At 57.2% G+C, this 57,671-nt stretch carries 35 protein-coding genes, 2 tRNA genes and 1 pseudogene (2 of these 38 cut by a window edge); 11 read left to right on the top strand and 27 right to left on the bottom strand.

The genetic code is table 11. The features are described from left to right. Together PREDE_RS02050 and PREDE_RS02045 are read right to left on the bottom strand one after the other, a co-directional pair. Window positions 1-1,057, bottom strand: the 5' portion of a protein-coding gene (locus PREDE_RS02050; RefSeq protein WP_005843803.1) for an NADH:ubiquinone reductase (Na(+)-transporting) subunit B. The gene continues 104 nt to the left of window position 1, outside the view; the window shows 1,057 of its 1,161 coding nt (coding positions 1-1,057); the start codon lies at window positions 1,055-1,057; the stop codon falls past the left edge of the window. Between the two features lie 45 nt (window positions 1,058-1,102). Then, window positions 1,103-2,455 carry a Na(+)-translocating NADH-quinone reductase subunit A gene (locus PREDE_RS02045; protein ID WP_005843804.1) on the bottom strand — a complete coding sequence of 451 codons (1,353 nt, stop codon included), beginning with the start codon at window positions 2,453-2,455 and terminating at the stop codon, window positions 1,103-1,105. Window positions 2,456-2,627: 172 nt separating this feature from the next. On the opposite strand from PREDE_RS02045, the gene PREDE_RS02040 reads away from it, so the two are divergent. From PREDE_RS02040 to rho, 3 genes are all read left to right on the top strand, one after another. After that, window positions 2,628-7,097 (top strand): translocation/assembly module TamB domain-containing protein, encoded by a 4,470-nt coding sequence (locus PREDE_RS02040; RefSeq protein WP_005843807.1) that lies wholly within the window; start codon window positions 2,628-2,630, stop codon window positions 7,095-7,097. A gap of 153 nt (window positions 7,098-7,250) precedes the next feature. Beyond that, window positions 7,251-9,029, top strand: coding sequence for a 30S ribosomal protein S1 (gene rpsA / locus PREDE_RS02035; protein WP_005843811.1), 1,779 nt, complete (start codon window positions 7,251-7,253; stop codon window positions 9,027-9,029). A 673-nt stretch (window positions 9,030-9,702) separates the two neighbouring features. Then, on the top strand, window positions 9,703-11,706 hold the full coding sequence (gene rho, locus PREDE_RS02030; protein WP_005843817.1) for a transcription termination factor Rho: 2,004 nt from the start codon (window positions 9,703-9,705) through the stop codon (window positions 11,704-11,706). A gap of 104 nt (window positions 11,707-11,810) precedes the next feature. Here the strand turns inward: rho and PREDE_RS02025 are convergent, their stop codons facing one another. Both PREDE_RS02025 and PREDE_RS02020 read right to left on the bottom strand, forming a co-directional pair. Further along, window positions 11,811-14,018 (bottom strand): tetratricopeptide repeat protein, encoded by a 2,208-nt coding sequence (locus PREDE_RS02025; RefSeq protein ID WP_005843819.1) that lies wholly within the window; start codon window positions 14,016-14,018, stop codon window positions 11,811-11,813. 25 nt (window positions 14,019-14,043) lie between these two features. Then, a complete protein-coding gene (locus tag PREDE_RS02020; RefSeq protein ID WP_005843821.1) occupies window positions 14,044-14,970 on the bottom strand; it encodes an ABC transporter substrate-binding protein in 927 nt (308 codons plus the stop codon). A gap of 107 nt (window positions 14,971-15,077) precedes the next feature. Between PREDE_RS02020 and radA the strand changes: the two genes are divergently transcribed. The 3 genes from radA (at window position 15,078) to PREDE_RS02005 (ending at window position 18,838) form a co-directional block, all read left to right on the top strand. Then, window positions 15,078-16,487 (top strand): DNA repair protein RadA, encoded by a 1,410-nt coding sequence (gene radA, locus PREDE_RS02015; protein WP_044126759.1) that lies wholly within the window; start codon window positions 15,078-15,080, stop codon window positions 16,485-16,487. A 47-nt stretch (window positions 16,488-16,534) separates the two neighbouring features. Then, a complete protein-coding gene (queC, locus tag PREDE_RS02010; RefSeq protein WP_005843824.1) occupies window positions 16,535-17,188 on the top strand; it encodes a 7-cyano-7-deazaguanine synthase QueC in 654 nt (217 codons plus the stop codon). A 402-nt stretch (window positions 17,189-17,590) separates the two neighbouring features. Then, on the top strand, window positions 17,591-18,838 hold the full coding sequence (locus PREDE_RS02005; protein ID WP_005843826.1) for a phosphoglycerate kinase: 1,248 nt from the start codon (window positions 17,591-17,593) through the stop codon (window positions 18,836-18,838). Window positions 18,839-18,907: 69 nt separating this feature from the next. Here PREDE_RS02005 and PREDE_RS02000 read toward each other — a convergent pair whose 3' ends face one another. The 6 genes from PREDE_RS02000 to PREDE_RS01975 all read right to left on the bottom strand — a co-directional run bounded on the left by PREDE_RS02000 (window position 18,908) and on the right by PREDE_RS01975 (window position 30,728). Beyond that, window positions 18,908-20,845: a TlpA family protein disulfide reductase gene (locus tag PREDE_RS02000; protein ID WP_244879147.1), complete on the bottom strand. Its 1,938-nt coding sequence runs from the start codon at window positions 20,843-20,845 to the stop codon at window positions 18,908-18,910. Window positions 20,846-20,960: 115 nt separating this feature from the next. Further along, complete coding sequence (locus tag PREDE_RS01995; RefSeq protein WP_005843830.1) at window positions 20,961-22,211, bottom strand: TlpA disulfide reductase family protein; 1,251 nt, start codon at window positions 22,209-22,211, stop codon at window positions 20,961-20,963. 14 nt (window positions 22,212-22,225) lie between these two features. After that, window positions 22,226-23,287 carry a TlpA family protein disulfide reductase gene (locus tag PREDE_RS01990; RefSeq protein ID WP_005843832.1) on the bottom strand — a complete coding sequence of 354 codons (1,062 nt, stop codon included), beginning with the start codon at window positions 23,285-23,287 and terminating at the stop codon, window positions 22,226-22,228. 68 nt (window positions 23,288-23,355) lie between these two features. Continuing rightward, window positions 23,356-23,429 (bottom strand) — tRNA-Arg (locus tag PREDE_RS01985). Between the two features lie 285 nt (window positions 23,430-23,714). Then, window positions 23,715-27,035 (bottom strand): family 78 glycoside hydrolase catalytic domain, encoded by a 3,321-nt coding sequence (locus tag PREDE_RS01980; protein WP_005843834.1) that lies wholly within the window; start codon window positions 27,033-27,035, stop codon window positions 23,715-23,717. A gap of 21 nt (window positions 27,036-27,056) precedes the next feature. Then, window positions 27,057-30,728 carry a LamG-like jellyroll fold domain-containing protein gene (locus PREDE_RS01975; protein ID WP_235777466.1) on the bottom strand — a complete coding sequence of 1,224 codons (3,672 nt, stop codon included), beginning with the start codon at window positions 30,726-30,728 and terminating at the stop codon, window positions 27,057-27,059. 199 nt (window positions 30,729-30,927) lie between these two features. Between PREDE_RS01975 and PREDE_RS01970 the strand changes: the two genes are divergently transcribed. Beyond that, window positions 30,928-33,129: a helix-turn-helix domain-containing protein gene (locus tag PREDE_RS01970; protein WP_015298382.1), complete on the top strand. Its 2,202-nt coding sequence runs from the start codon at window positions 30,928-30,930 to the stop codon at window positions 33,127-33,129. Between the two features lie 383 nt (window positions 33,130-33,512). Here the strand turns inward: PREDE_RS01970 and PREDE_RS01965 are convergent. From PREDE_RS01965 to PREDE_RS01955, 3 genes and pseudogenes are all read right to left on the bottom strand, one after another. Continuing rightward, window positions 33,513-33,710: pseudogene (locus tag PREDE_RS01965) on the bottom strand (glycosyl hydrolase 115 family protein); the annotation flags it as partial. Between the two features lie 356 nt (window positions 33,711-34,066). Then, on the bottom strand, window positions 34,067-36,628 hold the full coding sequence (glgP, locus tag PREDE_RS01960) for an alpha-glucan family phosphorylase (protein WP_005843840.1): 2,562 nt from the start codon (window positions 36,626-36,628) through the stop codon (window positions 34,067-34,069). A gap of 14 nt (window positions 36,629-36,642) precedes the next feature. Beyond that, on the bottom strand, window positions 36,643-38,313 hold the full coding sequence (locus tag PREDE_RS01955; protein ID WP_005843841.1) for a glycogen/starch synthase: 1,671 nt from the start codon (window positions 38,311-38,313) through the stop codon (window positions 36,643-36,645). A gap of 133 nt (window positions 38,314-38,446) precedes the next feature. On the opposite strand from PREDE_RS01955, the gene PREDE_RS01950 reads away from it, so the two are divergent. Then, a complete protein-coding gene (locus tag PREDE_RS01950) occupies window positions 38,447-38,884 on the top strand; it encodes a hypothetical protein (protein ID WP_005843842.1) in 438 nt (145 codons plus the stop codon). An 85-nt stretch (window positions 38,885-38,969) separates the two neighbouring features. Here the strand turns inward: PREDE_RS01950 and PREDE_RS01945 are convergent, their stop codons facing one another. The 5 genes from PREDE_RS01945 to dnaE form a co-directional block, all read right to left on the bottom strand. Beyond that, the gene (locus PREDE_RS01945; protein ID WP_005843843.1) at window positions 38,970-39,485 is read right to left on the bottom strand and encodes a toxin-antitoxin system YwqK family antitoxin; all 516 of its coding nucleotides are present in this window, start codon (window positions 39,483-39,485) and stop codon (window positions 38,970-38,972) included. 339 nt (window positions 39,486-39,824) lie between these two features. After that, window positions 39,825-40,949 carry an energy transducer TonB gene (locus PREDE_RS01940; RefSeq protein WP_005843845.1) on the bottom strand — a complete coding sequence of 375 codons (1,125 nt, stop codon included), beginning with the start codon at window positions 40,947-40,949 and terminating at the stop codon, window positions 39,825-39,827. Window positions 40,950-41,178: 229 nt separating this feature from the next. Further along, a complete protein-coding gene (gene trxA, locus PREDE_RS01935; RefSeq protein WP_005843846.1) occupies window positions 41,179-41,496 on the bottom strand; it encodes a thioredoxin in 318 nt (105 codons plus the stop codon). Between the two features lie 111 nt (window positions 41,497-41,607). After that, window positions 41,608-42,021, bottom strand: a complete 414-nt coding sequence (tsaE, locus tag PREDE_RS01930; protein WP_005843848.1) for a tRNA (adenosine(37)-N6)-threonylcarbamoyltransferase complex ATPase subunit type 1 TsaE — start codon at window positions 42,019-42,021, stop codon at window positions 41,608-41,610. 46 nt (window positions 42,022-42,067) lie between these two features. Beyond that, a complete protein-coding gene (dnaE, locus tag PREDE_RS01925) occupies window positions 42,068-45,787 on the bottom strand; it encodes a DNA polymerase III subunit alpha (RefSeq protein WP_015298380.1) in 3,720 nt (1,239 codons plus the stop codon). 130 nt (window positions 45,788-45,917) lie between these two features. Here dnaE and PREDE_RS01920 point away from each other — a divergent pair, with 130 nt between their 5' ends. Together PREDE_RS01920 and PREDE_RS01915 are read left to right on the top strand one after the other, a co-directional pair. Next, on the top strand, window positions 45,918-46,610 hold the full coding sequence (locus tag PREDE_RS01920; protein ID WP_005843852.1) for a phosphatidylserine decarboxylase family protein: 693 nt from the start codon (window positions 45,918-45,920) through the stop codon (window positions 46,608-46,610). 26 nt (window positions 46,611-46,636) lie between these two features. Then, entirely contained in the window at window positions 46,637-47,347 is a 711-nt protein-coding gene (locus PREDE_RS01915) for a CDP-alcohol phosphatidyltransferase family protein (RefSeq protein ID WP_005843853.1), read from the top strand. A gap of 86 nt (window positions 47,348-47,433) precedes the next feature. Here PREDE_RS01915 and porX read toward each other — a convergent pair whose 3' ends face one another. From porX to PREDE_RS01885, 6 genes are all read right to left on the bottom strand, one after another. Continuing rightward, window positions 47,434-49,008, bottom strand: a complete 1,575-nt coding sequence (gene porX, locus PREDE_RS01910) for a T9SS response regulator signal transducer PorX (protein ID WP_005843855.1) — start codon at window positions 49,006-49,008, stop codon at window positions 47,434-47,436. Window positions 49,009-49,010: 2 nt separating this feature from the next. Then, the gene (porW, locus tag PREDE_RS01905) at window positions 49,011-52,508 is read right to left on the bottom strand and encodes a type IX secretion system periplasmic lipoprotein PorW/SprE (RefSeq protein ID WP_005843857.1); all 3,498 of its coding nucleotides are present in this window, start codon (window positions 52,506-52,508) and stop codon (window positions 49,011-49,013) included. Between the two features lie 85 nt (window positions 52,509-52,593). Further along, entirely contained in the window at window positions 52,594-52,977 is a 384-nt protein-coding gene (locus tag PREDE_RS01900) for a hypothetical protein (RefSeq protein WP_027951566.1), read from the bottom strand. An 89-nt stretch (window positions 52,978-53,066) separates the two neighbouring features. Next, window positions 53,067-54,320, bottom strand: coding sequence for a 3-phosphoshikimate 1-carboxyvinyltransferase (locus PREDE_RS01895; protein WP_005843860.1), 1,254 nt, complete (start codon window positions 54,318-54,320; stop codon window positions 53,067-53,069). Window positions 54,321-54,337: 17 nt separating this feature from the next. Then, window positions 54,338-55,504 (bottom strand): zinc-dependent metalloproteinase lipoprotein, encoded by a 1,167-nt coding sequence (locus tag PREDE_RS01890; RefSeq protein ID WP_005843862.1) that lies wholly within the window; start codon window positions 55,502-55,504, stop codon window positions 54,338-54,340. Further along, window positions 55,504-55,794, bottom strand: coding sequence for a hypothetical protein (locus tag PREDE_RS01885; protein ID WP_154648433.1), 291 nt, complete (start codon window positions 55,792-55,794; stop codon window positions 55,504-55,506). The genes PREDE_RS01890 and PREDE_RS01885 overlap by 1 nt, the downstream gene beginning before the upstream one ends. On the opposite strand from PREDE_RS01885, the gene PREDE_RS01880 reads away from it, so the two are divergent. Next, window positions 55,768-55,840, top strand: a tRNA-Pro gene (locus tag PREDE_RS01880). The two genes, PREDE_RS01885 and PREDE_RS01880, sit on opposite strands and share 27 nt — an antisense overlap. Before the next feature lie 126 nt (window positions 55,841-55,966). Here PREDE_RS01880 and PREDE_RS01875 read toward each other — a convergent pair. The 3 genes in view from PREDE_RS01875 to PREDE_RS01865 are tightly spaced (at most 23 nt apart) and all read right to left on the bottom strand, a layout consistent with a single transcriptional unit that may run on beyond the window. Next, window positions 55,967-56,578: a class I SAM-dependent methyltransferase gene (locus PREDE_RS01875; protein ID WP_005843864.1), complete on the bottom strand. Its 612-nt coding sequence runs from the start codon at window positions 56,576-56,578 to the stop codon at window positions 55,967-55,969. Next, entirely contained in the window at window positions 56,575-56,958 is a 384-nt protein-coding gene (locus tag PREDE_RS01870) for a hypothetical protein (RefSeq protein ID WP_235777467.1), read from the bottom strand. The genes PREDE_RS01875 and PREDE_RS01870 overlap by 4 nt, the downstream gene beginning before the upstream one ends. Before the next feature lie 23 nt (window positions 56,959-56,981). Continuing rightward, a protein-coding gene (locus PREDE_RS01865) for a hypothetical protein (protein WP_005843868.1) crosses the window boundary here: on the bottom strand, window positions 56,982-57,671 show its 3' portion. It continues 177 nt past the right edge of the window; 690 of the gene's 867 nt are visible here — the last part of the coding sequence; its start codon lies off the right edge, out of view; the stop codon is at window positions 56,982-56,984.

Here is a 57,671-nt window from a genome sequence, read left to right as displayed (position 1 = left end):
TGCCCTCGGGATAGCCCGGATTCATGACACGAACAATGATGGCCAGCGCGCCGACGAAGAATCCGTAGACGTATTTGCCGGTCTCGGTGCGCGCCGAAGTCACGGGGTCGGTGGCCATGAACACGGCACCGAAACAGAAACCTCCAAGCACCAAATGCTCGTACCAGGGAGTCTGCGTGGAGCCGGCGGCCGTGAAAACAAGGGCCATGACAATGCCGCCCACGAAGACACTAAGCATGGTTTTCCAGCTGGCGATGCCGGTCCAAAGCAGAATCACCGCCCCAATGGCAATGGCAATGACCGAGGTCTCGCCGATGGAGCCGGGGATGAAGCCCATGACCATGTCGGCCAAACTGGCATCGGGCACGATGCCCTGCCCTATCTCGCCGAGCGGCGTGGCGGCCGTGAAGCCGTCGGGCAGGTCATAACCCAGTCCCAGGATGCCGTGCTGGCAGATCCATACCTTGTCGCCCGTCATCTGGCTGGGATAGGAAAAGAAGAGGAACATGCGGGCGGCGACAGCCACATTAAACACGTTCATGCCCGTCCCGCCAAAGATTTCCTTGGCAAAAATCACGGCAAAGGCCACGGCCAGAGCCAGCATCCACAACGGAATGTTGACGGGAACTATCAGCGGAATGATAATGCCCGAGACCAGAAAACCCTCCTGTATCTCTTCGTGTTTCCACTGGGCCCAGGCAAATTCGATGCCCAGACCGACGATGTAGCTCACCAGAATCTTGGGCAGCACGGCCAGAAAACCGTAGCAGAGCATCGGCAAAAAGCCGGTCTGCGCCAGCTGACCGGCAGCCAGGGCGTTTTGATAGCCCACGTTGTACATGCCGAAGAGCATGGCCGGAACCAGCGCAATGACCACAAAACTCATGATGCGCTTCGAGTCGATGGCATCGTGGATGCTGGCTCCGGTGGCCGATGTGGCATTGGGCACAAAGAGGAAGCTCTCGAAACCCTCGAAAACACTCCGGAAAGCATGGAGCCGACCTCCATCCTCGAAGTGGGGTTTGATGCCCTCAAAATATTTCTTTAATGCACTCATTTTGCAATTTGGATTACTTCTGTTATAGTTAACGGATGGCCAGGTTCAGGTGTTCTCCTTGCGGAGTGTATCGAGACCTGCCCTCACAATCTGCTGGAGCGGCAGCTTCGAGGAGTCCACGAACTCGGCCAGAGCGAAGTCTTCGGGGCTCACTTCATAGATGCCGAGCTGCTCTTGCTTGTCTATATCGCCGGCGATGATGGCCTTTATCAGATATTCGCCATAGATGTCCATGGGCAACACACGGTCGTACTCGCCGCTCATAATCAGGTGACGTTCGCCGCCCTTGATGCGGGCGTCGAGGTCGTAGGCCTTGCTCTTGCCCTGAAGCCAGGAGAAATAGCTGCGCGACACCGAGAAATCGTTGGTGCGTGGGAGTATCCATCCCAGCATCTCGTCGCGGTCGTCGCCCTCGGGAATGACCGTCACCTCTGAGGTGTGAGCCCCCAGATAGCCGTCGATGCCGGTCTTGCGGCCCGTGAGCGGATTGCCGTTGAGAATGCGTACATGCCCTGCAGAGACCACGCGTCCGGCCAAAAGGTCGGCCAGCGGCGTGCCCACCAGCACGTCGGCATACACAGGCTCGCTGATGCAGCTGCCGGCAATGGCCACCGTGCGACGCAGGTCTACACGGCCGGTGAGGAACAGACGGCCGAAGAAAATGACCGCCGTGGGATCCACTGTCCACACCACTTCGCCCTTGTTGACGGGTGCAACGTGGTTGACCTGCACGCCTACATTGCCGGCGGGGCAAGGCCCGTCGAACACGTGGAGCTCGGCATTCTTCACACCCGTGAGGGCCGGGGCCGACTGCCGCGCGCCAATACCCAAATACACGGGAGCCATGCGCGAGAGGGCTGTGATGCCCACTTGGAATGCCTCTTCGTTGCCTTGGAGTTCAAACTCGAAGTCGCCGGCCAGCGGCATGTCGCGCAGAGCCGAGACGAAGACGGCCTTGGGCGTGGTGTCGGGCGTGGCCGAGACAGCATAAGGCAGCTGGCCAATATAGCCGAAGAGGCCCGCATCGAGCAACGCCTGGCGGACGCCCTCGCCGTCAAGCGCGCCGGCATCCATGCGCCCAAAGTCGTGCGCCTCCTGCTGTGCGTCGGCCTTGACCTTGACGCAAAGCACCTTGCGACGCTCGCCCCGCACCACGGACACAACCGTTCCGCTCACGGGAGAGGCAAACTTCACCTCGGGGCATGCCTTGTTCAGGAACAGAGCCTCGCCGGCCAAGACGTGGTCGCCCTCCTTGACGGCCACCTTCGGGGTGACGCCGACAAAGTCTTCGGGCATCAATGCGTACTCCGCAGAGCACGCTATCTCCACCTTTTTTTCCGCGGCCCTGCCTTTCAGGTTAATGTCTAAGCCCTTTCGCAACTTAATTACATTTGCCATAGAAATCTATAATTGTTAGTTGATAATGTGACATTTTAATGGCATGCGCATCAGTAATCACCCTGTGAAACATTCAAATTCTTGTAATTCCCTGCATGTCGCCATGCAAAATGCGATGCAAATTTAGCCAAAAATAGCTTAATTGTGACAAAAAACGGGCTTTTATTTCAGTATGGACATTATTTTTTTTAAATTTGCAACCTGTTTGAAAAGACTTAAACACACCGTCAACGCCCTGATATGGCTCCTGGCAGGACTGTATCTGGGCATCGCCATCTTTGTCAACATTCCTGTCGCGCAGTCGTTCATCGGGTCGCAGGTGGCCTCGGCACTCGCACAGAAACTGGGCACAAAGGTGTGGGTGGGGCGTGTGGACCTGGGACTGCTCAACCGTGTTGTCATCGACGATGTGCGGCTGCTCGACCAGCAGGGCAAGGAAATGCTGCGCGCCACGCGGCTCTCGGCCAAGCTGGATTACGTGGCCTTGATGGAGGGTCGTATCTCCGTCACCTCGGCCCAGCTCTTCGGATTGAAGGCCAGACTCTGCCAAGCCACGGCCGACGCCCGCCCCAACTATCAGTTTGTACTCGACTCCCTGGCCTCCAAAGACACCACACGGCACACGCCGCTCGACCTCGAAATCAACAGTCTGGTCATCCGTCACGGCGAAGTGAGCTACGACCGGCTGGACCAGCCCGCCCGTCCGGGGCTGGATCTGCACCATCTGCACGTGAGCAATATCAGCGCACACCTTATTTTAAATGCACTGCGCGACGACTCGGTGAACCTGAACGTCAGGAAGATTGCGCTGCGCGAGGCCTCGGGGCTCGACGTGCGGCAGCTGACGCTGCGCCTCGCAGCCAACCGGCGGACGGCCCGGCTGCACGACTTTGTCCTCGAGATGCCCGCCACGCGGCTGTCGCTGAGCGACATCACGGCCACCTACCAGATGGACGGCAAGCAGCTGGAACTCCCCACCCTGCAATACAATGGCAGCATTCTGCAGTCGGTAGTGACGCCGGCCGACGCGGCCGCGCTGCTGCCCCAGCTCGGAAAATTCACCCGGCCCGTGGTGCTGCGGGCGGCCTTTTCGGGCACAAGCACCAGCTTCCGGCTGAACCGACTGGAAGCCGCCATGCCCAAACCAGGCCGCCAACCGGGACTGCAGACGGCGACCGACATCAGAATAGACGTGAGCGGCTCGGTGAGTTCGTGGAACAGCAAGCCGCGATGGGCAGCCACCATCGCCGAGTTCTCCATCGACAAGGCCGGACTGGAGCTGCTGGCCGGAAGCATCCCCGACGTGGCGGCGCGGCTCGAAAGCATCAGCTACCGCGGCACGGCCGGCGGCTATGGACGCGACCTGGCCACCAAGGGCGTGCTGCGCTCGGGGGCCGGCGACGCCCGCGTGGCGCTGGGCATGCACGCCGACAACTTCTCGGGACGGCTGGAAACCGACGGGCTCAACCTCGCACAGCTTCTGGCCAACGACAAGTTCGGGCAGCTGGCCACCCACATCAGCGTGGACGGCAACCTCAAGCAGAAGCGCTATCGGGCCAAGGGCAGCGTGACGCGCATGGACTACAACGCCTACGCCTACCGCAACCTGTCGGTGGACGGAACTTTCGACAATGGACTGCTCAACGGCAAGCTCAGCATCGATGACGAGAATATCGCGGCTGAATTTACCGGTAAACTGAACGCGAACACGGGTAAAACGGCCGCCGATTTCACCGCCAACGTGACGCGTTTACGGCCTAATGCTTTGCACCTGCTCCAAGGAAGGCTGGGCGAAGCCGTCTACAGGGCCGACATTGCGGCCTCTTTTACCGGCGACAACCTGAATACGGCGCGCGGAAAAGTGGCCGTAAGGCGTTTCGCCATGCGATCGCCCGAGTCCGAATACACCCTCGACTCACTCCTGCTGCAGGCCGGCAACGATGCGCGCGGCCACTACCTGACGCTGCAGAGCGACTTTGCCGACGCCTCGGTGACGGGCCGTTTCGACTACGCCACCATCATCCAGAGCGTGAAAAACACCATTGCCAGCAAGCTGCCGAGCATCCAGCAGCTCACCCCCATCAAATACCGCGCCACCCGCGGCAACAACTTCGACCTGCAGGCCACCGTGCGCCGGACCGACTGGCTGCGGCAATTCTTCGGCATCGACCTGGCGCTGGCCCGCCCGCTACGGCTCAGCGGCAGCATGAACAGCCGGTCGGCCCACATGGAAGCCAACCTGCAGGTGCCCGACATCAGCTACGGAGGCGGGCACTACAAGGACGTGTCGGTCGTGGTTTCCTCGCCCAATCAGCAGCTTTGCGCCGACATCCAGCTCACCAAGATGGGCGACGACGGCATTGGCGCCGACTACCGGCTGGAAGCCTCGGCGCACGACGACCAGCTGGCCTCCGTGTTCTCGCTGGACAACCACGCCCGCAAGCAGCGTCTGCGGGGCAAGCTCAATGCGGTGGTGCAGTTCGCCCGGGGCCGCAACGGACAGGCCGAAGCCCACGTGGGCATCGCGTCGTCGCAGCTGAATGTGGGCGACACCGTGTTTGCCATCCACCCCGCCACCATCATCTACAGCCGGCAGCGGCTGGAGGTCAACGACTTTGCCGTGACCAGCGGACGGCAGCACATCCGCATCGACGGCGTGACCACGCGGGAGGGCGACGACTCGCTGCTCGTCGATCTGAACGGCGTGAACGTGAGCTATATCCTCGACCTGGTGAATTTCCATGCCGTAGAGTTCAGCGGCTATGCGTCGGGACGGGCCTACGTGTCGCGCCTGTTCAGCCGCCCCGAAGCCCGCGGCCGGTTGCGCGTGGACGACTTCCGCTTTGAGAACGGACGGCTGGGCACGCTACACGCACAGGTAGGCTGGGACCGCGAAAAGGAGCAGATAGACATCAATGCACAGGCCGTGGACACCATGCACAGCGGCGGCCCGCTGCCCCGCCCCCGGCTCACCACCATCAACGGCTACGTGTCGCCCAAACGCAACTACATCGATCTGGGCATCGAGGCCGACAACACGCGCGGCGAATTTATCCGGAGCTTCTGCTCCAGCTTCATGAACCGTGCCGACATCAACGCCCGCGGGCAGCTCCGGCTGTGGGGCGACCTGAATAAGCTGAACCTCACGGGCGAGATGGTGGCCAACGGGCGCATGGGGCTCTCGCCGCTCAACGTGGAGTATACGCTGCGCAACGACACCATCCGTTGTCTGGTGAACGAGATACGATTTGCGGGCGACACCATCCTCGACCGCAACGGCAACGTAGGCGTGGTGAGGGGAAGCCTCCGCCATCAGCACCTGTCCCGCCTCACCTACGACCTCAAGGCCACCGCCCGCCACCTGCTGGCCTACGACTGGGCGGGCGGCAGCTCATTCTACGGCACCGTCTATGGCACGGGCGAGGTGGCCATCAAGGGCAAGTCGGGCGAGGTGAACATTGACGTCAATCTCACGCCCGAGCGGGGGTCGCAGGTGGTCTACGACGTGTCGCGACCCGAAGCCGTAGGCACGCAAGAGTTCATTCACTGGGCCTCACGCGACTCGCTGGCACTCGTCCCGCCGTCAGGACAGCCGGCTCCGCCGGCCGGAAGCGACGAGGATGCCCCCGACGAGCCCGACATTCCCACCGACATCCGCCTGAACTTCCTAATCAACACCACGCCGGAAGCCACGCTCAAGCTCGTCATGGACAAGGCCACGGGCGACTATATCAACCTGAACGGGTCGGGAACCATCCGTGCCGCCTACTACAACAAGGGCGGGCTCGACATCTTCGGCAACTATCTCATCGATCACGGACTCTACAAACTCACCATCCAGAACGTCATCAAGAAGGACTTTGTCTTCGCCCAGGGCGGCACCATCGTCTTTGGCGGCGACCCGTACAGCGCGCTGCTCAACCTCAAGGCCCAGTACATGGTCAACTCCGTGAGCCTCTCCGACCTGCAGATAGGCCGCAGTTTCTCCAACAACAACATCCGCGTGAACTGCATCATGCACATCACCGGCACACCCGGTACGCCCAAGGTGGCGTTCGACTTGGACATGCCCACCGTGGGGGCCGACGCCAAACAAATGATCTACAGCATCATCAACAGCGAGGAAGAAATGAACCAGCAGGTGCTTTACCTGCTGGCCATCGGCCGTTTCTACTCGCAGGGCAACAACAATGCGGCGGCCGAGGGCAACGGCGGCAACAAGACAAGCCTGGCCATGCAGAGTCTGCTCAGCGGCCAAATCAGCCAACAGCTCAACACGGTGCTGGGCTCTGTCATGAAGAACAACAACTGGAACTTCGGCGCCAACATCTCCACCGGCGACGAAGGATGGAACAATGCCGAGTACGAAGGACTGCTCAGCGGCCGCCTTCTCAACAACCGACTGCTCTTCGACGGCCAGTTCGGCTACCGCGACAACGCCAACGCCACCACCTCGTTCATCGGCGATTTCGATCTGAAATATCTCATCTTCCCGAACGGCAACCTCAGCATCCACGTCTACAACCAGACCAACGACCGCTACTTCACCCGCAGCTCGCTCAACACGCAGGGCATCGGCTTCATTCTGAAACACGATTTCAACAGCTGGCGGGAGCTGTTCCGGCTACGCCGCAAACGTTAAAAAAGAATAAAGCCTTTCCCTCCTTCCACCCCAATTCCCTCTGATTCAGAAAAAAAAGGTACCTTTGCCCCCGATTTGCGAGGGCGTGGCCACGCCATGCCCGAATGATTCACATAAAGTCTAACTTTATTAATTACAAAACATTTAAATTTTATGTCTGATTTCAAGAACGTTCAGCCATTGGACGACTTCAACTGGGACGAGTTTGAAAATGGCGCCGGCAAAAGTGTCGGCAAGGCAGACCTCGAGAAGGCCTACGACGAAACCCTCAACAAAATTCAGGAGCACGAGGTTGTTGAAGGCACGGTAATCTCCCTCGACAAGAAAGAGGTCGTGGTCAACATCGGCTACAAGAGCGACGGCATCATCCCCGCTTCCGAGTTCCGTTACAACCCCGAGCTCAAGGTTGGCGACAAGGTTGAGGTCTATGTAGAGGACCAGGAGGACAAGAAAGGCCAGCTCGTTCTCTCTCACAAAAAGGCTCGCCTGAGCAAGAGCTGGGAGCTCATCAACAAGGCTCTCGAGAACAACGAGGTTATTCAGGGCTACATCAAGTGCCGCACCAAGGGCGGCATGATCGTTGATGTGTTCGGCATCGAGGCTTTCCTCCCCGGCAGCCAGATCGACGTTCACCCCATACGCGACTACGATGTGTTCGTAGGCAAGACCATGGAGTTCAAGGTTGTGAAGATCAACCAGGAGTTCCGCAACGTTGTGGTTTCCCACAAGGCACTCATCGAAGCCGAGCTGGAAGCCCAGAAGAAAGAAATTATCTCTCACCTGGAGAAAGGACAGGTGCTCGAGGGTACCGTCAAGAACATCACCTCCTACGGCGTATTCGTCGACCTCGGCGGTGTCGACGGACTCGTTCACATCACCGATCTGTCCTGGGGCCGCGTCAGCGATCCGCATGAGGTGGTGGCCCTCGACCAGAAGATTCAGGTCGTTATCCTCGACTTCGACGAGGAGAAGAAGCGCATCGCCCTCGGTCTGAAGCAGCTCACGCCGCATCCTTGGGATGCGCTCGACGCCAACCTGAAGGTGGGCGACCACATCAAGGGCAAGGTTGTGGTGATTGCCGACTACGGTGCTTTCGTGGAAATCCAGCCCGGCGTAGAGGGTCTCATCCACGTCAGCGAGATGTCTTGGAGCCAGCACTTGCGCTCGGCACAGGAGTTCCTCCACGTGGGCGACGAGATAGAGGCCGTTATTCTGACCCTCGACCGCCAGGAACGCAAGATGTCGCTCGGCATCAAGCAGCTCAAGGAAGACCCTTGGGAGACCATCGAGCAGAAGTATCCCGTGGGCAGCAGACACACTGCCAAGGTGCGCAACTTCACCAACTTCGGCATCTTCGTCGAGCTCGAAGAGGGCGTCGACGGCCTGATTCACATCTCAGACCTCTCTTGGACCAAGAAGGTGAAGCATCCGTCAGAGTTCACCACCGTGGGTGCCGCAATCGATGTTGTCGTTCTTGAGATCGACAAGGAGAACCGCCGCCTCAGCCTCGGCCACAAGCAGCTCGAGGACAATCCCTGGGACGTTTACGAGAGCATCTACACGCCCGGCACCGTTCACGAGGGCAAGATCACCGAGATGATGGACAAGGGTGCCGTGATTACCCTGAACGAGGGCGGCGAGGGCTTTGCCACACCGAAGCACCTCACCAAGGAAGACGGCTCGCAGGCCCAGCAGGGCGAGGAGCTCCCCTTCAAGGTCATCGAGTTCAACAAGGACAGCCGTCGCATCATCCTCTCCCACTCCCGCACGTTCGAGGAGGGCAAGGACGACATCAAGCCGCGCCGCCACTCTACTGCAAGCAGCCGCAAGCAGAACGACGCTCCCGTCATCAACAATGTTGCTGCCGGCACTTCGCTCGGCGACCTCGACGTGCTCGCCAAGCTAAAAGCCGACCTCGACAAGAACAAGTAAGCCAAGGCCACAGGCCAACGGCCAATCCTCATAGGGCCGCTTCCCGTCATTAGGGGAGCGGCCCTTGCTGTTTCCGCACGCCGCCGGGCGTTCTTTCCCGTGGAAAGCGCAAAGTCCCCGTGGTGTCCGGGGCCTTGAAAAGCACCGCAAGCTGGGCTCGCGGCCTTGCCCGTGATGCTTTTGGGAGTTCCCGCAAGGCTCCCAGCGTTCCCTTTGATGCTTGCGGGAGCCCCGCAAGGCTCCCGGCAAACCTTTTGAACCTTTTGGAAGTTCCCGAAAGGCTCCCAGCGTTCCCTTTGATGCTTGCGGGAGCCCCGCAAGGCTCCCGGCAAACCTTTTGAACCTTTTGGAAGTTCCCGAAAGGCTCTCGGCAATCCCTTTGAAGCTTGCGGAAGTTCCCGAAAGGCTCCCGGCCATTTCTTGCATGGCATAGGCGTAGGGTCCGGCCTCCGAACCGTCCCCACACGGCAAAACCGCACATGCTCCTGTCCTTTGCCAAACTGCCCGTCACCCAAGGAGCCGCTCGTCTTTAATATATGTTAATCGTTATCAATTATTCCAGCGTTGTCTGCCCATTCTCATCGTTTTTCAGTACCTTTGCAACCAATTCAACACAGCGGGTGTTTCCATCCCGGAAACATTCTTCATTTCAACACCATTTTTTATACAATATATGTATAGCAAAGACGAATTATTAGCTAAAAGTATCTCCGAGCTCGAAGATATTGCGCATCAGCTTGACCTCAATCCGCAGGACCACGGCGACCAGGAACAGCTCATTTATGCTATTCTGGACAAGCAAGCCGACGAGGAAGGCAACAAAAACCCACTTGGCTCTTCCAAGCGCAAGCGCACGCGCATTGCAAGACAGGAGACCGACCGCGTCTATTCCGTGAAAGGCAAAGAGGGAGAGAACTTCGATACCAAGAAAAGCAAGGCAGCCAACGCCCCGCAGCAGCTCTTCAAAGACCTGCCCCAAGCTGCCGAAAAACCGGCCGAGCAGCCCGCCGCCGCCGAGGAGACGGACAACGACCACATCAAGGCTCTGGAGGCCGAACTGGCCGCACTGCCCAAGCACCGCGGACCCAAGACCAAGCGTGAGCGCGAACTCATTGCCGAGATTGAGGCTGCACGCGGCACCGCCTACACGGACAAGGACAACGGTGGGGAACCTGAGGACGAAGACACCAACGACAATACAAACGGGCAGCTCGACGCCGACTTTATCCCCGAAGCCACCTTTGCCGCCAGGAAGAACGAAGACAACGAGGGCGACAGTAGCGACCTGATAGCCCAGCTGCAAGCCAAGGTCAAGATGCACAACGAGTCTAACGGCGACAATGCCGAGCCCGCACCCGACGGCATCTGGGGCGGCGATCCCGCCGACGGCACCGACTTTATCCCCGTCGTCGACCTGCCCATCGAAGATCAAGGGGCCGTACCCAACTACGACATGTTCGACAACCCCACGACTCCCTACCCGCAGCCCGCCGTTCCGGCTTATCAGCAGCCCATGGAGCTGCCCTCGGGCAATGGCGCACAGTCACCTTACGACTTCTCCGAACTGATTGCAGCCAACGGCGTGCTCGAGATTATGCCCGACGGTTACGGATTCCTGCGCTCCAGCGACTACAACTATCTCTCCTCGCCCGACGACATCTACGTGGTTGGCAACCAAATCAAGCACTACGGTCTGAAGACCGGCGACGTGGTGCAGTGCCACGTGCGGCCGCCCCGCGAAGGCGAGAAATACTTCCCGCTGACGAGCATCGACAAGATCAACGGCCGGCTGCCGTCCGAGATTCGCGACCGCATGCCTTTCGAGCACCTCACTCCTCTCTTCCCCGAAGAGAAGTTCTCGCTCTGCGGCGACCCCGCCACCACCAACCTCTCCACGCGCATCGTGGACCTGTTCTCCCCCATCGGCAAGGGCCAGCGCGCCCTCATCGTGGCCCAACCCAAGACCGGCAAGACCATCTTGATGAAGAACATTGCCAACGCCATCGCCGCCAACCACCCGGAGGCTTACCTCATGATGCTGCTCATCGACGAGCGGCCGGAGGAGGTGACCGACATGGCACGCACCGTCAATGCCGAGGTCATTGCCTCAACCTTCGACGAGCCGGCCGAACGCCACGTGAAGATTGCCGGCATCGTGCTCGAGAAAGCCAAGCGCATGGTGGAGTGCGGGCACGACGTCGTGATATTCCTCGACTCCATCACCCGTCTGGCCCGCGCCTACAACACGGTGTCGCCGGCCAGCGGCAAGGTGCTCACCGGCGGTGTGGACGCCAACGCCCTGCAGAAGCCCAAGCGGTTCTTCGGCGCTGCCCGCAACATTGAGGGCGGCGGTTCGCTCACCATCATCGCCACGGCCCTCATCGACACGGGCTCGAAGATGGACGAGGTGATCTTTGAAGAGTTCAAGGGAACCGGCAACATGGAGCTGCAACTCGACCGCTCGCTCTCGAACAAGCGCATCTTCCCGTCGGTCAACCTCGTGGCATCGAGCACGCGGCGCGACGACCTGCTGCAGGACAAGACCACGCTCGACCGCATGTGGATTCTGCGCAAGTACATTTCCGACATGAACCCCATCGAGGCCATGAACTCCATTCACGACCGCATGCAGACCACGCACGACAATGCAGAGTTCCTCATGTCGATGAACGGATAGCCCCGCCGCTGTCCCATCCACACAGCGCAAGCCCTGCCTTTGGAACCGTCCAAGGGCAGGGCTTGCTGCTTTTTAGAAACGAAGTGAGGCGAAAGCGCAAGTATTTACTCCACCAGCCCGGCAATCAGGCGGCGGTCTACGGCCGGAATGCCGTACACGTCGAGCAGGGCGGCGTCTTTTTGGAACTGGGCGAGCACATCGGGCACAGGTTGTCCCTTGTCACGGCTCATGGCCGTCCAGCGCTTCATCAGCTCCACGGCCTCGCCGCCATGTCCCATGAACCACTGGGCGTAGCCCGCATTCAGGCAGTCGGCCGGCGTGCACTCCTTGCTCTCCACAATGTGCCGATAGTGTCGGGCGGCCTGGTCGGCATGCCCCAGCCACAGGTGGCCCCAGGCCAGTGCACGCTCCACGTTCAGGTTGTCGGGCTGCTCGTAGGCCAGGCGGAAGAGCATCTTTTGCCCCTCTTCTGCCCGTCCGTCGTTGATGAGCGCGATGGCTTGGCTGAGCGCCAGCTGGGGCTGGTCGGGATGGCGTTCGCAAAGCCATCCATAACGCTCGGCCGCCTCATGATAGTCTTCCACTCTGAAGCTGGCGCGGGCATAGCCCCGCACGGCCTGCTCGTCGTCGGGCTGCAGCTCGCAGAGACGGGCGTAGAGGGCCTGTGCCTGGAAATACTGCCCCTCGTGCATGCAGAGCAGGGCCTCCATGCGCATGTCGTCGGGGCGGTCGGCCTGCTTGTAAGCGTAGAAAAGCGCGGACAGCGCACCGTACATCTGCTGCTTGAGCAGGAACCGCTGCACGCGCCGCGCCTCCTCGCCCATGCGGCCGAGGCACACGCCGCGCTGCATCAGCAGGAAGCGTGAGTCGGCAAAGGGGTCGGCAAAGCTCGTCCGAAAGTCCGACAGGCGGAAGAAACGATAGAGGTCTTGCAGGTACATGCGCCGCACGTAGGCCGGCGACTGCAGGTCGGTCTCGCCGTCGCCCGCAATCTCCATCGTGGCCTCACCGCTCAGCAACATCTCGCGGATGTTGGCCGGAAGATTGGCAAACACGGTGGAAAGTCCCAAGGCAAAGCTGTATTTGTCGGAGTCGCAGAACGGGCCCGACTGGAACAGATGGGCCATGAAAGCCGAGCCCAGCAGTTCGGCGGGCAGGTGGCGCAGCTGCGGATGGTCGGGCGAGAAGGGCACAAACCAGTTGCTCAGCGTATAGAAAAAGGAGAAACGCTTCATCTGCGAGAAGCCGCCGAAGTAGATGTCGGCCCCCTGCCGGCGCATGTCCATCATCTTCCGAATGCTGCGCTCCATCTCCTCCATCTTCTTGTCGGCCGCATCTGGATGCAGGATGTCCTCGAGCGCGTCCTCGTCTTTCTCCTTGATGCCGAAGCGGGTAATCTCCAGATTCCGGTTCTTCATCAACGTGGGCATAACGTCCTGCTGCAAGCGGGCGTGGTCGCGCTCGGCATTTCGGCAGTAGACCACCTGCATCTGCAGCTCCAACAGCTCTTGGCGCACGTTCTGCGCATCGAGCAGATAGCGCACGCGGGCCGCCACCCGGGGGAACAAGGCCAGCACCTCGTCGTCCAGGGCAAAGGCCCATCCCACCAAGGCCCGCTGGCGCACGTGCTCGTCCTGGGCCAGGGCGTAGACCTCGGTCAAGGCCAGCAGCCGTTCGGGGTCACCCTGATTCATGGCCCCAAGCATGAGGGCCGTCACCAGCAGCTGGGCATCGGCCGCGTCGACCGTGGGCGAGACGAGCAGCTCGGCCATGTCGCGACCGAAATCACGGCTCCACTGATGAGAGAAGACCATGGCGTCGAACAGCCGCTGCGTATAGGCATGGTGGGCGTCGTAGACGGCGCGGAGCCGCGACTGCCGGGCCTCGTCGGGCTCCAGCGAGCTCACGGCCACGTCCGAGACAAAGGCCTCAAGCTGCCGGCGGATGGCCTCGGTCTCGAACGTCAGGCCGTCGCGGTGCTGCACATGAACGGCGAGACGGGCATCGTGGGCCGTCAGGCCGTCGAGCTCGATGTCGCGCACCAGCCGGTAAAGCCGCCGGAACAGCTGCCCGTAGAGTTCCTCGCGCTTGGCGTCGGGATAGCCCCGTAGCAGGAAGTCGCACATCAGCCGGTAGTCGGCCTCTATCTCTTCCAGGCGGGTGCGCTGCGCATCGTAATGATGGTCTTCGACAAACCGGCGGGCGGCACGCAGGGCCTCGCCCAGGGTGCCGCCGTCGGCCATGCGGCGACGCAGCTGTCGCAGCGTCTCCTGCTGGGCGTTCCAGTCGCCGTGTTGCTGATGATGTTCCATATCAATAGGTGGGTATGAGCGTTGGTCATGAGCCCGTGCCGTTGCGTCGGCGGGCCCGCTCCACGTCCCCGGGGCGCGGCGCGGCGGCATGGGCATAGTGCAACCGGGGCAGGGCGGCTATGGTCTTGCCATCCACATCCATGTACTTGCGGATGACGGCGGCATAGTGGGCCGTGCCGTTGCGGTTGATGGAGTCGCACGCTTGGTTGTACGCTTTCACGAAGAGTTGCAGCTGCCGCCGGCGCCGCTTGTCCTTGAGGGCGCGCTCGCTGAAGGCGATGACACCCAGCCGGAGGCCCTTATCGCGGCTGTCCATCAGAACCGGGTTGCGGTGCAGACGGGCCACGGTGGCCTGGGGCTCGGGAAGCAGCATGGCGTCCATCTCGTTGTTGAGCAGCATGCGCAGCCGCACATGCACGTCGTTCACCTGTATGCGGTACACGTCGTGCTTGGGCTTCGCGCTGTCTACGGCCATGTCGGCCAGCCAGTCGGTGGCCGAATGGCGGGTCATGGCTATCATCTTGTCGGAGAGTTGCTTCAGTTCCTGCACGCGGGCCAGGCGGTTGGCCACGAGCTGCCACTGGGCGTTGGTGGCGGCTACATAGCGCAGCGGCGTGCCCTCGCGACGCAGCCGCTCAGCGCGCACCAGGTCGGTCGCCACGCCCTCCACGTGTCCGCCGGCGATGAGGGTGTCGCCGTCCATCTGCGAACTGCGCGCCCGCAGACGCACGTCCACGCCGGCAGCCCGGAACAGGCTGTCGTCCACCCCGACAAACAGCGGCAGACAGTCCATCGTGGGTGTGGTGGCAATCTTCAGCGCGGCCGAGTCCTGGCGGGCCAAGGCCCGGCGTTCGACCCGACTGAGCCGCTGCCGTTCCTGCGCCGAGGGGCCGCAGGAGCCCGCGACAGCCGCCATGACGGCGGCAACGATGAGGGAATAGAGCTTATTCATTGCGTTGCAAAGTTAAGCATTATTTTTGCAACTACAGAAAAAAATGGTACTTTTGCAGCGATTAACATCCGGCAAACGGCACCCGCCTGACGGGGTGCACATTCATGATGGCAAAGGACAAGACAATGTATGTATGCAGCCATTGCGGCTACGAGTCGGCCAAATGGCTGGGCAAATGCCCCTCGTGCGGCGAGTGGTCTACGTTTAAGGAAATCAAGGTGGCGGCCGGCAGCGGCACCCATGCGGCCCGCAACGCGGCCATGACGCTGCGCCGTGGCGACACGGTCGCCCACGCCCACGCGGGTTCTGCAAGCCGTCCCGTGCGGCTGCAGGAGATTTCATCCAGGGACGAACCCCGTATCGACACCCACGATGCAGAGCTCAACCGCGTGCTCGGCGGCGGCATCGTGCCGGGCAGCATCGTGTTGCTGGGCGGCGAACCGGGCATCGGCAAGTCCACCCTCACGCTGCAAACCATCCTCGCCATGCCCGAACGCCGCATCCTCTACGTGAGCGGAGAGGAGAGCGCCCACCAAATCAAGATGCGCGCCGAACGCCTGAACCCTGCCCATCCCGACTCCATTTTCATCCTCTGCGAAACCTCGCTCGAGCACGTTTTCAGCCACGTCGAGGAGGTGAGGCCCGAGCTGGTGGTCATCGACTCCATCCAGACCATGGCTACCGAGACCGTAGACTCCTCGCCGGGCAGCGTCACGCAGGTGCGCGAGTGTGCGGCCGCCCTGCTGCGTTTTGCCAAGACCAGCGGTGTGCCCGTGGTGCTCATCGGCCACATCAACAAGGAGGGCACGCTGGCCGGGCCCAAGATACTGGAGCACATTGTGGACACGGTGGTGCAGTTTGAGGGCGACCAGCACTACATGTACCGCATTCTGCGCAGCATCAAGAACCGCTTTGGCAGCACCTCCGAGCTGGGCATCTACGAAATGCGGCAGGACGGACTGCGCCAGGTGAGCAACCCCTCGGAGCTGCTGCTCACCGAAGACCACGAGGGACTTTCGGGCGTAGCCATCAGTTCGGCCATCGAGGGCGTGCGCCCTTTCCTGGTCGAGACCCAGGCCTTGGTGTCCTCTGCGGCCTACGGCACGCCGCAACGCTCGGCCACGGGCTTCGACCAACGGCGGCTCAACATGCTGCTGGCCGTGCTCGAAAAACGGGTGGGCTTCAAGCTCATGCAGAAAGACGTGTTCCTCAACATCGCCGGCGGGCTGCGCGTCACCGACATGGCCATGGACCTGAGCGTCATTGCCGCCGTGCTCTCGAGCAACGTAGATACCCCCATTGAGCCCGGCTGGTGCATGTGCGGAGAGGTGGGACTGAGCGGCGAGGTGCGGCCCGTGAGCCGCGTGGAGCAGCGCATCGCCGAGGCCGAGAAGCTCGGTTTCGGCCACATCATCCTGCCCGCCTACCACCTCAAGAGCCTCAACGCCCACAGATTCTCCATCGAGCTCCACCCCGTGCGCAAGGTCGAGGAGGCCCTCCGCGCCCTCTTCGGATAGCTCTGGCACGGCGGCGGGGGCCGCCCATTCCTCATATTCTCTTCCAAATGAAAGATTCCATCATCATTGTCAGCGGTGGCATGGACTCCATCACCATGCTCTACGAGTTCCGCAACCGCATTGCCCTGGGCCTATCGTTCGACTATGGCAGCAACCACAACGCCCAGGAGCTGCCCTTGGCCCGGATGCACTGCCGGCGGCTCGGCATTCCCCACGTCACCATTCCCCTGGACTTCATGTCCCGCTACTTCAAGTCGAGTCTGCTTGAGGGCGCAGCCGCCATTCCCGAGGGCGACTACGACGAGCAGAACATGCTGTCCACGGTGGTGCCTTTCCGCAACGGCATCATGCTGAGCATCGCCGCGGGCATGGCCGAGAGCCGCGGGCTGAAGCGCGTCATGATGGCCAACCACACCGGCGACCACACCGTCTATCCCGACTGCCGGTCTGAGTTTGTCGAGGCCATGTCGGCCGCCACCCGCGCCGGCACCTGGCCGGGCATTGAGGTGTGGGCTCCCTACACCCGTCTGACCAAGGCCGGCATAGCCCGCCGTGGCAAGGCCTTGGGCCTCGACTACGCCGAGACGTGGAGCTGCTACAAGGGCGGCGAACGGCACTGCGGCCAGTGCGGCACCTGCCGCGAACGGCGTGAGGCACTGGCCGAGGCCGGCATTACCGACACCACGCCCTACGAAGACTGACGCGACGGCACCATGGTGGCGTCGCCGTCGTACCAAAATCGCCGTGCGAAAAACCTGCAATCGCAGCGCGAAAAACCCGCAGACGCGCGGCCAAAACGGTGGAATCGCAACGCCGTTACGGCTCAATCGCGGGGCCGCCAAACCGCCATGGCCGCGGCGCGAGGCGTATGCCGCACCGCAAAACCCCGTCTGCCCCCGGGCCACAAGGCCTCGGGGGCAGAATCGTATAGGGGCGGAGGGTACGTCCCCGCCCACCGCTTTTTGCCATATACAGCTGACAATCACCGCCCCCGTGACGAAAAAAAAGCAAAAAACCAAGGGCCGCAGTCCCCGTTGTCCCAGAAAAACAGTATCTTTGCAAGTGATAGCACAGACTTTCACTAACTATAAATACAAGCTAAAATGACAATCGAAGAATTTAACTTTGCCGGTAAGAAGGCAATCGTTCGCGTAGATTTCAATGTGCCATTGGACGAGAATGGCAACGTCACCGACGACACCCGCATCCGCGGCGCCCTGCCCACACTGAAGAAAGTGCTGGCCGACGGCGGTGCCGTCATCATGATGAGCCACATGGGCAAGCCCAAAGGCAAGGTGAACCCCAAGCTCAGCCTGGGCCAGATCGTGGGCAAGGTGTCCGAGTTGCTGGGCGTTGACGTGAAGTTTGCCAAGGACTGCGCCAACGCTTCCACCGAGGCCGAGGCCCTGAAGCCGGGCGAAGCCCTGCTGCTGGAGAACCTCCGCTTCTATCCCGAGGAGGAGGGCAAGCCCGTGGGCGTGGAGAAAGGCACACCCGAATACGACGAGGCCAAGAAGGCCCTCAAGGTGTCGCAGAAAGAGTTTGCCAAGAAACTCGCCTCCTATGCCGACGTTTACGTGATGGATGCCTTTGGCACCGCCCACCGCAAACACGCCTCGACGGCCGTCATCGACGAGTTCTTCGATGCCGACCACCGCATGCTGGGCTACCTCATGGAGAAAGAAGTGAAGGCCGTGGACAGCGTGCTCAACAACATCAAGCGGCCTTTCGTGGCCATCATGGGCGGTTCCAAGGTATCGTCGAAGATTGGCATCATCGAGAACCTGCTGGGCAAGGTCGACAAGCTCATCCTCTGTGGCGGCATGACCTACACCTTCTCGAAGGCTCACGGCGGCGAGATTGGCGACTCCATCGTGGAACTCGACAAGCTGGACGTAGCTCTCAGCGTGGAGCAACTGGCCAAGAAGAACGGCGTGGAACTCGTGCTCGGCACCGACTCCGTATGTGGTGACGCTTTCTCCAACGACGCCAACCGCCGGGTATATCCCTCAGACGCCATCCCCGCCGGCTGGGAAGGCATGGATGCCGGCCCCGACACGCAGAAGGCTTTCGTCGAGGCCATCAAGGGTGCCAAGACCATTTTGTGGAACGGCCCGGCCGGCGTGTTCGAGTTCGACAACTTCACCGCCGGCTCGCGCGCCATTGGCGAAGCCATTGCCGAGGCCACGGCCGAGGGTGCTTTCTCGCTCATCGGCGGCGGCGACTCCGTGGCTTGTGTCAACAAGTTCGGGCTGGCCGACAAGGTTTCGTACATCTCTACCGGCGGCGGCGCCCTGCTCGAGGCCATCGAGGGCAAGGAGCTTCCCGGCGTGGCAGCCATCAAGGCCTGATCGCCTCCCGCCTCATCAATAAGCGTCCTCCCCATCCGGGGAGGACGCTTCTGCTTGTCTGGGGCTGCCCTATTCGCTCAATTGCCTCATCAGCCGCTCAAATTCCGGCAAGTTCCGTGGGTCGGCATCTGTATCCATGACGTTGCCTTGCGGGTCTATCAGCCGGTAAGTGGGATAGGAATTCAGCCGAAAATACTTCTCTATAGCCTGCTGCTGACTGCGTGGCAAGTTATAGTGCACGCAGTTTTCCCGAGTCAGCCGGTATTCCTGAATCGTATTTTTCCAAGATTCCTCGGGGCTGTTGCTGGCCAAATACATAAATATCATATCGTAAGGGGCAAGCGTTTCATATAGGGATTCACTGTGCGACAATGCTTCCTTACAAGGGGCGCACCATGTTCCCCAGACATCTATCAGGACATAATGACCGCGATAAGGCTCCGTCATCTTGGCCAACAGTTCCTTGCCCTCCTTGATTCCGGCCAAGGGTTCGTTGGATTTCAGGCAGGTTGCGTTCTTGAAATCCTGCCGTTCCAGAGCCTGATACCTGAGATGCTCGGCCATGACACGAGCCTTTGCCGCGGGCATCCCCACATCGGCATGGAGCCTTTCGAGCAGGGACGGGGCCAAAGAATGACGATTGCGGCTGATGATCTGGCTGTAACGGCCGGCCATCAGCATGTCTTTCAGGTCCGGGCTACATCCCAGTGAGTCCACCGCACGCTTGTAATCCCTAAGCCGGGCTCCCTCCATTTCCACGGCATACTTCTGCGACAAGTTGGCATATGCGTCCCAAATCTCAAGATTGTCATTCTGGTACGCTTCATACACCTTTATTTTCTCTTCGTCGCCTTTAGCCTTTTCAATAGTCTGCCACATGTCTGCAATGAGCTCATCCCATTTTTGCGCTTGCTCTTTTTCCTCGTCTGTCAGTGTTGTATGGTACAATTCTGCGGCCTCCCGAAGCTCTTCCGAAAAACTCTTTTCCATACCATCATCAAGCAAATCGTTCATGAACCATACCAACTCACGATACAGCGTGAAAGGACACGCAGGGTTTTCTACGAAATGTTGAAGGGCGTAAGCGCGGATATGAGGCGGCAATCTGAACGACGGACTCGAATATTTAGCCTGACTGATCGTGTAGGCCTCGCCGTATTTCATCTTCGCCCGGGTGTATTCCTTGAAACGTTCCGACAGGCGGGGATGGGCGGCCAACATCTTGTTGAAAGCCGTTTCGTTCGCTTTCCGGCTGTCTGCCACCTCTTGCATAAAGTGAGGAAAGTCCTCGGATTCGTCCTTCCTCTTGAAAGAGGGGGCGAAATCGGTCATCAGAATCTCATTCTGCAAGCGTGCATGCTTTCCCATGATGAAGCGTTCGCCTGTTTCAAAATCGCACAAAAGGAAATAGGTCTCCCCGGGTTCAAACACCGACACGATGCGACTGCGTTGCCAATCAAGGTAGACTTCGGTGGTATTGAGCAGCGGGAGCGTCAGGCAGAAGTGCCCGTCCGGGTCTATTTTTACGGAGAAGCTCTTTTCTTGATTGATCAACACATCTGTAAACGTCACGTCGAAATCGCTGTTCTGCGATTTTTCCTTTGCAGACATGTGGCGCAGCCATCCCTCGATGGTCACCGAATCTTCACGAAGACAACCCGTGTCCTTGATGGGCGAAGCGTCTTTTGTCGGATAGTCGGGCAACCGATTTGTCACGATTCGCTGGCAAACGACTGGACTGCGGTTACCTATTGTCATCTTGCACAAACCGTTTTTGCGCATGTCTGCCCGTACCGACAACTCCTCCTTGCCGTCTGTCAGCAGGAAAAGCCACCGATTGCCCTGCCGCTCCCTTTGCTTGTATTGCCAGAAACGAGCGTCGCAAACAGCCCCCTCGGCATAGAAGCTGATTTCCCAATCACCTGTCTCCGTGTTTCTCCAAGCGGATGGGGCAAGTGCATCGTCAATGATGCCATTCGTCGAACATGGGTTGCCCAACACCGCCATACTATTAAACAAGAGGATGACAAGCAGAAACCGCTTGTACATTTTCAGGATTCTGAAGATGGAAGCACCTGCCACCAGGTGTGAAATTTTAGAGGATTTCATGTGTTACGGATGTCTATAATTGTTCGTTAAGTATCTTTTCCAATTCGTCGGGCTCGGGAGATATGGCCAGAATGGTTCCTTTTTCGTCGATAAGGAAACCGCCGCCACCCGACTGGTTGAGCCCATTCTTGAGCCAGACATGATGCTGGTCGTTAAGTTCCAAAAGGTTCGGCCAAGGGTAACCGTCTTGTTTTGCAGCAGCCTCCATCCGTCCCGTTTCTTTCTCTCGGGCAATGCCAATCACCTGAAAGCCCTTGTCTTTATACTTCTCGTAAATGGGAACGACAGCCTTGGCATGCCGCCTACAGGGGCCACACCAGCTTGCCCATAGGTCGATGAAGACGACCTTGCCCTTATACAGGGACGACAATCTTACAGTGTTGCCGTTCGGTCCCCGCACTTCATAGTCGATATACGGTTTGCCCACCTGCAATCTTGAAGCCGCCACGCCGTAGGAGGCTTTCTGATGATAGGGATGGCCCGCCATATAGTCGGCATAGTGGTTCAGATAAAGCTCTATATATTTTTCCTGAGTCCTGGAAAATTGGTTGGAAGCGACCCCTCTGCTTATCTCGGCAAGCCCATAAAAGCATCTGTGGTTTTCATACCATTTTGCCAACTCCACATGGTAATCATCCATCAATGCGCCATACTCCGCCTCTGTCTTTCTGCCCAATTCCGAAAAACCGTCTTGGGGAAAGAGCTGCAACAAACTGTCCCGCTGCGCTCCCTGGGCACATTTCAACTTCTCATAAACCTCATAAACGATTGGTTTAAAATACTGCCTTGCCTTATCCAAACTATCTCTTTGGGCTGCTTTCCTTAAAAACTTAGGCTTGTAGCTGGAGTAAATAGAATCTTTATAAGTAGAATATTTAATCTTCATCCGGTTCTCCTTTCCATCCGATTCTATCCTGAAAGCATCATCGTCTCCATCAGCTGCACGGGGAATGACGATATGAACATTTGCATTCTCCACAATGAAGTTCGCAACGCGCATGCTCCCCCGTTTAAACTCGCTTAGCAAAACGACTTCATAGCACCGGAGTATATCTGTGTTCAGGTCGTACGAAAACCTGCCGTTCTGAATGTTCACGGTGATGAAATCGTTTACTCTCGGGTCTGTTCCGAGTTCGTATAAAATGACTTGTTTTTCTTCTTTGTCTTCTACTTCGCCGGTAATATGACAAGTAACAGGCTGGGCTGAACTCATGCAAAAGGCCGGCAGCAGTAAGGCGACGGCGAGAAACAGTTGCTTCATCATGCAAATATAAAAGGTTATGGGGTGGATTCTTTCGGCCGGTTACCGTCCAAAAGATGCTGAATGAAAGCGTAAATGTCTGAGTCGGGGGTGTTGGCATACCTCAAGATACGCCCGTCTGGCGATATGAGCACCAGTGTTGGAAAGGCGTTGACCAGATAGTCTTCCGTGACCTTGCAGTTTTTCGGAGCAAAGACGTTGTGCCAAGGCAGATGGTTTTCCTGCACCGCCTTGCGCCATCTCTCCTCATGGTCATGGCAACTGATGCCGATGACGACCATCCGGCCCTTGTTTCTTTCGTAAAATTCTTTCAGTCCCGACAGTCCTTTCAGGCAAGGCATGCACCAACTTCCCCAGAAATCCAGCAGGACGTAACTGCCACGGAAAGATGACAATTGGAGTTCCGCACCATGAATATCCGTCAGCTTAAAGTCCTTGGCCGGCTGCCCCACAAGGGTCGGCTGGCTTTTGCCCCGCGATTGTTTGGTTTGAACAGCATGCAGCATCCAATCAAACAAGGGGCGCATCCGCCCATTCCGCACCTCGGGCGAGAGCAAGTCGAAGGCTTCTTGCAGCTTTCTTTCATCCATGACAAAACTTGTAACGTAGTCGGTAATCAACGTTACACATGCCTCATCGTCCCTGTTTTGCTTGACATAATCCAGGATGGCCGCATATTTATCCTCGCTGTCACGATAGGCAGACGACCTGACAAAGCGGCGTGCCTGGGCATATTGCCGGAAGAAACGTGTTCCCTCCATCTCGCTGTAACTCTTGAAATGCAGAGATTCGCCGGGGAGAATGACAAAGCGTTCGGCCCAGTACTCACCCCTCCTCTCCAAAGACACAGGAGTCGTGACGTTCATGATAGCCGGAGAGTTTAGCTTTACGTCATAGCTAAACCGGTCGTGCTTCATCAGTACGGTATCTGCCATTTCCCTCCCGGAACCGCATTCCGTGACAAATACCAACAGCGTGTCGCCCCAATTGCGGCATTCGGCCGTGACGCGGCACACGCTTTGGGCGGATACCGACTGTAGGAATAAAACCAAAAAGATGAATGCAAACAATCGCTTCATGGCTGTAATCATGAGGGTTGGTATATGGCACATAAGACAATTGGTTCTTGAGACCGTCTTGGATGAGGTGATTTCGACGGGACTCGAACCCGTAACCTACTGCTTAGAAGGCAGTTGCTCTATCCAGTTGAGCTACGAAACCAGTATGTTTTATAATAACCCCAAGCTCCTTTTATTGTACGACAGCCGTTGGCTTGGAAAGCTGTAATCCTCATTCGACAGAGCAATTGCACCGTCCCTGAGCATTAGGACGGTGCAAAAGTACGTAATAAAATTGAGAAAGGACAAGGCACCCAACGGACGAAGACGAATATTAAGGGAAATTAACTTATCCTTTAACGTGGGCGGATTCCGGAAGCAAGTGCAAAGTTAGACGAATATCATCCGTCCTCATGCCGGGTGCACAGCTGTTGTTTCCTGTGCCCTTTCATTTCCGAATGTATTTGTTGCCGTCAATAATACAGACCCCTCTCCATGTCTGTGACAAGACACGCTGACCATTCAGATTGTAAACGGCCGGAACACCCTTGCCTGTTTCCGGATTGTGTCTGTGGATGCCCGTTGGCGAGCCTTCGTCCAGCGTAAAGCTATAGCTGCCCGAACCCAACACCACTTGGGTCTCCGTGTCACCGTAGGTCACGGAGAACACACCGTTCTGACCGGCCGCAATGTCCGCGCCGTTCTCCTTAAGCACCTTGCCTGAAACCGTGGGTAGGGCGACGGTGGCCGTGGTGCCGGCAGGCACAGTAAACTGAAAACGATAGCCGTCGGCGGTGCGCTGCCATGCCGAACGGATGGTGCCGTAGGCGCATTGCGTACTGACATCCATGCTGTTCAGGTCGGCCGGGATGTAGGGGCGTATGTCAAAGGTGCGGAAAGCATCCCCTGTATTCTGTATGCCGCCCAGCTGCGTGTAGAACCATTCCTCGATATGGTCCATCATGCAATGGTTCTGCGAGAAAGCCCCCACGTCCCAGTATTCGGGCGTGGTGGTGTAGCCCTGCACAACCCAATAGCCATACGACGGGCAATCGGTCTGCTTGGCCATCTGCCACACCACATGGTTGTAACCGTATTTGGCTAACGACATGAAGACTGGCTTCAGGGCTATCTCGCCCGTTTTTACCTTGTAGTTGTCGGCCTCCACCCGGGCGGCCAGCACGTCGGCCACCGCCTGCTCGTCGCCGTCGGGCACCAAGCCGTAGTAAAGCGACATGGCCTGTTCACCCTGACGGCCGCCACCACCGCTGACGCCGGTGTACCGATGGGTCGCAGCCGTGTAGAACTTTGCATTGAAAGCCGCCTTGATGTTTGCCGCCAAGGCGTTGTAGGTGGCGGCATCGCCGGCATGTCCCAATTCGGCAGCCATCTCGGCCATTACCCTCACCAAATAATAATAGGTGGTGGTCTCCGTAAACTCGGTGGGCACCAGCGGCGACACGCCGGCTGTTTCCTGTCCCCAGTCGCTGAGAACGCTGAACGAGTTGTTGATGATGTAGTTGGTTGTGTTGGCCGTGTAGTGGTCCAACAGCGATTTCATCTGCCCGTAGTTCTGCGTCATCAAGCTCTTGTCGCCATAGTAGCGCCAGTTGCGATAGGGCACCAATATGGCCGCCCCGCCCCAGTTGGGGTCGTCGCCATAGACCTCCATATAGTAGGGAGCCACCGACGGCACGCGGCCGTCGGCCCGCTGTGCGTCGAAGCAGTCCATGACCACTTTCTTGTAAAAGTTCTGCATCTGGAAGTTCATATTCAGCGACACGTACATTTCATTGGGCACGTCGAGCCATCCCAGCTTCTCACGATGCGGGCAATCGGTGATGCTGTTGTAGAGTTGCGAGGCAATGGCGTCGCGACAGATGGCGTGGATGTCGTTAATGAGCGGGTTGGAAGTCTGCACTGTGCCGTGGCATTCCATGTCGCTACGAATCCGCATGGCAGTGAAAGCCGATGCGTCGGGCTGCTCGTCGAGGCCTATGATTTGAAGATAACGGAAGCCATGGTACATGAACTCCGGCCCCCACTCTTCCTCGCCGTCGCCCTTGAAAGTGTAGGTCTCGTAGGTGTCGGCCGGCCCTGTGTAGTAGTTCTCCATGAAAATGGAGCCGTCGGCATTGAGACTCTCGCCGCAGCGAAGCGTGATGGTCTGACCGGCGCGGCCGCGCAGCCTGAACTTGTACTGTCCGGCGAAATTGCGACCGAAGTCGACCATGCGCAACGTGTAGCCGCCACTCTGCACGGTCTTTACGGTGGCGGCCTTCCATTGTTCCACCACCCGCAGCGGTTCGTACATGCGGCTACGGAGCGTTCCGAAGCCGCTCACCTTGGAATGGGGGCTGCAGAACTGCGGATTGCTGATGACGGAGGCCCGTGCCCAGCCGTCGATGACGGCCGGTGTAATGGCGGTTTCCAGCCGAGCGTCGTAGTCCTCGCCGCCCCACCAATTGCTGCCCAGCGTGGGCGACGGCGCCGTGCGCCAAGTGTTGTCGGTGACAATGCGCTCGCTGGTGCCGTCGGTGTACTCCACCAGTAACTCGGCTTTCAGACCTGTCTCGCCGTTATTCCTCACTTCGCCTTTCGAGAAACGTCCCGGCAGATAATCGATGTCGTAGATGCCGCCCGCCACACGCGCCAGCAGTGTATTCCCGCCATGTTGCAACAAACGGGTCACATCGTAAGTGCTGTAAAGCAACGTCTTCTCGTATTCACTCTCTCCTGGCTCCAAAACAGCATCGGTCACGGCATGGCCATTCAGCTGCATGGTGAAGACACCCATGGCCGAGGCATAGATGCGGGCGCGCTTCACGGCTTTATCCAAAGAAAAGTTCTTTCCATAATAAGGTACGCGCCCATCGCCCGCCTTGGCATAAGCCACCGTATAACTACGGTTGTCGGTAGCGGTCTCGACGGTGAATGCGGCAGGGAAATTGGCCGCAATGCTGTTTCCTCTGCCTACGGCATGATCGTTCTGGCGCGGATAGAGCTTGATCTTGGTGATGTTTATGACGCTGCCTAGGTCGGCCGTCAGCACGACCGGCACAGATGGATTCTGGTGTGTCGTCCAGCCAATGTGCGCACCGTTGCCCACAAGTCCGTCGTTGACGTATGCCACATCCCAGCCATATTGGGGCAGTGACCATGAGTCGGAAGCGGTAAAGGCAGCCGATGCCGCCACATTGGTTTCGTCCTCATAGATTTCCATTTCGTCGAGCTGCACGAAAGAATAGTTGGCATCTGTTGCTGCACGGAAGCCCAGTTCCGACACGTTCAGCCGCACATACCGGCAGGTGACGGGCGCATCGAACGTTATCACCATCGGGTCAAGCATCTGATGGTGCCGGCCTATCCACTGTGCCGTCCATTCGGAGGGCTGCATGAAAGCCGTCTCAAAGGTGGAGCCGGCCGATGCCGTTTCGCCATTGTTCCCAACAACAGTGACATTCCAAGCGTAGGCCGCACAACTTTGCAGGGCCGTACCCGCATAGGCAATGCCAAACTGCCGGACAGAACGGATGGTGCCCGAAGTCCAGACAGCATTGCCCGAAGCGTCGCGCACCGTGATGGCATACGACTGCTGCACGAAGCCACGCCCGGCATTCTCTATCTGCCAGCTAAAGGTCGGCATCGGCGTATCGATACCCAACGGCTGCTTCAAGTCGTTCACCCGCAGATGGCCGACCGTAACCGAGGCCTGGGCTGTGATGGCTACCAAGAGCAGCCATGCCATAGAAATGAGAGTCTTTTTCATCGGTGTTCTTGGTTTGGTTCCCTATTTGACAATGAATTTGCGGCCGTTGCGGATATACAGGCCCCTTTGGGGCAGACGGATCTTTCTGCCTTGCAGGTCGTAAACATATCCATTGCTCGTTTTCTCTACAATTGCACTTTCCCTAATGCCATTGACCTCTGGATGCTTGTAAGCAAGGGTGAAGTTGTCCCATACCAACCAAGTATTGCCGCTTGACGGCTCCTTGACGCCGATGGTGAGCGTACCGCCGCTGACATTGAGCGTGACTGAGAGACGGGCGTAGTCGGCATGGGCAGCCATCTTGTCGCGCTGGGTGTCGAAATCGGAGCCGGAACAGCTCTGCCTGACGACGGCCGTCTTCGTCTCGTTGCCGCAGCTGGCATAGAGGCAGCCAGTGTTGGGCCCCTCGCCATTGACAAGCTGGCAACTGACGGTGTACTCGCCATCGGGCAATCCCGCGATGGTCTGCGAGAAGTCGAAGTTGACAGAGTGCCACACCTCCACGGCACCGTTGAAGCGCTGGTTGCCCCACGTGCCGGCTATGGTCCAGCCCGTGCCGTCGACGGTAGCAAAGTCGGGGTTGACAATAAGCGAGGTGGCATCCACAGGATAGGCTCCGCCACCCATGACATGGAGCATGAAACTGTAGGCGACGCCTTGGTAAGTGGCCGTGACCTGGGTATCCTCCATCAGACTGGGCACCACGCAGATTGCCCCCGTCGTACCGTTGTCCCACGTGATATCGGCCGTATTGGCAAACGAAGGAACAACCAGCTTCAGTTCGGCCCGGCTGCCAGGCAGCAAGGTGGCCTCATTGGCGAGCTTGCTATTGACCGTCTGCTGGGCCGGCACAACGTTCAGCACGAAGCGGCTCTCACTGACGGCTCCGCTCTGGTTGGCATACTGACAGATATAGGTGCGGCTTTCCATTAACGCGGGGATGGTGACCACACTTTCCTTGGTGCCGTTGTCCCACAGAAAGTCGTTGGTCCAACCTGTTGCAGGGCCGGCATAGAGAATGACAGGGGTGCCCTCGAGCACGGTCTTTTCTGCCGTGCGTTCTATGATGCCACCAACGGTTACCTCCTCCGTCATCACGTCGGGGACGGCATCACCGCTGACCGCAATGGCAAAGGCCTGATGGCTGACGGCCCCGTTCGCAGCAGTGTAGCTGACGCGGTAGATGTAGCTACGGTCGGCCTTCACAGTGATGTTGCGCGTGGTTTCGCCCGTGTTCCAGAGCCAGCGGCCGCTGTCCTCGGCACCATCGGGCAGCTGCGGGACGAGCGTGACTTCGCTGCCGTCGGCGGGGATGGCCCTCGAGGGACACACCTCGTACTTGTATCCCAACCCGCCAAGGTTGGTCTGGTTGGTGTAGGTCACACCTTTATATATTATATCACCCGACAGGGGGGTGATGGCCTCTTCTGTCGTGACGGTGGGTCGCCAGCTGGTGAGGGTGGAAAAGCCGAGGGCATCGAAACCGCCCGAGTTCTGGCTGTAGTTACCCCCGCCGCCGTCGGGGCAGACCTTGGCACTGGCCTGCTCGGCATACTGCAGCTTGACGCCACGCAGCCCCTCGTAATAGCCGATGGCGCGGTCCCAATAGGGGCGGAACTCGCCCTGCCCACCAGTGTTGGGCCCTGTCTGCTGCCATCCTGCACCCATCGTGCCCCGGCAGTCGGCATAGTTGTAGTTGATCCACGGCAACGAGTTGGCGGCCACGCCACCGAAATTCATGGCAGCCACAAACTCTGTGCCGGCAGCGATACGGTCGTTCATATAGGCAAAGAGATCATCGCCCTGATTGAGTCCCACGGTACAGATGTCGAGGGCCAGACCGAGTGCCATCAAGGCATGTCCCTGGTCGCGGCCGCTCTCCTGCATCTGTCCGAGGAAACCCAAGGGGCCGCGCGTGTCGGGCTGCACCACAGGCACAAGATTGCCTATGAACTCGTTGCAGCCGTCGTTCAGGATGACCGTATTCTTCGACCGATCCTTATAGTTGCCCACGTGGTCGTACTTATAGAACGAGACACCCTGGTTGTACATGTGCACGTCGTCGCACAGAATGCCAATGCTCATCACGCAGAGCGCATTGCAAAGTCCCCAGTTGCTCCAGTAGTGGCCGGGGCGCGCGCCGAGATTCGAGTAGCGGGCGTTGAGCCACGTGTCGTGACGACGACGCAGAAAGTCGATGGCGGGATTATAGAACACCCTGACTATCCACCGTTTGAACTCCTCGAAATCCTCTCTGCTCCAGCCGTCGTAGTCGCGCATCAGCTCGGCAGCGTTGGCCCACTCATGGCCATAGATGCCAGCGGCCAGAGAGACATTGGTATCGCCGCCCAGCCCTTTGCACACCCTGGCCCACTGCATCATGATGCGCACGGCGGCATCGGCATTGGCTTTTGTTCCGCCAATCTTCCAGCGCAGGGCGTTCTGGTAGGCCATAGCTGCCCCACGGGCACAGTTCATGTAGTTTTGTCCACTGCGCCCGCCACGCACAACCGTCTCCGTGGGCCATGTAGCCACGTCTGCCTGCGCATATCCATTGGCACAGAGGATGTCCCATGCTTTCTTGATGCGTGTGTCGCCGTTGGCCAGTAATTGCTTGGCCCGGTCGATGTCTGCCTGCGAAACGATGCCACCGGGGTGGATGAATCCATGATTTTCTGTCCTCTCGAAGACCAGCTTGGGCGTGTAGCCCTGCGTGGTCTTGGCCTTGCCGATGGCGGATTGGAGCGAAGCCACATAATCGTCGAGCAGCGTCTGTGAGGCACGGCCCGACTGGATTTCCTTTTCGGCAATGCTGACAGCATCCTGCAATTCTGCGAGGGCATTGGGTGCATAGCCTGTGGCTGCCGATGCGAGGAATGTCTTGCATTCCCCGACCGTCTGCCGCAACAGAGTGAAGTCGCCCGGTACACCATATTTATATTCATCTTCTATCTCCGCAGCCACGGCGGCAAGCGCTGCCACTTGCCCGTCGCCGAGCGCGGTGTCGTAGACCCGAAAGTCGCTGACAAGCGTCTGCTTCAGGTAGCTGTCCGATGCGAACGGCGGACGGCCTATCCAGTTATAGGCCGGTACGGCGGTCAGCGCATTCTTCAGTACGGGCATGTTGGATGCCTGTCCCACGCGTTTGCCATCGACAAACAACTCGCCATGCCGGCCGCTTTGCCGGTAAAGCATGTGCATCCAACGGCCTTTGGACGACTCGCTTCCCGTCTGTATGCCGGTCTCAGCACCCCAGCCGCCTGTCGATGTGGCCATGCGCTGGGCATTCAATCGATAGGCCATATAGGGCGAGGCCGTCTGCGTGTTGGCTGCCGACTGCGAGAAACACCACAGGAAATAGCCCGCACCCGAGAGCGATGCTTTCGCGTCCACACGATAATAGACCGACACGGTAAAGTCGGTAAGGTTTCTCACAACCTCACCTGCATTCTTGGTCATGTCGAGATAGCCCGTACCGCTTCCCAAGTCGAGTACGTGGCGGCGGCCCATCTCCACCACTTTGGCCTCACCCATGAGCTTGGCCGTCACGCCCGACACTGGGTCGGTGACGCTCTGGCCCGATACATTCTCGAAGTTGAACTGCATTCTCAGATTTTCTTCCTGTGCGTTCGCAATGCCTGTCCAGACAAGCAACATCAGCGCGACAGCCAGCATTTTTCTTCTTTTTGTCATTTTGTTTTAGGTTTCCGTTTCTGTTGCAAAAATACGTATTTCGCTTTATTTTCCTTTTTCCCCATCGTCCAAATCCGATGGGCATCTATGTTTTCCTCTCTTTTTGTACGTTTATGCCCATCGTTTTTGAACGGAGAAGACGATTGCCAGTATATTTTTTGTAACTTTGATGCCTAAAACCGAGAAAGATGATACGCCTATGTCGAAGAAATTCTTGCTCCTGACCCTGTGGATGTCGTGGATGTCATGCCTGTTGATTGCCCGTGCCTTTGAAAGGCAGTGGACCGTGGCCGACGGACTACCCACGGGAGAGGTGCATCAAATCGTGGAACTGCCCAACGGCCAAATGCTGGTGAACTGCGAGGGAGTGTTCTGCCTCTCCAATGGCAGAGGATTCCTAACGGTACCATGCGACTACGGCCGAGCGTATCACCTGCCTCTTTTCTCTTTGGGCTACGGACAGCAATGGCAGGGCGACTCACTGCTGTGGCTGCGCGACTTCTACCGAGTCTATCTCTTCGATGCCCGCACAAGGTCGTTCCGCTACGATATGAAAAAGAGAATGTCGAAAGCATTGCTCAAGAACATTGTCCCCTCGTCGTTGACGGTAACCGACCGGCAGGGGGGAATGTGGGAAGGAACCATGCAGAACGGCATCCGCTACACATCGCCAAAACGACAGCATGCAAAGCTGATAAGGGGTGAGCATCCTTTGATCGACAGGGCCCGAAGCACCATCGACAGCCAAGGACGCATCTGGCACTGCAAGGCCAACGGGCTGGAATACGAAGCAAATGGCACCAAGAAGCACTATGACAAAACCAATGTGGCTTCGCTGCCATACAACCGCACGACTTTCATCACAGAACTTTCACATCGTTTCCTGCTATGCGACTCCCTGTGCGTATTGGGATATTTTCACCCTGAACGCCATGCGTTCGTGTCGCTCAACAACCGTCTTCCGGCACTGAAGCGTTTCCGGCATTTCGTAGGTGCCTGTCCGATAGACGGCAAGTGGGTGGCGGTCTACACGCAGAACGGCAGCTTTCTTCTTGACACGCAAGCGGACACGCTGGCCGCATTCCCCGGGGCAAAAGAGATAGAGCGATACAGCGACAAGTACAACTGCATGGTGCGCGACAACAAGAACAGGCTGTGGGTAGGAACGCAGAACGGACTGTTCAAGATAGAAAAAGAGAACTTTCCCCATCATCAAGCAACCGTGGATGGGAACGGGCGCACTTGTGAACGGATGGAAGGACTAGCCAACCATTGCATCAGAAGCCTGATACTCGATGCCAACGGACATGTGTGGGCAGGAACCTCGTGCGGCATCTCCCGCATTACGCCAAGCGTCATCAACTATGGCCCCGAAGACGACATCCCCGCCGTCAACATGATGGAACGCGCCGCCATGCTCGCCCCCGACGGCCGTCTCGTATTCGTTTATAGTGCTTCTGGTGCCGTAGCATTCCGTCCGCAATGGCTTGAATCCGCAAAAACGAAACCATTGGCTGTCGTTATCACTGCCGTCAGTATAGATGGCGATCCGCAGTTGTTAGAGAGACTGACACATGGAATGTCCTTTGCATACGATCAAAACAATCTCGCTTTCCAGTTCTCCGCCCTCAACTATGCTGCACCCTCGCACACCCGCTACCGTTATCGCCTGGCTGGCTTGGAGAAGAGCTGGCAATATTGTACGTATGCCGACGGCGGCTTGTGCGAGGTGGAATACCGCGCTCTGCCGCCCGGAGCCTACACATTCGAGGTGCAGGCCGCCATCGACGACAGTGCGTGGGGCGAGGCGACCCGACAACTGGTGACCATCCTCCCGCCATGGTGGCTCACCTGGTGGGCAAAACTCATCTACGGACTCATGGCACTTACAAGTCTTTTGACGCTTATGAGGCTATACCTCAAGCGCAAGCGTCGGAAGCTGGAGCGCGAAAACGACCGGCGCGTAAACCAACTCTTTGAACTGCGTGAGGAGGCCCGCCATCAATTTGCCGAAAACACCAGCATTGATCCTCAAAAAATAGGAGTGAACCATGAAGAGGAGGCCCTGGCCGAACGCATAGTGAAAGCCATAGAGGGACATCTCTCCAATGCAGACTACGGCGTGGACCAATTGGCGCAGGACGTCTTCATGAGCCGCTCGGCCCTGTACACCAAGCTGCGTAACATGCTGGGCATCTCGCCCGCCGACTTCATCCGCGACGTGCGCCTGAAACGTGCCGCCCAACTGCTCAGCGACACCAACATGCCCATCGGCGAAATTGCCGACCGTGTGGGCTATAACACCCACAAAGCTTTCGCCGCCAACTTCAAAAAGATGTTTGGTGTGCTGCCATCGGAATATAGAACCCCAACGCGTCATTCTCAAGGCCTTACCCGTTGACACGACAAATCTTGGGGGAATACTACCATTCACAACGAAACAAGCATCGAACTTTTTGCTAAACCGATTTGGACGTTTAGCTAAATTGCATATCTGAAATATCCTCTACTTTTGCATCGAAATGCTGCTGGCAGTGCTTCCAACCCCTTGGAAAGCAAAAAAATGCCTCCGGCAACGTTTCCAACCCCTTGGAAAGCCTAAAAATGCTTCCGGCAACGCTTCCAACCCCTTGGAAAGCCTAAAAAAGCTTCCGGCAACGTTTCCAACCCCTTGGAAAGCCTAAAAAAGCTTCCGGCAACGTTTCCAACCCCTTGGAAAGCCAAATGGCTTCGCATCAAGTCTGACCCAAACCACCCATTAGAGATTTGGGTCAATCAAGTTTCGTAGTTCCACGCCCCTATAGAGTCCTTGCGATTCACGTATTCCTTGTGCGCCCGCATCATTGGTTCATGATGACTTGTACTCATCACAATGCCATATTCGTCTGCCAACCTTGGATTGAGCGGGGAGTCTTCATTAAAGCGCGCATTCCACATCGCCGGCCACAGATAATTGGCATTCAGGCGAAGCAGCAGTTCAAAAGGGCGCGCACCGATGCAGCGCGTGGAGCCCATCGGGCATCCGCGATGACGCCGTAACGGCGATGCGACGACGGCGCAAACGCCACACGTTTACGGTGCAAAGGTCCCGCGATAAACGTGTTGTCGCTGTGCCTTTGCACCGTCTTTATTTCACCGTCCACGCGAAGAAGTCCGCCGGGTATTCCTCGGACTGTTCACCTTGAACCGGCTTACTGTCCCACTAAAATCCATGGGAATGACTCTTCCGCAAAGAGAACGCCCAAACACAAAGGGTGCATCGACAGACGAACCGTCGATGCACCCTCACTTGGTATGAAGCTCTCGTCCCACCACAACATGCAGGACAAGGAAGAATCTTAGTCAAGCCACTTCACATAGCAGAAGTCTTGACGGTGAGGCAGCTTGTCGTTCTTCGGGAACATGCGGACGCAACTGCGGAAAGAGCCGGCCTCGTCGGGCTCCACATTGAGCTCAAAGGTGTAGTGGTTGCCTTCGTGTCCCACCATCTTGAACTCATGGACACCATAAATCTTGCGGTCGGACGGATCGGTTTCGGGCTTCAGCACCACAAGTTCCAGCCCAACAGCATCGTCAAGCCCTTGCTCGTCAATGACATAGCGCATGGTATAGTTTACGCCCGTCTCGCCCCCATTGTCGAGCACACTGGTCTCCTTGCTCACCACGTGTATGCTGTCCCAACGCTCAACAACGGTTTCTTTCCACTGGGCAATCTCCTTGGCCAGGCGGTTGTCGTTGGCTTTCAGCAGGGCCGAACGCTCTGCCTCGCGGATATAGAACTTGTCATAGTAGTCGTCAAGCTGACGCTTCATCGTATAATGAGGGGCAATGGTAGCGATGGAGTTCTTGATGACCTTAATCCAGTTCTCGCTGTAGCCTTTCTTGTTCTTGGCGTAATAAAGCGGGATGATCTCACTCTCGAGCAGCGAGTAGATGGTAGCGGCATCCAGACGGTCCTGATAAGCCTGGTTCTCGTAAGTGCGCTCCTCGGGCAGAGCCCAGCCGGCATCCTTACGATAGCCTTCCACCCACCAGCCGTCAAGCACGGAGAGATTCACCACACCGTTCATCTCGGCCTTTTCACCAGACGTTCCAGAGGCCTCGAGCGGACGGGTCGGCGTGTTCATCCAGATGTCCACACCCGACACAAGGCGGCGGGCCAGCTGCATATCGTAGTCCTCAAGGAAGATGATCTTGCCCAAGAACTCGGGACGCTGGCTAATCTCATAAATCTTCTTGATAAGGCCTTGGCCGGCGCCATCGGCGGGATGGGCCTTGCCCGAGAAGAAGAACAGGACGGGATGTTCGGGATCGTTCACTATCTTGTTCAGACGATCCAAATCGGTGAAGAGCAGATGGGCACGCTTATAGGTGGCAAAGCGACGGCAGAAACCAATCATCAGTGCATTGGGATTGATGCGCTCGAGCAGTGACATCACGCGGGCAGGGTCGCCTTGATTGCGAAGCCACGTCTGTGTGAACTTCTCGCGAATATAGTCTACAAGTTTCTTCTTCAACGTGAGGCGCGTCTTCCAGATCTCTTCATCGGCCACGTCATAGATGGCATGCCAAATGTTCTCGTTGCTCTGGTCGTGCATGAAGTTGGGATCGAAGAACTTGTCGTAGAGCTTACGCCACTCGGTTGCCGTCCATGTGGGGAAGTGCACGCCGTTGGTTACATAGCCCACATGGTTTTCCTCGGGATAGTAGCCGTTCCAAATAGGAGCAAACATCTTCTGGCTCACCCATCCGTGTAACTTGCTCACACCGTTCACCTCCTGGCAAGTGTTGCAGGCGAAAATGCTCATACAGAAGCGTTCGCCGTGATCATCCGGATTCTGACGGCCCATGCCGATAAATTCGTCCCAGCTGATGCCCAGCTTGGCGGGATAGCCACCCATGTACTTGCCGAAGAGAGCCTCGTCGAAGTAGTCGTGGCCGGCGGGCACGGGCGTATGAACCGTATAGAGCGAAGAAGCCCGCACCAGCTCCAACGACTGGTTGAAGTTGAGGCCACTGTCAATATAGTCGCACAAACGCTGCAGATTGCAGAGTGCGGCATGGCCCTCGTTGCAATGGTACACCTGTTTCTCAATGCCCAGCTTCTTCAACGTGAGTATTCCGCCGATACCGAGCAGAATCTCCTGCTTTAGACGATTCTCCCAGTCACCGCCATAGAGCGAGTGTGTGATGGGCTTGTCGTATTCAGAATTCATCTCGTTGTCGGTATCAAGCAGGTAGAGCTTGATGCGCCCCACGTTGGCACACCACACGAGGGCATGCACTTGATAGTTCATATAGGGCACGTCAACAACCACTTGGCTGCCATTCTCATCAAGCACACGCTCGATGGGCAGCGAGTTGAAGTTCTGAGCATCGTACTGTGCTATCTGCTGACCATCCATCGAGAGGGTCTGCGTGAAGTAGCCATAGCGATACAAGAAGCCCACAGCACAGAGATCGACATTGGAGTCGGAAGCCTCTTTCAGATAGTCGCCGGCAAGCATGCCCAAGCCACCCGAGTAAATCTTAAGCACTTGGTTCAGGCCGTACTCCATCGAGAAGTAGGCCACAGAGGGACGTTTGCTGTCGGGTTTCTCGTCCATATAGGCGCGGAAGCTGGCATACACGTCCTTCACTTTCTTCATGAGGGCCTTGTCTTTCACCACGGCTTCCTTGCGGTCGTAACCCAGACGCTCCAAAAGCAGCACAGGGTTGTGCCCCACCTCCTCATAGAGTTTCTCGTCGAGACTCTTGAACAAGTTACGGGCCTGATAGTTCCAAGCCCACCACATGTTGTGAGCCAATTCGTCCAGACACTGCAGCTGCTCGGGAAGACGCGACTTAATTGTCAGCTCCTTCCATTGAGGAGCATTCGCATAATCTGCTTTAATTTTCATAACTACTTGTTTATTTAATTATAATGAATTGCTTTTCGGCCTTCGGCCTTGCGCAGGGCCACGTCGTAGGCCTGCTCGTAATACTTGATGAACTCGCTCCAGAGCGCACGTTTCGACAGCCGGTCGGCATGGCTGCGTGCCTCTTTCACCTGGCGGTCGGTCAGGTTGGAATAATGGGCAACCGTGTCTTTGATGGCATCGGCCACCTCCGAGTAGTTGTAGTCGGTACGGTGAATCACTTTCACGCCATCCTCTATCTCGCCGTCATGTCCCAATTCGGTGTTGACCCACAACCCGAAACCAGCCAGGTCTGTAGTGATGCAAGGCACCTTGAAAGCAATGGATTCCAGCGGTGTGTAGCCCCATGGTTCATAATAGGAGGGATAGATGCAGAGGTCGTTGCCCAGTATCAAATCGTAATATGGCATGTTGATGATGCCGTCTTCGCCCGTAAGATAGCTGGGCAGGAAGATGAGCTTCACCCGATCTTCCGGACGATTGTGCATATCGAGGAACTTGAGCATGCCCAACACTTGGTCGTGACTCATATTGTTGAGCCAGTGAGTCACCTCGGGCACCTCCAGCGGCATATCGAAAGTCTTCCCCGAAGCCAGTCGCTCCTGCAAGTCCTTGCGCGGTTCGCCTACCCAGCCGGGCACCTCGATAAAGGCCAACACATTCTTCTTCAGGTCGTGGTCACGCAGCAACCGGTTCATAGCCTCGATGTAAACGTCTACGCCTTTGTTGCGGAATTCATATCGGCCACTGGTCGACACTATGAGCGTATCGTCTCCCAATTGGGTACCCAGCAAGGCATTGGCCACGTCAAGCAATCGGCGACGCGCCTTCATGCGCTTGGCGGTAAACGATGCGCCCTTGGGCACGAAGTTGTTTTCAAAGCCGTTGGGCAACACCACATCCACCGGTTTGTCCAGCAATTCTGCACACTCGCGGGCCGTAATGTTGCTCACGGTAGTGAAGCAGTCCACATGGTGGGCCGTCTGCTTCTCTACAGAGTGCTTGCTCTGCATGTTCAGTTCAGCGGCCATTTGGTCACCGTTGTAGGCAAACAGGTAGTCATAGAGCGGCTTGTTGTTTCCAGCAATGCTGCGCCCAATGCTCGTGGCATGGGTGGTAAAGATAGTTGCTACTTCGGGCAAGTGCTTGTTGATATAGAGCAGCCCCAGGCCCGTCATCCACTCGTTGCCATGGTAAATCACCTTTTGCGAAGCATCAAGGTAGAACCGATAAAAACTCTCTGTCACTCGGGCTGCAGCATACGAGAACATGGAGGCTTCGTCATAATCGCCATAACCATGCAGACTGTCCACCTGAAAGTCGTTCCAACACTGGGTGTAGATTTCATCTTTCTCCGCATAAAAAGGTGTAAAGTCCACCAGAACTGCCACTGGCTCGCCTGGCACCGTCCAACGACCTACACGCACCCGCAGTCCTTCCGCCTCCGCCTGGTGCTGCCAGTCGGGGAAGAGCTGTACATCTTCAGAGAAATAGGGACAGTCGTTGTCTTTCCAACAGTCGGGGCCTATAAAAATAAGGTGGTCTCGTATTCTGTCCTGCAATGTCTTCGCTCGAGTGGACAGCACGGCATAGATACCGCCAACCTTATTGCAAACTTCCCAACTTGACTCAAAAATATAGTCGGGAAACAATCTGTCTTTTGCCATATCAAACCATTCTATGGCCACAAAGGTACTATAAAAATAAGAAAAGCCCAACTTTCGTTACTATATTTTTGTAAAAACTATGGCTTAATTGATTTAAACCATTAACTTTGCATCAATCAATAAGTTATCGGATATGAAAAAAGCATTGCCATTATTCCTTAGCCTACTCTTGTGTACGGCGGCCTTGGCCCAGCGGCAAAAAGCCCTCCCCGACTCCACCACTTTCAGGGGCACTCTGTATAATAAGGAGTTCGATGTCTACATGCAACTTGACCTGTACCATGCCAACGTCATCGTGCCCAACCAGGAAATCTACGGGCCACTGCCCGGATTCTTCGGCGACAAGCAGGATGCACGCAAATGGCTCTTCACCAAAGCCACCATCAAAAGTGCCAATACTGCCGAAATACAACTCATCAACGACTATGGTAGCGAAGACCTCACAGCCATGCTCATGCGGCAAAACGACACCACGTTTGTGTTGAAGCAAGAGGAGGGTAGCACCCTCAAGGTTGCACGCAACCGCAAATGGGTGAAGCTCCCCAAAAGCCTAACGTTCATTAAAAAATAGCTCTCCGCCACCTGTTGCACCAACGAAGAAGCCCCCATTCTCACGAATGGGGGCTTCGGCTTTTGTTTAGTAGTATTACGTATTATTATTGTAAGAGAGAGCTTATTTCATTGAGCGGACGCTTTTCCTGTCTTCCGTCCTGGTGGGTCAGCATGAAATAGTCATACCTTGAACTGCCGTTCTTGTACATCACCACTGCCACACTACCATCGCGCATCTGCAACGTGAAGTATCCCTCACGCTTGCCATTGACATACTTGCCGTGTAACTTTTCCTTTCCATTCACGTAGTAGGTTGTCACATCGCCGTTCAGAATGGTGTTGGCATCGTTTCCCAAATCCACGAAGCTGTAACCACCTTCTGCTTTCAGAGTGCCATTCATGTAGTAATCTATAAACACATCTTCCTTGTTCATGCCGACACCCTGCGTCATCAACAAGCGATAATAGGCTGCTTGGCTGGCGTGTCCCACATTGGTACGGTCGGCTGCATAATAGATGGTGTCTGCTACCACAGTAGCGGCTTCACTGACATGCTTGCGACCGAAGCTGGCAACGGTCATAAGCATCATGGCTGAGATAAGTACGAATTGCTTTATCATGACGTTTCTTGTTTTTAGTTATTTGGTTTCTTCTGCTGCAAAGGTATGCAAAAAAAACAAATCGCACGCTTTTCTTTAACACTATTTTATCATTATTTTTCGACCCAAAACAACCGTTATCAAGTCTGCCGCTTAAATTTAAAACTTTCATCCGAAAGACATTTAAACTATCAAAGTGTAAAATACAACATTTTCAACCAGCAGGAAATTCAAGCCACAACTTTCTTTTTGACACATCAAACTCACAATAGCAAGTACATCAAGAAAGTGAAAAGTTGGGCTCATACTTATAGAAAAAGTTTAGATTGTAAATTTTAAAGAACTTTAGTCAAGCCCCTTTTAACGATAACTGACAGGCAGGTACATGCGCACACACACAGGCATTCCATGGTGCATCCCTGGCATAAACGGTGGCATACCCTTGACCAGAGCAATCGCATGGCGGTCGAGTTCAGGAGTAAACGGGACCACTACCGTGGGGTCATGCACACGTCCATCCTTGCCTACTACAAAAGAGACCAGTACACGGCCCGGCTCAGAGCCGGCAGGCCTGTCCACATGGCCAAGATATTGTTTCAGCGCATCCTGTCCTCCACAGAACTGGGGAGCCTCATCCACCTTATTATATATAGTATCACCCTGCCAGGTTGAAGCGGGACTCACAAATGCTGGTGCAGGTTGGCCTTGCGCTTTCTTCTCCATCAGCCGACGACATTCCTTAGTCATTAAATAACGTACCCCGTCATAGGCCATGGACACCTCGTAGCCCAACTGCTGCCCCTCCGTCTGGCAATCCACATGAAATCCCACCCGGCGAGGCCGCTGCTCCAGCCACACTCCGTCTATAGACGCATGAAGCAACCGGGCATAAAGCTCGTCCGACAGCGGTGTATAGAGTGTGTCGAAAAACTCCTGGTACACATTTCCAGATTGTATGGTGCCCCGTCGAATCAAGTCTTCGGCATTCAGTACCCGATCCTGCACCATGTCGTAAACAATATAGGCCGTGGCTCGCACGGCTTTCACAGGAGAACTCCGCTGGGGCTCCTGACTCAACATCAACATATAACAGATCCATCTTCCCGGTTCATACGACTTGATGCGTGCCTGCAACGTCACATCGCAAAACCGATCGTCGGCCGGCAGAAAGGGCAATTGCCCTATCACCGGCTGGCCAAACTGTGCTTTGTAGGCCGCATAGGCCGAATCCAAGGTGCTTCCTTGCCCACCTAACAGCCGATCCACAATGGCATGACGCAGGGCCATGGGCTGACGATATTCCATTACCTCAGGCCACTCTATATCTGCATCCACTACCGTGAAGTCTGAGTCGCGCTGCAACAGCACATGTTCCTGCACATATCTCACTGCATATTGCAGTGGTGCTTGATATGCCGTCTGTGCATACAGTCTGGCCGGCATCAACAAGATGGCTATTGCAGCCATACATCCAAGGAGTTTCATACGTCGAATATTTTTCGCGAATTTACTATATTTCAGCGAAAGAACAAAGTTCCCTACAAAAAATCGGCGCTTCTACCTATAGTATTTCCAGCTGTTTTTACTATGTCACATCGTGCGCAGCTAATACCATACCGCACGTTGATAGGCATTACATTGCACAAAAAACACGACAGGGCTCCATCCATATTGGATGGGGCCCTGTCGTTAGGGTCAATGGGACTCTATGCCATCACTTCAACAGAGCGTCAAACTTCTCCTGATACTTGTCCTTGGCAGCGGCACCGACAAACTTGTCGACCAGCTGGCCACCCTTAAAGAAGAGCACGGTGGGAATGTTACGCACGCCAAACTCCATGGCGATGTCGTCGTTGTCTTCCACGTTACACTTACCCACGACGAGCTTGCCGTCGTATTCTACGGCCAGTTCGCTCATAATGGGACTCACCATGCGGCATGGACCACACCACGTAGCCCACAGGTCCACGACCAAAGGCAACTCACCGTTCTTATAACTCTCGAAATTCTCGGTTGTGATTTCAACTTCCATTTGTATTCCTTTTTTGAATAAACTTTATGTATTGTAAATGTAAGCAATTGGTTTCTGCCGAACAAACTTTGTGCCAAAGATGCCCCACAGCTACATGGCGGACAGCCCATATCAGAACTCCACCACCCGACTGCCATCCTCGTCAGTCGTAATGGTCACCTTAACGGCATCGCCCGGCAGAATGTCTTCTATAAGCTCCGGCCACTCCAGGAAGCACAGGGCACCACTGTAGAAATAGTCCTCGTAGCCCATATCATACACCTCCTCCAGCTTCTTGATGCGGTAGAAGTCGAAATGGTAGATCAGTTCATCGGTAGTCGCCGAACGATATTCGTTGACAATGGCAAACGTCGGCGACGTAATGACATCCTCCACCCCAAGCTCCTCGCACACTGCTTTGATAAAGGTCGTCTTGCCGGCACCCATCTTTCCATAGAAAGCAAAGACCGTACCCTCGCCCATCTGATTGACAAACTCACGTGCTGCTTCGCGGATATGCTCCAAAGATTCAATCTTGATTTGCATGCTTTAAATAGTATATTTTAATTTTTGCGTTCGTCCTGCGCAGTACTTAATTCACGGTATAGCTCATATTATCATGTTCCTCCACATACTCCACGAGCTTCTTTCCCACCTCTATTTGACGGTTGCGGGCATGGAGCAACACGTTGGTATTGTTCTCCTCATCGTTGATGTTGAAGTAGAGACTGGTCTTACCCACACTGCCGCCCACCATCGAGAGAATGTCGTTCACCACGGTCTCGTCAATGGTCTTGCTCTTCACATTGATGGTGAACCGCTCAATGCGGTCGTCTTTTACAGTTTGCAGATATTCGATGTTCTGGATAGTCATGCTGTAGCTCTGGCTGTTGGCAAAGCGTTTGCCGCACTTGGCTGTGATGAACACCGAGCTGCCTTCGATCAGCCTACTGCCCCAACGGCCCCACTCTTCGCCAAAGAGCGCCAACTCGCCCGGCCCATGGAAGTCTTCCACCGTAACGATACCAAAAGGTTCGCCACGCTTGTTGAACCGCTGGTTCACATTGGTCACGATACCGCCGAAAGTAATCTCCTGACGGGCCGACAAAGCCTCATAGTTCTCACGGCTGCCAGCCTCTGGACAAGAAGTGTTGCACAGGTTGTTGAGTATAAGGGCAAACTCGTCCAGAGGATGTGCCGACAGATAAATGCCCACCAAGTCGCGCTCGCGCCCCAGCTTCTCAATGCTGCTCCAAGGCTCGGCCTGCCCCGGCTGGGGCATAGCTACAGGAATGTCCGACACCATACCGCCAAAGAGTGAATTGGCGGCCTCGGCCTTGTCCTGCTGGTATTGCTGCCCAAAGCGCACCAGACTGTCAAGAAACACTTCCCCGCGCTGGTTGGGAGCCATATACTGTTCGCGCATCAACCCGAAACAGTCGAAGCCGCCGCTGAAGACCAGACTCTCGAAAGCCTTGCGGTTCACATCTTTCAGATTCACCCGCTCGGCAAAATCGTAAATATCCTTGTAGGGTCCATTGGCTTCGCGTTCGCGCACGATGGCTTCGGCGGCGGCCGCTCCCATGCCCTTGATGGCCGAGAGCCCAAAGCGTATCTCTCCTTTCTTGTTCACACCAAACTCCACATAGCTCTCGTTCACGTCGGGCCCCAGTGTGGGTATGTGCATGGCCTTGCATTCCTCCATAAGCTTGGTGATTTCCGTAATCACCGAGAAACGGCGCGTCATCAGTGCGGCCATGTATTCAGCCGGATAGTGGGCCTTGAGATAAGCCGTCTGGTAAGCCACCCAGGAGTAGCACGTGGCATGCGACTTGTTGAAAGCGTAGGAAGCAAACTTCTCCCAGTCGCTCCATATCTTTTCCAGAATCTTGGGGTCGTAGCCGTTGGCCTCGCCTTGTTTCAGGAATTTGGGCTTCATGGCATCAACGATGGCCTTCTTCTTCTTGCCCATGGCCTTACGCAGGGCGTCACTCTCTCCTCGGGTGAAGTTGGCCAGCTGACGTGAGAGCAGCATCACCTGCTCCTGATAAACGGTGATGCCATAGGTGTCTTTCAGATATTTCTCCATGCAGGGAATATCATAGGTCACCAGTGTGGGATCGTTCTTGCGCCTGATGAAGTCGGGAATATAGTCCATGGGGCCCGGTCGGTAGAGGGCGTTCATGGCTATCAGATCCTCGAACACCGTGGGGTGCAGCTCGCGAAGATACTTCTGCATGCCCGGCGACTCAAACTGAAAGGTGCCGACAGTCTGGCCCCGTTGGTAGAGCTGATAGGTGAGCTCGTCGTCGATGGGGATATGCTCGATGTCGATGACATCGCCCGTGGTCTTGCGGATTACCTTGCAGGCCTCCTTGAGCTCCGACAATGTCTTGAGCCCGAGAAAGTCCATCTTGATAAGTCCAGTGGTCTCAATCACGTGTCCGTCGTACTGGGTCACGGCACACTTCAGCTCCGGGAAGTCGGGGTCGTCGGCCGTAGACACCGGTACCCAGTCGCTGATAGGGTTGCGGCAGATGATGAAACCACAGGCATGGATGCCCGTACCGCGCACCGTTCCCTCCAATTGCTTGGCATATTTGATGGTGTTACGTTCGCGTGAATCGGCCGAAGCCTCGGCCTCGCGCAGCTCGGGCGTATAGGCAATGGCATTGGACAGGTTCATCTTTTTGCCATCGGGCAACCTGTCGGGGATGGCTTTCTTCAGGAAGTTGGCCCTGTCCAGCGGCAGTCGCTCCACACGTGCCACATCGGCAATGGAGTTCTTGGTGGCCATACTGCCATAAGTGATGATATGCGCACAGTTTTCTTCACCATACTTGTCCATCACCCAGCGCAGCACGCGGCCGCGCCCGTCGTCGTCAAAGTCGGTGTCTATATCCGGCAGGTTCACGCGGTCGGGGTTCAGAAAACGCTCGAACAGCAGGTCATACTTGAGCGGATCAATCCTCGTGATGCCCAGACAGTAGGCCACCACCGAGCCGGCGGCCGAGCCGCGGCCCGGTCCTACCCACACGTCGAGCTCGTTGCGCGCGGCATTGATAAAGTCCTGCACAATGAGGAAGTACCCCGGGAAACCCATCGTCTTCATCACGTGGAGTTCAAAATTGATGTGTTCCCGCACATTCTCGGGCAGGGGGTCACCATAACACTTGCGTGCACCGTCGTAGGCCAGCTTGGCCAGATAGTCGGCCTCAAACTTGATGCGGTATATCCTGTCGTAGCCGCCGAGTCGGTCTATCACGCCCTGGGCCTCGGCCTCAGGCAGCGGGTGCTCGCCGTTCTCGTCGGTGGTGAACTCATGATAGAGGTCTTGCTCCGAGAAGCGGCGGCGCCACTCCTCCTCCGTGCCAAAGCTCTCGGGAATGGGAAAGAAAGGCATGATGGGGCCGTGGTCGATGCTGTAGGTCTCCACCTTGTCGAGTATTTCCAGCGTGTTGGCCATGACTTCGGGCATGTCGCCGAACACCTCGTTCATCTCGGCACGCGTCTTGAACCACTCCTGTTTGGTATAGACCAGTCGTGAGGGGTCGTCAAGGTCCTTGCCCGTCGAGAGACAGAGCAGGTGGTCGTGGGCCTCGGCCGTGTCCTGGTCTTCAAAGTGGCAGTCGTTGGAACACATGAGCTTGATGCCATACTCACGGGCAAACTCAATGAGCACCTTGTTGGCTTTCTGCTGCAAGGGGAACACCTCCCGGTTGGCACGCAGCGACGGGTCTTTCACCTCATGACGCTGCAGCTCCAAATAGTAGTCGTCGCCAAACACACGATGGTACCACTCGCAGGCCTCGCGCGCTCCGGCAATATCGCCTTTAAGGATCTTGGAAGGCACTTCGCCGGCAATACACGCCGAGCACACTATCAAACCCTCGTGATAACGCTCCAGATCCTCGCGGTCGGTACGGGGTCGGTAATAGTAGCCGTCCACCCACGAGCGGCTCACCAACTTAATCAAGTTCTTGTAACCGCGATAGTTTTTGGCCAGCACGATAAGGTGGTAGCCGGAGTTGTCGCCGGCGTTCTTGTCCTTGTCTTCCTTGCGGCGGTGGGCCACATACATCTCGCACCCGAAGACGGGCTTGAACGGCTCCAGCCCTTCAGCCTTGCGCCTCTTGTTCACCGAGGCGCAATAGTCCGAAAATTCCTTGATGCCATACATCACGCCATGGTCCGTAATGGCCATGCCGCGCATGCCGTCGCTGATGGCTTTGTCCACCAAGTAGGGCACTTTAGACTGTCCATCGAGTATCGAATAGTGCGTATGTACGTGCAAATGCACAAAATCTTCCATTCTCTGAGCGTTTTGGAGCGGTAAAGTTACCGCTAAAAACCGATATGGCCAAAAGAAGCATGCGAAAAATTTGCGGTTTAAACAAAAAACCTTTACCTTTGCAACGAATTGAGCATACCCTTTTTTCAGCATGGGCAAAAGAATAAAGAAACTTAAAAAAATCCGTATACACCGTGAGGGCACAGACACATTGCTCTACGGACTTCTTTCTTTTATCGTCATAGCTGCCGGTCTATGGTACGCATTCGACACCAAATGGCCTTTCTGGGCCTTTGCCGTCGTCTTCGGCACAGCCTATGCCATCGTCGTCAACTTCTATCAATGTCCCATCCGATACCTCAATGTGGAGGATACCGACAAGCTGGTCGTGGCCCCCGCCGACGGGCGCGTGGTGGTGATCGAGGAGGTCGAGGAGAACGAATATTTCCACGACCGCCGGCTGATGATTAGCATTTTCATGAGCCTGTTCAACGTGCATGCCAACTGGTTCCCCGTAGACGGCAAGGTGAAATTCGTGCGCCACCAGGACGGCAACTACCACAAAGCATGGCTGCCCAAGGCCAGCGAGGAGAACGAGCGCGCCGACATCATGATAACCACCGACGACGGCGAGGACATCCTCTGCCGCCAGATTGCCGGTGCCATGGCCCGCCGCATCGTCACTTATGCCAAGGAAGGCGAGGACTGCTACATCGATGAGCACCTGGGCTTCATCAAGCTGGGCTCGCGGGTGGATGTCTTTCTGCCCATTGGCACTGAGGTATGCGTCAAGATGGGGCAGAAGACCACGGGCGACCAGACCATCATTGCCAAGCTGAAATAGCGACTGCAACTTTCAAGGCAACTGCCATGAGCATCAAGAAACACATTCCCAACACCATCACCTGCTGCAACCTCGTCTCGGGTTGCATCGCTACTTGTTTCGCCTTTTTCCATGAGCCCACGCTGGCCCTCCTGTGGATCGTCATTGGTGCCGTATTTGATTTCTTCGACGGCATGAGCGCACGTCTGCTCCATGTGTCGTCGCCCATCGGCAAAGAACTCGATTCTCTGGCCGACGACGTGACTTTCGGCGTGGCTCCCTCCACCATTCTCTTTTCGCAATTGCTCGTGATGGACTACCCCTCGTTCCTGCAGCCGGTGTCCGACTACGTGGCATTCGCGGCCTACATCATGGCTGCTTTCTCGGCCCTGCGCCTGGCCAAGTTCAATCTGGACGAGCGTCAGTCCATGGGTTTCATCGGTCTGCCCACCCCGGCCAACGCCCTGTTCTGGGGGTCGCTCATCGTGGGCGGGCACGACGTGCTGGAGAGTTCGCCCTGGATGTCTATGGCCTTGCTGGCACTCATGCTGGTGAGCTGCTGGCTGCTTGTGGCCGAGATTCCCATGTTTGCCCTCAAGTTCAAGCACTGGGGCTGGCGGGGCAATGAGGTGAAATACGTGTTCCTGCTCTCCTGCCTCCCGCTACTGGCCATTTTTCAAATCTCGGCCTTTGCCGTGATTATTGCGTGGTATGTCGCCCTCTCCGTGGGCGTCAACCTTTGGAGCAAGCGGGCTTAGGCCGCCAATCCCTCCTCATCCTTTTTCCATGCCGCCGCAACACCCCTGCGGCAACGGCCGTCCACAGCACAGAATTCCGTGTGCGGTCAGCGTCGCCGCGGCTTCAGCGTCACCAGCGGCACCATCATCTCCTCCATCGAAATGCCGCCATGCTGGAACGTGTCCTTGTAATAGGACACATAATAGTTGTAGTTGTTGGGGTAGGCAAAGAACGCATCGCCAGTGGCAAACACGTAGCTCGTGCTCACATTGGGCGATGGCAGCTGCGCCTTGGCCGGGTCCTTGACCACAAACACCTCCTTGGGATTGTAGCTCAAGTTCTTGCCGAGCTTGTAGCGCAGGTTGGTATTGGTGTTGCGGTCGCCAATGATCTTGATGGGCTTGGAGACCCGGATGGAGCCGTGGTCGGTGGTGAGGATGACCCTGTAGTCGCTCTGCGACAGCCGCCTGAACAGCTCGGCCAGCACCGAATGGCGGAACCAGCTCAACGTGATGCTGCGATAAGCGCTCTCGTTGTTGGCCAGTTCGCGCACCATTTTCGATTCGGTGCGGGCATGAGAGAGCATATCGATGAAGTTGATGACGACCACGTTCAGGTCATTGCCACGGAGTCCGTTGTACTGTTGAAGCAGCCGATCGCCCCCGACGGAGTCGTTGATCTTGTGATAACTGAACCGTTCGTGACGGCGATAGCGTTCTATTTGGGTGCGAATCAGCGGCTCCTCGTTCAGGTTCTTGCCCTCCTCCTCGTCCTCATCGACCCACAGGTCGGGAAACATCCGGGCTATCTTGCTGGGCATGAGCCCGCTGAAGATGGCATTGCGGGCGTATTGCGTAGCCGTGGGCAGGATGCTCATGTACATCTCTTCCTCAATGTCGAACTGGTCTCCAATCTCTTGAGCCAGGACGCGCCACTGGTCCCAGCGGAAGTTGTCTATGACGATGAGAAACACCTTGTCGCCCTGACCGAGTGCCGGAAAAATGCGCTCCTTGAAGATGTCGGGGCTCATGAGCGGACGGGAGCCGCCGGCCCGGAGGGGCGCGGCCTGTTCCGGATCCACCCAAGCCATGTAGTTGTTGCGCACATACTTGGCAAATCCCAGGTTGGCTTCCTCTTTCTGCATCTGCAACATCTCGGTCATCTGGCTGTCGGCAGCACAGAGTTCCACCTCCCAGTGCACCAGACGGCGGTACACTTCCATCCAGTCTTTGTAGTCCTTGCAACCGGCAATCCGCATAGCCAGCTGCTGATACTCCTGCTGATAGCTGCTCTGCATCACCTCGGTCACTATCTCCTTGCTGTGGATGTTCTTCTTCAGCGTGAGGAGAATCTGGCTGGGATTCACGGGTTTGATGAGGTAATCGGCTATCTTGGAACCGATGGCTTGGTCCATGATGTTCTCTTCCTCGCTCTTGGTCACCATCACCACGGGGGTCTGCGGCTGTATTTCCTTGATGCGTTGCAGCGTCTCCAGGCCGGAGAGTCCCGGCATCATCTCGTCGAGCATAACCAGGTCGAACGTGTGCTGGAGGCACTCCTCGATGGCGTCGGCCCCATTGTTCACGGTGACAACTTCGTATCCTTTCTTCTCCAGGAAGATGATGTGAGCCTTCAACAGCTCGATTTCGTCATCTACCCACAATACAAATCCGTTGTTCATCTTTAGAATCCTTCTAAGTCATAATACTCATCTTCCAGGTCGAAGGTCTTGTTCTCCTTCCTAGTTTCCTTGGGTGTCTCGGTCTTCGGCTGCGGTGCATCGGGCTTGGCGGCCGGAGTCTTGCCCGCCGGCTGGCGGTTTGCAGGGGCAGGAACACGCCCGGAAGACTGGGGCTTGGCCCCTGCGGGCACCTGGGTTGCAGGTGTCTGCGGCACGGTGGTGCCGGTTGTCGTGACGGGTGCGGGCGACGGCTCGTCGTCGTCCAGTATCACGTCGGCTCCATTGCTCAACGTGGGCTGCACACGCTTCACGGCGGGCACAGGCACTGGGGCCGGTTCTTTCGCTGCGGGCGTGGGCGTGGAGACCACAGGTTTGGCAGCAGGAACAGCAGGTTTAGCGGCGGGCACCGCGGGCTTTGCAGCCGGAACGGCCTGCTTGGGCTCGGGCGCCACGGGCTTGGCCACCGGGGGCACAGACTGTTCCACCGGCACCACGGTCGTCCCGGCCGGCTGCCGGGCCGGCTCATCGGGCGGGAGAATGGTGGTTCCGGCAGCCTGCGGCCGGGCCTCGTCCTCCATGGGAATCTCTGTTTCGGCCGGCACCGCGGGCTCGTCAGGGGCCACCACGGTGGTGGTGTTCAGGTATTCGTCGATGTCGCGCTCGGTGACGGGCTGCGCGGTCTCGGGCGCAGGCTGCGTGACGACCTCGGCCGGCTCGGTGAGCAGATGGAAAGTGGAGATCTTCAGCGGGGCAAAATGCTTGTTGTAGAACCTGCTGTACTCGTCGTAGCTGAAGTTGGTACCGAGCAGGGGCAGGTTTTCTTCGCTGATGATGACGGGGCGCGCCTTGCCCATCTGCCGCACCACACTCTCCTGAGCCAGCAGCCGGTGGGCATATTGCAGGGCCTCGTCATAGTTGCGGAAGCCGGAAACCACCATGCGATCCACGCCGTCGGCCTCCTCGACACTGATGTCGAAGTTGCGAACGAGATAGCTGGCGAAGTTGTAACGGGCCAGTTCAAAGAGCAGCTTGTTCTGGTTCAGGGAGTCGGGCTGATAGACGAGCATGAACACAAAGTTGGCATTGCGCTCGTTGCTCAGCCGCCGGGCCTGCAGCGAGTCGCTGTCGGCCAGCACCACGCTGCGCCGCTGCCACACGTTGCCCAGGTCGAACTTGCCGCCATGCAGCCGCCGTCCCTGCTTCACTCCATTGACTATCATGCCGGCCATTTCGGCCAGCTCGCTCTGCGGATATTTCTCCACGAGCATCTTCATGTCGGCCACACAGGCCTCGTTCTGCCCGTTGTTGAGCTTGCTCAACCCGCCGATGAAGAGGAATTTGTCGCGGTTGGCCCCCAAGGGAAAACGCGTCTCGGAGAGCCCGGTATTGGCCGCCACCTCGGCCAGGCGGTCGGCCTTGAAGGCCGCATAGGTGGCCGCATAGAGCGAATCTTCGACATGAACGCCCTCGCGCGCATTCTGCACGAAATAGGGGTCGGTGAGAATCTGCGTCCACTGGCTCTCTGGCCAGCGCGCCCGCAGCGAGTCCACGTAGCCGTTGGCCCGGTCCATCCGGCCCTGGCGAGCATAGAGCAGGAAGAGGTGGTAACAGGCCTCGTCCATCTTTTCGTAGTCGGGATACTGGGCGGTGAGTCGCGCAAAGGCTTTCTCGCTGAGCGGCAGGTTGTCGAGCTTGTCCTTGAAAATGACTGCACTGTTGAACAGTCCGTCCATGATGATGAGGTTGCTGGCCTGCCGCTGCTCCTCGGTGAAAGGAATCTGGGCCAGGTAGTATTCGCGTTTGTGGGGGTTGTTCCGTGCGGTGTCCTGCACCTGCGCCAGCGAGTCCTGCACGGCCTGTGCCTGCAGCATGGAGTCGCGCTGCGCGTCGGTCATGGCGGCCGCCCCGTCGTCAAAGCCCAGCCCGGCCACCACGGTCTTGTTGTTGCGCTGCCAGTTGTCCACGTTCTCGCGCTTGCCCCACAGTCTCTGGAACTGCTGCTTGCCCTGCTGCACGGCCAGCTGGTTGTAGAAATACCAGCCGCCACCCTGTTGTCCGCCCACGACGGGACGGTTGGGCGTGCGGCTCATGCCGCCCATGCCACCATTGCGCTGCTGCACTTGCTGCACCTCCTGCTCGGCCAGCTTGTTACGTTCCTCCCTTTCCTTCTTCTTCAGAGCCTCGATGGTGCGGTCGATGGCGGCGTTGCGGTCTTTCTCGTCCATGCGGGCCAGCGACTGCAGCGAGTCTTGCAGGTGCACAGCCTCGGTGTAGGGCACCAGCTCGTCGAGCACCTTTGATCGGTGGGAAAGCTGCCCGTAGTCGGGCCGCTCCTTGTCGAGCAGACCGATGGCCTCGCCGTAGCAGCGCTGGGCATCGGCATATTTCTCCTGCGTCCAGTAGAGGTCGCCCAACCGCAACAGCAGCACACCTTTCTCTATGCCGCCGCGCGTGGCCTTGGTGTTGCCCCTCTCGTAGTTGGATATGGCCTGGGCGGTGTCGCCCTGGGCCAGATAGATGTTGCCGATGGCATAGTACACCTGGTCCAGATAGTCCTTGTTGTTGTCCGAAGCAGCCATGCGTTTCAGCTTGCCCACCATCTTGCGGGCCTGCCGTCCGGCCATCACCTCGGTCTGCGCAATGCGGGCGTTGAACTCCAACTGGTAGGGCGGGTTCAGCCGAATGACGCGCTGAAAGGCGCGGTAGGCCTGTTCGTCGTGGCCCAACGCCGCCTCCAACTGGCCCAGCAGATAGCACTCGCGCGCCTTTTGCCGCCGGCGCATCTCGTGCCTGATGACCTTGCGCAGATAGGGGATGGCCCGGGCATAGTCGCCCGTATGGATGTAATAGTCGGCATAGGTATAGTCCCATTCTTTCTGTGCGCGCCAGTGAATGGAGTCGCGTTCCATGTTGCGAATCACGTCTTCGGCATCGTAGAGGAACCCGTTCTCGATGTAAGCCTTGGCCAGCCAAGCCCTTGCCCGGCCATAAATGGCGGGTTGCGTCTCGTAGAGGCGGCTCATGTAGCTGAAAGTGGAGGAGGCGCCGTCGAAGTCGCCCTTGAAAAACTGCGAGCGGCCCATGAGCATCCAGGCCTTCCAAAGAAAGGGATTGTACTCCTTGCGACCGAGCCATTCCAGGTCGCGCTCGGTCTTGCGGCGTTGCTTGTTCCACTCCGGCCGACGCTTGATGGAGTGCAGCTTGATGGCTTTCTCGGCCTTCTCGATGGCCTTGTCAAAGCTACTCTTGCCCAGTTCGCGGCTCTTCTTGTTGGCCACGGTGTAGAGCGGGATGAGCTCGGTGTAGTCATCCTGGTTGCCGTTTTCCTTGGCCAGCGAGCCGTCTATGTAGGCCAGTGTGCCATTATAATAGGTGTTATATCGAGCATTGAACGAGTGCCACCACCGAGACTTTGCCGTATTCTTCTCGGTGGAACAGCCGGCCAATGCCAGGACTACGCCTGCCACGGCCAGAAAAAGTAGGTGTCGTTCAATTCTCAATTGTTAATATAACTCCTCGGCGGCCCGATTATTGCATGCGCCGGCACGGTTGCGCTGCATATTGCCGCACTCCCCTGCCCCGCCGTCAGCCGGCCAGCTGCACATATTCGTCCTTGATGCCATCGGGCATGTTGATGCCGCGCAGGATGAGACTGCGGTTCCAGGCCTTCACCTCCTCGGGGCGTAGCGTCTCCAGCACCTCGGCAAACAGCCCGGTCTCTTCCTCCGTGTAGCCGTCGGACGGTCGCCCGCGATAGGCATCGAGCTCCTCGTCGTCGAAGTATTCCACCTCGCGGGTGGCCGCTTCCATCATGCACACCTGCTCGCACTTGTCGCCGGAGCCGTCGCAGCTGGCGCAGTCGCCCGCTGCTTTCACGATGGGTTCTTCGCCGTTGCGCCGCTGGGAGACGAGCCCGAGCACGGCCGCGAAGAGGCCTAAAAACAGGATTGAAAGGATGAGTAAGAACATACGGTGGGATGAAAACGCCGCAACGGGCCCGCGAAAAGGCCGCAAACGCAGCGCGATTACACTGATTTCATGACGCGTTTGCGCCGCATTCATTCGGCCTCCACGGGGCGGACGCTGAAGCCCGCCCGCGCCAGGTCGTCCCAGTAGCGGGGATACGACTTCGACACCACCTCGGGATGGCGGATGCGCAGCCCCGGAAACTTGACGGCCAAGGGCGCAAAGGCCATGGCCATGCGGTGGTCTTCGTAGGTGTCGATGGGGGCGAACGTGGGCTCGCAGCGGCCGTGCTCCCAGATGAGCTCGGAGCTGTTCTCGCTGCGAATCAGATAGCCCAGCTTGCGCAGTTCGGTCTTGAGGGCTTCGATGCGGTCGGTCTCCTTGATTCGCAGACTGGCCAAACCCGTGAAGTGAAAGGGAATGTCGAGTGCGCAGCAGGTGGTGACCACCGTCTGGGCCAGGTCGGGACAGTTGGTGAAGTCGAAGTCGAGGTGGCGCACGCGCGCCATGCGCCGCTCCAACTCCACGCCGGGAGCTGTGCCGTCGGAGCCGCACACGAAGTTGGTCCGCACGCCCAGCAGCGAGAAAATGTACTTCACCACGGAGTCGCCCTGCCTGGAACCGTCGGAGAGTCCGCCCAGCCTAATGCGGTTTCTACCCCCATAGAGCGCCAGCATTTCGTACCAATAGCTGGCCGCGCTCCAGTCGCTCTCGATGAGGTAAGGGGTCGTGGCATAGAGCGTTGGCCGCACGGAGATGGTGTCCACATCGGTCCAGTCGGCCGCGGCTCCGTGCTCACGCATCATGCAGAGCGTCATGTCGATGTAGGGGCGCGACACGATGTTGCCCGTAAGCTGGAGCACCAGCCCGTCGGCCATGACCGGGCCCACCATCAGCAAGGCCGAGATGAACTGCGAACTCACGTCGCCCTGCATCTCCAACCGGCCGCCGGGCAGCCGCCCGCCGCGGACGCGCAGGGGCGGAAAGCCCTCTTCGCCCTCATAGTCTATCTGGGCGCCCAGGCTGCGCAGGGCGTCCACAAGGATGCCGATGGGCCGGTGGAGCATGCGCTCGGTGCCCGTGAGAACGTGCTCGCCCGGGGTCACGGCCAGATAGGCCGTCAAGAACCGCATGGCCGTGCCAGCCGCCTTGATGTCGATGACGGGCGGCATGAGGCCGAGTGCAGCCCGCATCACGGCCGTGTCGTCACAGTCGGAGAGGTTGGATGGCTGGACAGCGCCACCCGTCAGCGCGTGGATAATGAGCGCCCTGTTGCTGATGCTCTTCGAGGAAGGCAGGGCGACGGTGGCTTCGAGAGAGGGCGGAGCTGTGATTTCGTAGGTCATGAGTTATCCTGTTTGCGTTATCTGATAAGACGTGGACGGGTGTAGAGCTGCGTGCCCCCGACGGTCGTGGCACGCGTACGACGGTTGGCGCCGTTGAGCTTGGGGCCGGGAATGAGCGGACTGTAGTAGAGCACGTTGCGGATGCGGGCCCGTTGCTCGTCGGAGATTTTGAAGCCCAGCGTGAAAGCGTAGTCCATGATATTGGCGCTGTAATAGGAGGAGGTGTCGCAGGCATACCGCCTGAGCAAGTCCAAAACGTTCATCGTGCTGTTGCCTGCGGCGTAGGAAGAAAGGTAGCGGCTGTAGTCGGCGCGGTTGTAGGAGGGGGTGTCTTTGCAATAATCAGTGTCGCCACACGAGTCGACCGGCTCAAAGACATCGGCCGCCGCCGTGGAGTTGCCGGCTTCTGTAAAGACATGGTAGAGACCCAGATAGTGGCCCAACTCGTGCGCCAACGTGACGACGACATCGACCGAAGAGATAAAACTGGCCTGGTGATCGGCGGCCATGTAGCGGTCGGACTGGTAGTAACCGCCCCCGGAAGCCTGTGCGGCATAGCGGCTGTTGATGGACGAACAGAGAGGATAGCCCAGCCGCGACTTGGAGATATAGGTCTCGGCGGTGGTCTCCAAACCGGCAAGGGCATGGTCGCCCTTGATGGTATAGGGCATGTGCGACAGGCCCAACACCGTGCCGCCATCCTGTTCCTTGAAGGGGTACAGCATGACATTGATGTACTCATTCGGGTCCCAGATGTACCGGGCATTGGCCTGTGCGGTCATGAAAGCCGACTCGTCGATGGGGTATTCGCCCGTGTAGCGAATGTATTCCACGCCGGGCGTGGCGAGCGTCTTGCCGCTCTCGTCCTGCTCGGCCAGTACGAAGCGGAGGCGCACATTGGCGCTTTCGCCGTAGATGCCGCCCTGATAGATCTCGTTGACATACTGCAACAGGTTCTTGAGACGGCTTGCCGGGATATACTGGGCGGCGTTGTTGGCATCCTGATAAAGCACGTGGAAGATGACGGGCAACTGGTACACGTAGTTGCTGTCCACGGTGGCCGTGGTGCCATCTTCGTCCTGGTCGGCCCTGCTGTTGCCGACCGTCAAGCCGTCGTCGCCCCCGCAAGAGGCCATCAACAGCACTGCCGCCAGCAGCAATAAAGTTGTTATTCTTTTCATCATCAATCGTTATGGTCGCGCCCCTGCCCTTTCGTTTCGCCTGAAGTCCGTGTTCCCGGCAGTTGCGCCACACCCTCCCGCCACCGCCCGTCCTTAGGAAACGGCACGCGGGCAAATGCTCGTGCAAATTTACGAAAATAAAGAAGAAACCACCGAAAACGCCTCCGTATAATTACTTTAAATATCCAAAACAAAGCAAAAACTTGCCCGAAAGTTTGGTTGTTCCAAAAAATATCCATACCTTTGCAGCCGTAAAACAGATAGTTCGGGATTTGGCGCAGTTGGTAGCGCACACGTCTGGGGGGCGCGAGGTCGCTGGTTCGAGTCCAGTAATCCCGACTATATTCAAAAGAGGCCGATTAAATCGGCCTCTTTTTTTAATCATAATATCGGCCGCCACGACGAATATTGGAGGGAACCAGCCCGTGCGGGGCATCGCGATTCTGGCAAACCGACTATGTATGCTTATGGATTTACACCGAAGAGGACGGCATACGATGGCTTCTTACGGTGGATTTCTGTTTGGGTGAAACCTGCATCTTCGAGCAGTTCTTTGAGTTGCTCGGGCGAATAGGCCGTCATGCCATCCACCACTTTCGTCCATACGGAATCGGCGTCGGCCACTTCGATCATGACGACGAACCGGCCGCCCGGCTTCAACACACGGCGCACCTCTTGCAAACAATGAGGAAGGTTGGGCCAGAAATAAATCGTCTCGACGGCCGTCACAAGGTCGAACTCCTGATCGCCATAAGGCAGAGCCTCTACAGAACCTTGGCAGACGAACACCCGTTTGCCAAGCTCTTCAGCATTCACCTCACGTGATTTTGCCACACTTTCTTCCGAGATGTCGATGCCATAAGCCCTGCCGTCCCTGCTCCTTTCCAGCAGCCGTTTCAACGTGGCCCCGCCGCCACAGCCAATGTCAAGCATCGTCCATCCGTCCCTGAAGCCGATAAGGCTAAGCCCCCATTTGGTCAGCGGGGCGTGACCTATATTCATGAAGCGCAGCACGACCCGTCCCATCCGGCCTTGCGGATGGGCGCAGTTGCTGAAAAAGTTGTTCAGAAGTCTCATCGCTGCCCCTCCCTCACATGCTGAATGCTTTGCCATGCCAGCACAAGACCGATAAGAATCATCGTGGGCATGACGACATACTGCCCCGCATTGTCCGACGGCAGTTCCATCACGGCATGGGCAATGTTGAACAATGCGATGAGCACGGCCAGCACGGCATTGGTTATTCTCAAAGCCTTCGCCCGCTGCCATGAACAGAAAATGCCGCAAACGGGGACAAAGAAAGAGAGTAGCATCATGAAGACCATCATGCCTTGGTCGACGTTGCCGTCGGTAGCGACGACTGCCATATCCTTGCCCCAGAACATGGGCAGCATGTCACACACGGAGTGGCTTGCGAAGCCACAGATAACCAGCAGCCAAAGAACTGCAATCTTCATACCTTTTGTCATAGTTGTTTTATTTAATGGTTAGGTTTCCGTTTCGACGCTTTCGCCCAGAAATAAAACAGCAACACGAGGAAAGCGACGAGGATGCAGAGCATCAATGTGGTATATTTCTCGGGCTCTACCCAGAACTCTTGGAAGAAGTTGATGCGCCCGAGGATCTCAACGGGCGTCCAAAAGATGATCACTGTAGCGACTGCCATACGGATATTGGCCCCCCAAGCGGCAATGTGGAGCTGTCGCTTCATCATGAACAGCGAGCCGATGAAGCAGCCAATGCCCACCAGATAGGTTACGGGATGGTGGTCACCGAGGAAGTTCTTGTCGTAACAGAACATGAGCAGCAGGTACATCGCCCAAAGCATCATGTTGAGTTCCATGAAGGTAATGATGGACGTATGGCGTGTCATGGGCTGGAAAACGATTTCCTTGTGACGATTGCCGAAGAGCCGTTTCTGAACCCAAGTAATGAAGTCGCAACCGTTCTTGACGCTGAAAATGTACATCGTCATCACCATCATCCACATGCCAAACGAGGCGGGCATGATGAGATACTCGGGCTTGGTGACGATTTCGCCATGCTCTATTTCGGGCTGCACGCCATAGCGGCGGGCATAATAGAGGAAGAGAAACTCCACCCAACCTGTCCAAAAGAGCAGTCCACCAAAGAGTCCCCACAGGGTTTGGCGGGTGTCGCCCTTGACAAA

The sequence above is a fragment of the Prevotella dentalis DSM 3688 genome (genome assembly GCF_000242335.1).
Lineage (GTDB): Bacteria > Bacteroidota > Bacteroidia > Bacteroidales > Bacteroidaceae > Prevotella > Prevotella seregens.
The sequence above is the reverse complement of the archived record's forward strand: the minus strand, read 5'-3'. Positions and strand labels throughout refer to the sequence as shown.

Coding starts and splice junctions, on each gene's coding strand:
- PREDE_RS02045 (WP_005843804.1), bottom strand. CDS start 2,455: ATGGCAAATGTAATTAAGTTGCGAAAGGGCTTAGACATTAACCTGAAA.
- PREDE_RS02040 (WP_005843807.1), top strand. CDS start 2,628: ATGGACATTATTTTTTTTAAATTTGCAACCTGTTTGAAAAGACTTAAA.
- rpsA (WP_005843811.1), top strand. CDS start 7,251: ATGTCTGATTTCAAGAACGTTCAGCCATTGGACGACTTCAACTGGGAC.
- rho (WP_005843817.1), top strand. CDS start 9,703: ATGTATAGCAAAGACGAATTATTAGCTAAAAGTATCTCCGAGCTCGAA.
- PREDE_RS02025 (WP_005843819.1), bottom strand. CDS start 14,018: ATGGAACATCATCAGCAACACGGCGACTGGAACGCCCAGCAGGAGACG.
- PREDE_RS02020 (WP_005843821.1), bottom strand. CDS start 14,970: ATGAATAAGCTCTATTCCCTCATCGTTGCCGCCGTCATGGCGGCTGTC.
- radA (WP_044126759.1), top strand. CDS start 15,078: ATGGCAAAGGACAAGACAATGTATGTATGCAGCCATTGCGGCTACGAG.
- queC (WP_005843824.1), top strand. CDS start 16,535: ATGAAAGATTCCATCATCATTGTCAGCGGTGGCATGGACTCCATCACC.
- PREDE_RS02005 (WP_005843826.1), top strand. CDS start 17,591: ATGACAATCGAAGAATTTAACTTTGCCGGTAAGAAGGCAATCGTTCGC.
- PREDE_RS02000 (WP_244879147.1), bottom strand. CDS start 20,845: ATGGCGGTGTTGGGCAACCCATGTTCGACGAATGGCATCATTGACGAT.
- PREDE_RS01995 (WP_005843830.1), bottom strand. CDS start 22,211: ATGATGAAGCAACTGTTTCTCGCCGTCGCCTTACTGCTGCCGGCCTTT.
- PREDE_RS01990 (WP_005843832.1), bottom strand. CDS start 23,287: ATGAAGCGATTGTTTGCATTCATCTTTTTGGTTTTATTCCTACAGTCG.
- PREDE_RS01980 (WP_005843834.1), bottom strand. CDS start 27,035: ATGAAAAAGACTCTCATTTCTATGGCATGGCTGCTCTTGGTAGCCATC.
- PREDE_RS01975 (WP_235777466.1), bottom strand. CDS start 30,728: ATGACAAAAAGAAGAAAAATGCTGGCTGTCGCGCTGATGTTGCTTGTC.
- PREDE_RS01970 (WP_015298382.1), top strand. CDS start 30,928: ATGTCGAAGAAATTCTTGCTCCTGACCCTGTGGATGTCGTGGATGTCA.
- glgP (WP_005843840.1), bottom strand. CDS start 36,628: ATGAAAATTAAAGCAGATTATGCGAATGCTCCTCAATGGAAGGAGCTG.
- PREDE_RS01955 (WP_005843841.1), bottom strand. CDS start 38,313: ATGGCAAAAGACAGATTGTTTCCCGACTATATTTTTGAGTCAAGTTGG.
- PREDE_RS01950 (WP_005843842.1), top strand. CDS start 38,447: ATGAAAAAAGCATTGCCATTATTCCTTAGCCTACTCTTGTGTACGGCG.
- PREDE_RS01945 (WP_005843843.1), bottom strand. CDS start 39,485: ATGATAAAGCAATTCGTACTTATCTCAGCCATGATGCTTATGACCGTT.
- PREDE_RS01940 (WP_005843845.1), bottom strand. CDS start 40,949: ATGAAACTCCTTGGATGTATGGCTGCAATAGCCATCTTGTTGATGCCG.
- trxA (WP_005843846.1), bottom strand. CDS start 41,496: ATGGAAGTTGAAATCACAACCGAGAATTTCGAGAGTTATAAGAACGGT.
- tsaE (WP_005843848.1), bottom strand. CDS start 42,021: ATGCAAATCAAGATTGAATCTTTGGAGCATATCCGCGAAGCAGCACGT.
- dnaE (WP_015298380.1), bottom strand. CDS start 45,787: ATGGAAGATTTTGTGCATTTGCACGTACATACGCACTATTCGATACTC.
- PREDE_RS01920 (WP_005843852.1), top strand. CDS start 45,918: ATGGGCAAAAGAATAAAGAAACTTAAAAAAATCCGTATACACCGTGAG.
- PREDE_RS01915 (WP_005843853.1), top strand. CDS start 46,637: ATGAGCATCAAGAAACACATTCCCAACACCATCACCTGCTGCAACCTC.
- porX (WP_005843855.1), bottom strand. CDS start 49,008: ATGAACAACGGATTTGTATTGTGGGTAGATGACGAAATCGAGCTGTTG.
- PREDE_RS01900 (WP_027951566.1), bottom strand. CDS start 52,977: ATGTTCTTACTCATCCTTTCAATCCTGTTTTTAGGCCTCTTCGCGGCC.
- PREDE_RS01895 (WP_005843860.1), bottom strand. CDS start 54,320: ATGACCTACGAAATCACAGCTCCGCCCTCTCTCGAAGCCACCGTCGCC.
- PREDE_RS01890 (WP_005843862.1), bottom strand. CDS start 55,504: ATGATGAAAAGAATAACAACTTTATTGCTGCTGGCGGCAGTGCTGTTG.
- PREDE_RS01875 (WP_005843864.1), bottom strand. CDS start 56,578: ATGAGACTTCTGAACAACTTTTTCAGCAACTGCGCCCATCCGCAAGGC.
- PREDE_RS01870 (WP_235777467.1), bottom strand. CDS start 56,958: ATGAAGATTGCAGTTCTTTGGCTGCTGGTTATCTGTGGCTTCGCAAGC.